This is a genomic window from Candidatus Villigracilis sp., assembly GCF_057083605.1.
The window spans coordinates 1-57,671 of record NZ_JBXMTI010000112.1 but is presented as its reverse complement, the minus strand read 5'-3'; the positions used below and the strand labels follow the sequence as shown (position 1 = coordinate 57,671).

General features: G+C 48.5%; 54 protein-coding genes and 1 pseudogene (1 of these 55 running past the window's edge). 23 read left to right on the top strand and 32 right to left on the bottom strand.

Features of this window, described 5'->3' with window-relative positions:
* Positions 1-1,185 carry the 3' portion of a uridine kinase family protein gene (locus AC14M5_RS16170; RefSeq protein ID WP_484030723.1) on the top strand. 507 nt of this gene lie to the left of the window's left edge, so only the last 1,185 of its 1,692 coding nucleotides appear in the window; its start codon lies off the left edge, out of view; the stop codon is at positions 1,183-1,185.
* 75 nt (positions 1,186-1,260) lie between these two features.
* On the opposite strand, the gene AC14M5_RS16165 is transcribed toward AC14M5_RS16170, so the two are convergent.
* The 13 genes from AC14M5_RS16165 to AC14M5_RS16105 form a co-directional block, all read right to left on the bottom strand.
* The gene (locus tag AC14M5_RS16165) at positions 1,261-1,671 is read right to left on the bottom strand and encodes a hypothetical protein (RefSeq protein WP_484030722.1); all 411 of its coding nucleotides are present in this window, start codon (positions 1,669-1,671) and stop codon (positions 1,261-1,263) included.
* 18 nt (positions 1,672-1,689) lie between these two features.
* A complete protein-coding gene (mgrA, locus tag AC14M5_RS16160; protein WP_484030721.1) occupies positions 1,690-2,682 on the bottom strand; it encodes an L-glyceraldehyde 3-phosphate reductase in 993 nt (330 codons plus the stop codon).
* A gap of 171 nt (positions 2,683-2,853) precedes the next feature.
* Complete coding sequence (locus AC14M5_RS16155; RefSeq protein ID WP_484030720.1) at positions 2,854-3,885, bottom strand: SDR family oxidoreductase; 1,032 nt, start codon at positions 3,883-3,885, stop codon at positions 2,854-2,856.
* Between the two features lie 82 nt (positions 3,886-3,967).
* Positions 3,968-4,792, bottom strand: a complete 825-nt coding sequence (locus tag AC14M5_RS16150; protein WP_484030719.1) for a hypothetical protein — start codon at positions 4,790-4,792, stop codon at positions 3,968-3,970.
* Positions 4,793-5,051: 259 nt separating this feature from the next.
* Entirely contained in the window at positions 5,052-5,864 is an 813-nt protein-coding gene (locus tag AC14M5_RS16145; RefSeq protein WP_484030718.1) for a hypothetical protein, read from the bottom strand.
* A gap of 329 nt (positions 5,865-6,193) precedes the next feature.
* On the bottom strand, positions 6,194-7,318 hold the full coding sequence (locus AC14M5_RS16140; protein ID WP_484030717.1) for a geranylgeranyl reductase family protein: 1,125 nt from the start codon (positions 7,316-7,318) through the stop codon (positions 6,194-6,196).
* Positions 7,319-7,404: 86 nt separating this feature from the next.
* Positions 7,405-8,205, bottom strand: coding sequence for a DUF92 domain-containing protein (locus tag AC14M5_RS16135; protein WP_484030716.1), 801 nt, complete (start codon positions 8,203-8,205; stop codon positions 7,405-7,407).
* A 104-nt stretch (positions 8,206-8,309) separates the two neighbouring features.
* Positions 8,310-9,218 carry a PH domain-containing protein gene (locus tag AC14M5_RS16130; protein ID WP_484030715.1) on the bottom strand — a complete coding sequence of 303 codons (909 nt, stop codon included), beginning with the start codon at positions 9,216-9,218 and terminating at the stop codon, positions 8,310-8,312.
* Between the two features lie 3 nt (positions 9,219-9,221).
* Positions 9,222-9,683: a hypothetical protein gene (locus AC14M5_RS16125; RefSeq protein WP_484030714.1), complete on the bottom strand. Its 462-nt coding sequence runs from the start codon at positions 9,681-9,683 to the stop codon at positions 9,222-9,224.
* Positions 9,684-9,685: 2 nt separating this feature from the next.
* Positions 9,686-10,882 (bottom strand): His/Gly/Thr/Pro-type tRNA ligase C-terminal domain-containing protein, encoded by a 1,197-nt coding sequence (locus AC14M5_RS16120; RefSeq protein WP_484030713.1) that lies wholly within the window; start codon positions 10,880-10,882, stop codon positions 9,686-9,688.
* 37 nt (positions 10,883-10,919) lie between these two features.
* Positions 10,920-11,468 carry a bactofilin family protein gene (locus AC14M5_RS16115; protein ID WP_484030712.1) on the bottom strand — a complete coding sequence of 183 codons (549 nt, stop codon included), beginning with the start codon at positions 11,466-11,468 and terminating at the stop codon, positions 10,920-10,922.
* 80 nt (positions 11,469-11,548) lie between these two features.
* Positions 11,549-12,346 (bottom strand): enoyl-ACP reductase FabI, encoded by a 798-nt coding sequence (locus tag AC14M5_RS16110; RefSeq protein WP_484030711.1) that lies wholly within the window; start codon positions 12,344-12,346, stop codon positions 11,549-11,551.
* 51 nt (positions 12,347-12,397) lie between these two features.
* Positions 12,398-12,988, bottom strand: coding sequence for a DNA-3-methyladenine glycosylase (locus AC14M5_RS16105; RefSeq protein ID WP_484030710.1), 591 nt, complete (start codon positions 12,986-12,988; stop codon positions 12,398-12,400).
* A 616-nt stretch (positions 12,989-13,604) separates the two neighbouring features.
* Between AC14M5_RS16105 and AC14M5_RS16100 the strand changes: the two are divergent.
* Positions 13,605-14,554: pseudogene (locus AC14M5_RS16100) on the top strand (IS110 family RNA-guided transposase).
* A 29-nt stretch (positions 14,555-14,583) separates the two neighbouring features.
* Here AC14M5_RS16100 and AC14M5_RS16095 read toward each other — a convergent pair.
* Entirely contained in the window at positions 14,584-15,507 is a 924-nt protein-coding gene (locus tag AC14M5_RS16095) for an NAD-dependent epimerase/dehydratase family protein (protein WP_484030709.1), read from the bottom strand.
* A gap of 216 nt (positions 15,508-15,723) precedes the next feature.
* On the opposite strand from AC14M5_RS16095, the gene AC14M5_RS16090 reads away from it, so the two are divergent.
* Entirely contained in the window at positions 15,724-15,936 is a 213-nt protein-coding gene (locus AC14M5_RS16090) for a cold-shock protein (protein ID WP_484030708.1), read from the top strand.
* A gap of 170 nt (positions 15,937-16,106) precedes the next feature.
* On the opposite strand, the gene AC14M5_RS16085 is transcribed toward AC14M5_RS16090, so the two are convergent.
* From AC14M5_RS16085 to AC14M5_RS16030, 12 genes are all read right to left on the bottom strand, one after another.
* The gene (locus tag AC14M5_RS16085; RefSeq protein ID WP_484030707.1) at positions 16,107-16,850 is read right to left on the bottom strand and encodes a metallophosphoesterase family protein; all 744 of its coding nucleotides are present in this window, start codon (positions 16,848-16,850) and stop codon (positions 16,107-16,109) included.
* A 31-nt stretch (positions 16,851-16,881) separates the two neighbouring features.
* Entirely contained in the window at positions 16,882-19,905 is a 3,024-nt protein-coding gene (locus tag AC14M5_RS16080; protein WP_484030706.1) for a DUF4062 domain-containing protein, read from the bottom strand.
* A gap of 120 nt (positions 19,906-20,025) precedes the next feature.
* Positions 20,026-21,246 (bottom strand): DEAD/DEAH box helicase, encoded by a 1,221-nt coding sequence (locus AC14M5_RS16075; protein ID WP_484030705.1) that lies wholly within the window; start codon positions 21,244-21,246, stop codon positions 20,026-20,028.
* Positions 21,247-21,531: 285 nt separating this feature from the next.
* A complete protein-coding gene (locus AC14M5_RS16070; RefSeq protein WP_484030704.1) occupies positions 21,532-22,428 on the bottom strand; it encodes a DMT family transporter in 897 nt (298 codons plus the stop codon).
* Between the two features lie 223 nt (positions 22,429-22,651).
* Entirely contained in the window at positions 22,652-23,023 is a 372-nt protein-coding gene (locus AC14M5_RS16065) for a response regulator (protein WP_484030703.1), read from the bottom strand.
* Entirely contained in the window at positions 23,020-24,396 is a 1,377-nt protein-coding gene (locus AC14M5_RS16060; RefSeq protein ID WP_484030702.1) for a sensor histidine kinase, read from the bottom strand. The genes AC14M5_RS16065 and AC14M5_RS16060 overlap by 4 nt, the downstream gene beginning before the upstream one ends.
* A 25-nt stretch (positions 24,397-24,421) precedes the next feature.
* Entirely contained in the window at positions 24,422-24,988 is a 567-nt protein-coding gene (locus tag AC14M5_RS16055) for a putative pterin-binding protein (RefSeq protein WP_484030701.1), read from the bottom strand.
* Positions 24,989-25,137: 149 nt separating this feature from the next.
* Positions 25,138-26,250, bottom strand: coding sequence for a glycosyltransferase family 4 protein (locus tag AC14M5_RS16050; RefSeq protein ID WP_484030700.1), 1,113 nt, complete (start codon positions 26,248-26,250; stop codon positions 25,138-25,140).
* 111 nt (positions 26,251-26,361) lie between these two features.
* A complete protein-coding gene (locus AC14M5_RS16045) occupies positions 26,362-26,739 on the bottom strand; it encodes a 6-pyruvoyl trahydropterin synthase family protein (protein WP_484030699.1) in 378 nt (125 codons plus the stop codon).
* Between the two features lie 14 nt (positions 26,740-26,753).
* Positions 26,754-27,431 (bottom strand): 2-phosphosulfolactate phosphatase, encoded by a 678-nt coding sequence (locus AC14M5_RS16040; protein WP_484030698.1) that lies wholly within the window; start codon positions 27,429-27,431, stop codon positions 26,754-26,756.
* 39 nt (positions 27,432-27,470) lie between these two features.
* A complete protein-coding gene (locus AC14M5_RS16035; RefSeq protein ID WP_484030697.1) occupies positions 27,471-28,481 on the bottom strand; it encodes a zinc-dependent alcohol dehydrogenase in 1,011 nt (336 codons plus the stop codon).
* A gap of 310 nt (positions 28,482-28,791) precedes the next feature.
* Positions 28,792-29,178 carry a PilZ domain-containing protein gene (locus AC14M5_RS16030; RefSeq protein WP_484030696.1) on the bottom strand — a complete coding sequence of 129 codons (387 nt, stop codon included), beginning with the start codon at positions 29,176-29,178 and terminating at the stop codon, positions 28,792-28,794.
* Between the two features lie 81 nt (positions 29,179-29,259).
* Between AC14M5_RS16030 and AC14M5_RS16025 the strand changes: the two genes are divergently transcribed.
* The 4 genes from AC14M5_RS16025 (at position 29,260) to AC14M5_RS16010 (ending at position 32,922) form a co-directional block, all read left to right on the top strand.
* Entirely contained in the window at positions 29,260-29,985 is a 726-nt protein-coding gene (locus AC14M5_RS16025; RefSeq protein WP_484030695.1) for a PIG-L deacetylase family protein, read from the top strand.
* A 142-nt stretch (positions 29,986-30,127) separates the two neighbouring features.
* A complete protein-coding gene (gene greA, locus AC14M5_RS16020) occupies positions 30,128-30,601 on the top strand; it encodes a transcription elongation factor GreA (RefSeq protein ID WP_484030694.1) in 474 nt (157 codons plus the stop codon).
* Between the two features lie 135 nt (positions 30,602-30,736).
* Positions 30,737-32,263, top strand: a complete 1,527-nt coding sequence (gene lysS / locus AC14M5_RS16015; RefSeq protein WP_484030693.1) for a lysine--tRNA ligase — start codon at positions 30,737-30,739, stop codon at positions 32,261-32,263.
* A 59-nt stretch (positions 32,264-32,322) separates the two neighbouring features.
* Positions 32,323-32,922: a hypothetical protein gene (locus tag AC14M5_RS16010; RefSeq protein ID WP_484030692.1), complete on the top strand. Its 600-nt coding sequence runs from the start codon at positions 32,323-32,325 to the stop codon at positions 32,920-32,922.
* A 193-nt stretch (positions 32,923-33,115) separates the two neighbouring features.
* Here the strand turns inward: AC14M5_RS16010 and AC14M5_RS16005 are convergent, their stop codons facing one another.
* Positions 33,116-34,843 (bottom strand): hypothetical protein, encoded by a 1,728-nt coding sequence (locus AC14M5_RS16005; RefSeq protein ID WP_484030691.1) that lies wholly within the window; start codon positions 34,841-34,843, stop codon positions 33,116-33,118.
* A gap of 187 nt (positions 34,844-35,030) precedes the next feature.
* On the opposite strand from AC14M5_RS16005, the gene kynU reads away from it, so the two are divergent.
* The 7 genes from kynU (at position 35,031) to AC14M5_RS15970 (ending at position 40,622) form a co-directional block, all read left to right on the top strand.
* Entirely contained in the window at positions 35,031-36,302 is a 1,272-nt protein-coding gene (gene kynU, locus AC14M5_RS16000; protein ID WP_484030690.1) for a kynureninase, read from the top strand.
* A gap of 3 nt (positions 36,303-36,305) precedes the next feature.
* Positions 36,306-37,274: a protein-tyrosine phosphatase family protein gene (locus AC14M5_RS15995; RefSeq protein WP_484030689.1), complete on the top strand. Its 969-nt coding sequence runs from the start codon at positions 36,306-36,308 to the stop codon at positions 37,272-37,274.
* 2 nt (positions 37,275-37,276) lie between these two features.
* Positions 37,277-37,588 (top strand): hypothetical protein, encoded by a 312-nt coding sequence (locus AC14M5_RS15990; protein WP_484030688.1) that lies wholly within the window; start codon positions 37,277-37,279, stop codon positions 37,586-37,588.
* Positions 37,576-37,920: an SIMPL domain-containing protein gene (locus tag AC14M5_RS15985; RefSeq protein WP_484030687.1), complete on the top strand. Its 345-nt coding sequence runs from the start codon at positions 37,576-37,578 to the stop codon at positions 37,918-37,920. The genes AC14M5_RS15990 and AC14M5_RS15985 overlap by 13 nt, the downstream gene beginning before the upstream one ends.
* 63 nt (positions 37,921-37,983) lie before the next feature.
* On the top strand, positions 37,984-38,961 hold the full coding sequence (locus AC14M5_RS15980) for an ABC transporter ATP-binding protein (RefSeq protein WP_484030686.1): 978 nt from the start codon (positions 37,984-37,986) through the stop codon (positions 38,959-38,961).
* Positions 38,962-39,035: 74 nt separating this feature from the next.
* A complete protein-coding gene (locus tag AC14M5_RS15975) occupies positions 39,036-39,833 on the top strand; it encodes an ABC transporter permease (protein WP_484030685.1) in 798 nt (265 codons plus the stop codon).
* Between the two features lie 3 nt (positions 39,834-39,836).
* Positions 39,837-40,622, top strand: coding sequence for an ABC transporter permease (locus tag AC14M5_RS15970; RefSeq protein ID WP_484030684.1), 786 nt, complete (start codon positions 39,837-39,839; stop codon positions 40,620-40,622).
* 52 nt (positions 40,623-40,674) lie between these two features.
* Here the strand turns inward: AC14M5_RS15970 and AC14M5_RS15965 are convergent, their stop codons facing one another.
* Complete coding sequence (locus AC14M5_RS15965; RefSeq protein ID WP_484030683.1) at positions 40,675-41,097, bottom strand: META domain-containing protein; 423 nt, start codon at positions 41,095-41,097, stop codon at positions 40,675-40,677.
* 147 nt (positions 41,098-41,244) lie between these two features.
* Between AC14M5_RS15965 and AC14M5_RS15960 the strand changes: the two genes are divergently transcribed.
* Positions 41,245-42,654: an SUMF1/EgtB/PvdO family nonheme iron enzyme gene (locus tag AC14M5_RS15960; protein ID WP_484030682.1), complete on the top strand. Its 1,410-nt coding sequence runs from the start codon at positions 41,245-41,247 to the stop codon at positions 42,652-42,654.
* 18 nt (positions 42,655-42,672) lie between these two features.
* On the opposite strand, the gene AC14M5_RS15955 is transcribed toward AC14M5_RS15960, so the two are convergent.
* Entirely contained in the window at positions 42,673-44,457 is a 1,785-nt protein-coding gene (locus tag AC14M5_RS15955; protein ID WP_484030681.1) for a hypothetical protein, read from the bottom strand.
* A gap of 233 nt (positions 44,458-44,690) precedes the next feature.
* Complete coding sequence (locus AC14M5_RS15950) at positions 44,691-45,434, bottom strand: MerR family transcriptional regulator (protein WP_484030680.1); 744 nt, start codon at positions 45,432-45,434, stop codon at positions 44,691-44,693.
* 117 nt (positions 45,435-45,551) lie between these two features.
* Here AC14M5_RS15950 and AC14M5_RS15945 point away from each other — a divergent pair, with 117 nt between their 5' ends.
* The 3 genes from AC14M5_RS15945 to AC14M5_RS15935 all read left to right on the top strand — a co-directional run bounded on the left by AC14M5_RS15945 (position 45,552) and on the right by AC14M5_RS15935 (position 48,387).
* Positions 45,552-46,223 (top strand): RluA family pseudouridine synthase, encoded by a 672-nt coding sequence (locus AC14M5_RS15945; RefSeq protein ID WP_484030679.1) that lies wholly within the window; start codon positions 45,552-45,554, stop codon positions 46,221-46,223.
* 42 nt (positions 46,224-46,265) lie between these two features.
* The gene (locus AC14M5_RS15940) at positions 46,266-46,943 is read left to right on the top strand and encodes a response regulator transcription factor (protein WP_484030678.1); all 678 of its coding nucleotides are present in this window, start codon (positions 46,266-46,268) and stop codon (positions 46,941-46,943) included.
* Between the two features lie 76 nt (positions 46,944-47,019).
* Positions 47,020-48,387, top strand: a complete 1,368-nt coding sequence (locus tag AC14M5_RS15935; RefSeq protein WP_484030677.1) for a sensor histidine kinase — start codon at positions 47,020-47,022, stop codon at positions 48,385-48,387.
* A 143-nt stretch (positions 48,388-48,530) separates the two neighbouring features.
* On the opposite strand, the gene AC14M5_RS15930 is transcribed toward AC14M5_RS15935, so the two are convergent.
* Together AC14M5_RS15930 and AC14M5_RS15925 are read right to left on the bottom strand one after the other, a co-directional pair.
* The gene (locus AC14M5_RS15930) at positions 48,531-49,265 is read right to left on the bottom strand and encodes a lytic transglycosylase domain-containing protein (RefSeq protein WP_484030676.1); all 735 of its coding nucleotides are present in this window, start codon (positions 49,263-49,265) and stop codon (positions 48,531-48,533) included.
* 90 nt (positions 49,266-49,355) lie between these two features.
* Positions 49,356-50,189, bottom strand: a complete 834-nt coding sequence (locus AC14M5_RS15925) for a hypothetical protein (protein ID WP_484030675.1) — start codon at positions 50,187-50,189, stop codon at positions 49,356-49,358.
* Between the two features lie 258 nt (positions 50,190-50,447).
* Here AC14M5_RS15925 and AC14M5_RS15920 point away from each other — a divergent pair, with 258 nt between their 5' ends.
* The 5 genes from AC14M5_RS15920 to AC14M5_RS15900 all read left to right on the top strand — a co-directional run bounded on the left by AC14M5_RS15920 (position 50,448) and on the right by AC14M5_RS15900 (position 57,518).
* Entirely contained in the window at positions 50,448-51,869 is a 1,422-nt protein-coding gene (locus tag AC14M5_RS15920; protein ID WP_484030674.1) for an NAD(P)/FAD-dependent oxidoreductase, read from the top strand.
* Positions 51,870-52,041: 172 nt separating this feature from the next.
* Positions 52,042-53,325 (top strand): TadA family conjugal transfer-associated ATPase, encoded by a 1,284-nt coding sequence (locus AC14M5_RS15915; RefSeq protein ID WP_484030673.1) that lies wholly within the window; start codon positions 52,042-52,044, stop codon positions 53,323-53,325.
* A 158-nt stretch (positions 53,326-53,483) separates the two neighbouring features.
* Positions 53,484-54,347 (top strand): response regulator, encoded by an 864-nt coding sequence (locus tag AC14M5_RS15910; protein WP_484030672.1) that lies wholly within the window; start codon positions 53,484-53,486, stop codon positions 54,345-54,347.
* 28 nt (positions 54,348-54,375) lie between these two features.
* Positions 54,376-55,590, top strand: coding sequence for a CpaE/TadZ family protein (locus AC14M5_RS15905; protein WP_484030671.1), 1,215 nt, complete (start codon positions 54,376-54,378; stop codon positions 55,588-55,590).
* 143 nt (positions 55,591-55,733) lie between these two features.
* Positions 55,734-57,518 (top strand): hypothetical protein, encoded by a 1,785-nt coding sequence (locus AC14M5_RS15900; protein WP_484030670.1) that lies wholly within the window; start codon positions 55,734-55,736, stop codon positions 57,516-57,518.
* Positions 57,519-57,671: the final 153 nt, after the last annotated feature.

Here is a 57,671-nt window from a genome sequence, read left to right as displayed (position 1 = left end):
CTCAAATACCGCCGCAAGCCTTACCTCACACTGTACAGCTTCAATGGTCAAATGGATTATATGCATGGTTATATGGTGCCGTCTACTGGATATTTGAAATGGTTCGATTTCAAAATGACCGTGGGCGGATTCACCATTCAATTTCCGCGCCGCCACGCTCCAACCCAGATCGAACCGATCGGTGATTATCCAAAATTATTGAAAACATTTCGCCAGTATGGCGACTGGTTGAAAACCCTCAATATTGACAATGTCGGCGCTCTCAACGATGCCATTGAAGCGGGCCGTGCCGATGAGATCGTGCTTGTCTCTGAGGCGCTGCATGAGCAGAATGTCGCCGATGTTGCACAGCAAATTTTTCAAAAGAAATCGCGCATCATTCTGGTTGCGGGCCCCACATCCTCTGGCAAAACAACATCATCACGCCGCCTGGCTGTGCAATTGCTGGCGCGTGGCATCTCCCCCTATCCGCTTGAACTCGATCATTATTTTGTCGACCGGGATCTCACTCCGCTCGATGAAAACGGCCAGCCCGATTTTGAAACAATCGAAGCATTAGACCTTAAGCTGCTGATGGAACACATGGAAAAACTTCTCAGCGGCGAGAAGGTCCAATTGCCGCGATACAACTTCAAGACCGGTTTGAGCGAAGAAGGCGACCTCATCCAATTAAAGGATGGACAGCCGATCATCCTCGAAGGCATTCATGGGATGAACCCGCGCCTCATCCCTGACCGTTGGGCTGATTCAGCATTTCGAGTTTACGTCTCCGCGCTGACGCAGCTCAACCTTGACCGTCACAACCGAGTCTCCACAACAGACACGCGCCTCATCCGCCGCATCGTGCGTGATGCCCGTGAGCGCGGATATTCAGCGCAGGCCACGATCTCACGCTGGGAATCGGTCCGCCGCGGCGAAAAGAGACATATCTTCCCGTATCAGGAAAACGCGGATGTGATGTTCAACTCAGCATTGGTTTATGAGCTGTCTGTATTGAAGCCCTTCGCCGAACCATTGCTGCGTCAGGTTCCTTATAACGTGCCAGAATATATCGAGGCGCGCAGGCTGCTGGCTTTCCTCGAATGGTTCCTGCCATTGGATGCAAGTTTGATCCCCGCCAATTCCATTGTGCGCGAGTTTTCAGGCGGTTCCAGTTTGAAGGATTTCAAAATTTGGAGAGGCTAAACTTAAAATAAATCTCCGAGATTTCAAAAATCTCTGAGATTTTTATTTCGATGTTTGCGCAAGACGACTTAATGGTCATTTATCTCTTTTCTTCCTTCGAAAAACTAATTTTCCATCTTCTTCAAGCTGCTCAATACCGTGTTCGTTTGCAGATTTAGTTACGTCCGTTATAAATTCTTGAAAATGTTTAGTAGTAGGATCCTCAATTGATGAGGGATTTATTTTGATATTAGAAGGTATTTTCGACCGATAGCAATACCCGTTTATTTCTCCCCATCCATTCTTTTGGGAATAAGAATTTTTTATATATGGTCTAGAACCATCTGATGGATAAAAAGGTGTCTCCAAGTACTTTTTTTCATTACTATGAAGTTCGCGTACTGTCCCGTCTTTTTCTACAAAAACAATAGGATACGGAACGATTTTTGCATCACTTTCAGAAATCACTGCGTACATCGAAGGCTTCTTATTTTTTTTCCAAAACATAACAATGCTCCACATTTTTTATCTGTTCAATATCGTTTCGATCTGTCCCAATTCGCCACTTGAAAAATCAAGCCGCTGCAATGCGCCCACTGCGTCTTCGATCTGCGAGACCTTGCTTGCGCCGATCAAAACGGAGGTCATCGTTTCGTGGCGCAGTACCCAGGCCAATGCCATTTGTGCGAGAGTCTGTCCGCGCGATTTGGCCATCTCGTTCAGTTTTTGAACCTTTGCCAGTTTCTCGTCAGTAATGTTGTCAGGCTTAAGAAAGCCATGAGGCTTGGATGCGCGCGAACCTTCGGGAATGCCTCCAAGATATTTATCGGTCAGCAATCCCTGGGCAAGAGGGGAGAATGCAATACAACCGATGCCTTCTTCTTTCAGGGTCTGGAGCAAACCATCCTCCACCCAGCGGTTGAACATGCTGTAAACGGGCTGATGAATTAAACAAGGGGTGCCGAGGTCTCGCAGTATTTTTGCGGCTTCGCGTGTTTTATCGGCGGGATAATTTGAGATGCCTGCATATAGTGCCTTTCCACTGCGAACGATGTGATCCAGTGCGCTCATCGTTTCTTCAAGAGGAGTATCGGGATCGGAGCGGTGATGATAGAAAATATCAACGTAATCCAGTCCCATGCGTTTAAGGCTTTGGTCGAGGCTGGAGATTAAATATTTTCGTGAGCCCCATTCTCCATACGGCCCCTCCCACATCCAATAGCCCGCCTTGGAAGAGATCACCAATTCATCACGATATGGCTTTAGATCTTTTGCCAGTATTTGACCAAATGTCTCTTCGGCGGAGCCCGGCGGCGGACCATAATTGTTTGCAAGATCGAAGTGCGTGATGCCGAGATCAAATGCGCGCAGAACCATGTCGCGGCTGTTTGAGAAAGTATCCACGCCGCCGAAGTTATGCCACAAGCCAAGTGAAATAGCAGGCAGTTTCAATCCGCTGCGGCCCGAACGGTTGTAGCGCATGGATTCGTAGCGTAAATCAGATGGTAGATAGTTCATGATTGCTCCAAAACGGTAAACTTTTCGTCCTGAGCGGAGCCGCTTTTTTACGGCGCAGTCGAAGGACAAGGTGTTTAGGTTAGCCGCACTGCCCTTCGACTACATTCCTCGAAAAGCACTCGTCTTTCCGCTCACATAGTCCCGATGTTTTTTCGGGAGGGCGGAGGGCATTTACACAAATCCCTGCTCGATCAAACTTTCAGCCATCGAGAGAATTGCTTCCTCTTTTGAACGCGGAGTCCATTTGAGGATGCGCCTTGCCTTTTCGTTGGAGAGTTCAAAATCCCAATCCAAACTGCGGACTACCAACGCGATCCTTTTATCGAAGAGAGCAAGTAGCCTAACAAAAAATGATGGGAACAAAATTCTGGGAATCTTATAACCACGTTTTCCATATTTCTCGTGGAGAATATTCGCGAGTTCTTTGATCCAGATCGTGCCAGTGGGGACAAGAAAGCGATTTCCCGCAGCTTCAGGCGTGGTCATGGCGAGGATGATCGCAGATGCCACATCACGCACATCTACAAAGTCCGTTTTGAGCCTGCCTACACCAGGAACCTGCCCCAGCATGAAAGTGCGGATCATCTCTGCGGATGTGGGAAAATTTTTATTGGGAATGGGTCCAAAGATCAATGGTGGATTGATAGCAACCATTTCCATTTTGTTTACGTTCTCTGCGCTGTTGATAAAACCCCATGCAGCACGTTCGGCCAGCGTCTTGCTTTTGGAATACGCGCCGATATTATTTTCAATGATCGACCAGTCATCTTCGGTAAAGGTTCTATTCTCGCCATGATGTCCCGCTGAAACTGCGGCATTGGAAGAGACCAGCACCACGCGCTTGACATTGGCCTTGTGTGCGGCACGTAAGACTCGCAGCGTTCCTTCAACAGCAGGGATGATGAGTTCATCTTCATGTTTTGGTTCATACAACGGAAAAGGCGACGCGACATGCAAAACATATTCGACGTCTCTCATCGCTTCATCCCACCCTGATTCCTGCTCCAGATCCGCAGGCAGAATCTCCAGCCGATCATTTGCCCACACAAACCTTGAGATCGTCTCGCGGACTTCAGACTCTTTCGACAATGATCGAATCGTTCCGCGAACTTTATAGCCCTGCTCAAGCAATTGAACGATGGTATGTATGGCGACGAATCCGCTTGCGCCAGTGACAAGGATTGGTTGCGATGAATTCATCATAGTTAGAAAACTCCCATAACTAGCAGGGTGAGCGCCGCCCCGAATGCGCCGCACGCGAAATCGCCCCAGTCATTATTTAGCCTCAAATAGATTTGAGCTTCCGCACCCCGACCCAACCCAAGATGCCGAGTAACAGCATAGCTGCGAGAAACACAAGGTAGACCCAGCCGCGCGGCTCACTCCAGGCAAGATCATTTGGATAGCGGACAAGCGCCAGGCCTTGCAAGAGGCCAAATAGCACAAAAAATATCATCACCGGTTCAATGCCCATGTAATCATTCTCCCAGACGACATGTGCCGCGACAACCCCAATAAATACCAGCCACGTAGAGATCGCTCGTCCTGTGAGTGGGGTCAACTGCCATGCCCACCAAGGGGCAACGGCCTGAGGTGCAATGAAAAGTAAAGCACCCGCCAAAAGGGTGACAACAGCGAGAATGAGGCTTGCCACTCGCAATCCCAGCGGTAATGCCTGGCGTGGTGGGTCCTGTCCGGGCGCACGCAATTGAAGTATCAGGTTGATTGCCATGCTGGTAGGAACGCCAATGTAGACGGCTAGCCAAAGCCAGGTAAGGAGAACCGGTATGATTGTGGGGCTGTTCAGGTGAAATCGGTCAAGATGGATAAGAGTTGTTACGAACATTAGAACTGTAAAGCTGGTTGGTCCGGGCACCGCCAACCGAGCACGCGCCCACAGGATTTCGCGAGATGCAAGAAAGCCCAAGCTCGCGCTGGCCAGGTACGCCACGCCTAGAAACGCTGCCGAAAGCAATGGTGGATTAATTGTCCAAGCAAAATATGTATCGGTATGCCCAGTGGCGAAGAAGAGTGTGCTTCCCGCAAGAAGCACAGCCACTGTGCCAATTTGCAATTGCCATTTCATCCCAGCAGTCGTTAATTTGTTCATGTTTTGGCCTCTAATGGACAAATTAATTAGACTTCGCACAACCAAATCTCGAATTCGCGCTTACATCAGAAATTTGAATTGTACGAGCTTGATTTGATTTGTCGATAAGTTCAATTCACCCGTCCCATTTCGGCTTAAATATTGCTACCGACGGTTTCTTAGTGGCAGCGTACTCACTTCTACGAGCAGGATTCTACCTGGGCGTAGTATAAACCCATTCTAGCTATATGGAGGTGCTTTGCAGTGGGAACTATTTCATTTATAAGTTTTTTCGCCTTTGACTTTCCATTCTCAAATAAAATATTAAAGTGGTGGTCAACATAATCGCAAGAAGGGTCGTAAACCAATTGATAATGCTGGCCTTGAAATCGGCAGGGTTCATGGCTGCCGCGACAAGGATCAGGCTGTACGCAATAAAGTTGCCTTCAAGGAAGACGCGCCATGCAGTCCAGCGCGAGTCAGATGAAATCATCAACGCACTCGTGCCAATCACGGAAAGCCATCCGCAAATCACGCGTGCTGTCAGTGAAGTTAATGTCCACGGCCAGGTGTTGACAAGAAGTGTCGGGTAGAGAAAACCGGTCAGAGCGAAAAGCAGGATAACGGTCCCCACGATGCGGGTGATGAGGCGGGCAGTGGAGGAGACTAGTGCATCGGATGCTTCAGGTTCGTTCGAGTCAGTCCTTTTGTTGTAAACCCAAAGTGCTGGGATAAGAAACGGAGAAATGATGTAAATGATGACCCAGATTGTAAAGCTGAGCGTGCCATATGAGAAACGATCCCAATGCAAAATGGTGGAGATGAGTATGGATGAGGTAAATATGGTGAGAGCGAGGAATACGGGCTGTATCCGATGCCAGTATTTACCGATCGCTCCCTGGGCAAAGATCCATGCGCCACCAAGGTAGGCCGCGCCAAAATACATGGATGACATGTGTGGTTTGATAGCCCATGCAAAAAGCTCGCCTGTTCGATCTGGCAGGAAAAATAAAATGACGAATGCAATCAATAAAAATGGAATAACCCCGAACATGACCACGCGGGTCAATGGAAAGATGTTATCTTTTTTCATGGCAGTTCCCTTTTACGAATGATTTGTTGTTTATGTTAATTGTTGGATAGTACCACATCCTATCCACGCTCTCAAAAAAGTTTATCCTGATCAGGCGTGAGTTAGCGCCATTCAGGTACTCATCCTTTGATGACGATGTCGCAAGTGGTGGGTTAGGCGATTGTCAACGGACTCTGCATCGGACAAACAGATGTAAACGGATTGAGCAAGGTGCCAGGGGAAACATACCCTTATTAAAAATCATTCATGATGGGAAGACAAAACATTTGCTGACATTGTTGATGGAGCGACTGGTCCAAATTTTGCGAGCGGATCATTTTCCAGGCAAATCATGATGTGCGCATTAACGTCCGCCATACCGATTTGCGATAACCCGATTGACCTTCGACGATCGCCAGCATTATGCTCGATAGTACGCCGCTCTGAACGAAAACCTTGAACGACCAGAGTGGCCAGCGATAGAAGATGTGTGTCGCGAATCGCCCATATCGAAAGTCAGTGTTCAGTTCTTGATTGATGCGGCGGGTGTGACGAGCCAAGTTCGTGTCGCCACGCTGCATTGCCGCGAGAATCTCCTCGGCTACGATCTGTCCGCTGCGGATGGCAGCCGAGATGCCTTCGCCGAATAATGGATCAGCAGTGGCAGCGGCGTCGCCAATCAACGCGACGCGCCCACGATGGAACTGATCGAACCTCCCACCCAAAGGTAGACGATGACCCTTCAACGTGAGCTGACCATGCGTGCGCAAATCTGGCTGCCGCTCGATGAAGCGTGAGAGGTAATCGCGTAGCTTGACCTTACCACTGGGTCGCCAGGTGCCGACACCAATTGACAGATGCTCCGCCTTCGGGAAAATCCACGCGTAACCCCACGGGATGCCGCCGAAATCAAACAACACTTTACCGCGCCATTTTTCCATCACCGCAGACGAAACCTGAATCTCGCCTTCCAGCGCCGCGCCGTCGTGCCGCTTCGCCATCAACCCGAGCGTCTTCGCCGTCGTGCCATTCGCCCCATCTGCGCCGACAACGAAACGGGAACGCAACGTTTCGACGTTGGTATGCACGTTCACGCCATCGCCATCCAACTCAACCTGCTCCACCGCGACGCTATCGCGCAACTCCGCACCTGCCTCAATAGCTTTTTGCGTCAGCAAATAGTCGAACTTGTCGCGCATCACCAGCCAGCCTGCCACGCGTGGCAGGCTTTGCAATGTTAATGGTCCACTGTCGTATGAGAATGCGACTGCGCGCACCTCATCTTCAAGTGTGGAAGCGATGTCGAAGTCGAGCATATGCAAAACCTTGCTCGTCAGCCCGCCGCCGCATGGTTTGTAGCGCGGCAACTTGAACTTTTCAAGCAGGAGCACCTTCAAATTCTGTTGCGCTAGTTTGCGCGCGGCGGTTGCGCCCGCGGGTCCCGCGCCGATCACAATAACATCATATAGAGTCATAAGGGATCCCTCAATACTTGTAAGATGGATATGGGACGCAGGTCCCATGGTCACCCAGCTTTGTCATTAACAATGAATTTCCTGTGCTATGAGTATAGCAGGCTAATCAACGCTATCACAACCCCAAATGCTCCACACGCGAAGTTGACCCAGTCATTATTCAGCCACTTCCAACCGCGGATGTGAACCGTTTCTGCGCCGCAGGTGTGGAGTGGATGTTTCTCTGTTTCTTTATTATCTGTCGGGCAGTAGTACATGGCTTGGACCGTGCCGCCGAGGAATGAGTCAAAGAGGGAGCCCGCAAGTCCTGCCAAAGTGATGATGATGAATATCGAAACAGAATCAGGAGTCAGGTAGAGGGAGGCGGCGAGGAGGCCAATTAAGGAAGAGCCTGCGAGAGAAGCGAATGTGCCGATTAAGGAGATTCCGCCTGAGGTGCCTTTTTCCACAACTTTGTTTAAGTTAGTGATCATGCGCGGCGGGCTTGGATTCAGCACACCAAGTTCGGTAGCCCAGGTATCCGCATTGACTGCGGCGAGGGATGCTGTAAAAGCGAGCCAGGGAATCAATGATTCTGGATAAAAGAAATGCAGCGCCGCGAAGAGGGTGGCGAGGCCACCATTTCCAAAGACCTGCCCTGCATCGCGTTCGTGGCCTTTTGAGAATTTTTCGTCGAGACCTTGCTTGCTTTTTTTGAATGCGCGACTCAACACGGAGGATGTAATAAAAAACGTGAGCAGGACAATCGCCCATTGCCATCCACCAATGCCAAAGATGACCGTGCCTGTGAAAGCCGCGGCGATAAATCCGCTTTTGTTGAGGCTGCGGGCTTTGTATGCGAGGAAAGCGATAAGGATTGCGAGGAGGAAACCAAGGAGAAGTTGCATGAGACCATTCCGTCATTGCGAGGACAGGTTTAGCTCGACGAAGCAATCCCAGACAATGTTGGAGATTGCTTCGGGCAAAGAGCAAGAGCGCCCTCGCAATGACATCAAACAGGAGTTGTAATAATGAAAAGTACTGCAAGCAGGAATAACAAGCTGGTGAGTGTGCCCGAGCCCCATACGATAAAGGCAAGCACGCGTTCACGATCCCAACGATAGAAATACAGACCTGCGATCCAACCTGCGATGGAAAGCAGAAGGCTTGCAACTGGAAAGATGATGAGTTGTGAGGATGGCACGGTTTCGAGTTCGCTGCCAACAAATTGCAGACCCAACGCGACGCGAGGCGTAGATGGGATGATGAGGCTGGCCCAAATGAACAACCCTAAATTGAGGAAGAGCGAGGTGAGCCAAAGGTAACGCGCGAGTCCGCTTTCCCATGCCTGCGTAACCACGAAAGATGGGTACACTGATTTTGCCTCGGCAGGCGTGATGCTTCCCAATTCGGTCGCGCGCGCGAAAGTTTGAGCGAGAGATGCGGGGTCGTCGGGTGAGATCACAAATACTCGTTTGGCGGTGGCGATGAGCAAAAGTTTCTTTGCATCTGCCGCGAGAAATTCCACCATGCCCAGATCGGGGTGACGGCGCGTGCCCAATAACCCTCCAGGCAGAGGCAGCGTGGGGAGCGAGAGCGGGTGCGTCAGGTCTGCGGCGGGACGGATCCATTCGATATCCGTGAGCGGAATGTCTTCCGCGCGCAAGCCCCAATTGATGGCGAGGCTGTCACGATCCATGTGATAGTCTGCGCGCCATAATGAATAGGCGCGATATACAAGGAATGGGATTGGCACAAATGAGAATAATGCGACCAGCAGCCAGGTCAAGAAGGCAGGTCCCACTTCTGCGCTGGATAAATTGATAAACCCAATGATTGTGGTGATTGCCAGCACAAGCAGGATGCCACCGTGCACGATCAGACCGCGTCGTTTGGGCGGGGGGAAGTGTCCAACGTTCATGGGTTATAGGGATTCCAAATAGATGTCTTTGATAAATGCAATGTGTGGTGTTTTTTCATGTGCCAGAAGAGTCACTTGCTGACCCTGCTTCAACTTTTCAGCATAATTATTTTTCTTTACGCGATTTCGATATTGATAAGCGTGCCCGTTAAGATTGTACTCGTAATCAATGATGTAATCTTTTCTCCTCTTCCCCGTGGAAATGTGATTGATCTCAGTCACGCGACCTGTGATCTCCACCCCGTTGATGAAAGTGGAAACGATCAACCTGTATCTCCAGAAGAAGGTGACCAGCCCAATGGGCGTGAGAATCGCGGCCAGGATGGCGAGGAAGAGAGTGGTTTTTCCTTCAAACAATGCGTCTATGCCGTAAATGACCCAGCCTCCAAAGGTCATCACAAAAAAATTTTGCGCCAGGTAATCGGTGGAAATGATCTGCAAGAAGGTAGGGGAGTGTTTTTGCACAGTTATTTGAAAAAGGTATTTAGATGTGAAATTAAGTCCGCAAGAGGTATGGCTTGATTTTCCTTTTCCTTGCGAGGTTTCAATTCTACCATTCCATTTTGAAGCGCTTTTTCTCCAACCGTCACGCGGATGGGACAGCCGATCAGATCCGCATCGTTGAATTTGACGCCTGCGCGCTCGTCGCGATTATCGAACAAAGCTGAGATGCCTTCGCTTTGCAGGGAGTTATAGATCTCTTCAGCTTTTTCCAAAGTATTGATGGTCTTGCCAGGAATTTGCATAAGATATACGTCAAACAGCGCTGCGGATATTGGAAACGTTAATCCTTTTTCATCGTGATGAGTCTCTGCGAGAGCAAGCAGGATATTTTCAAAATGAAATTTGGAACGCGCAGCCAAACTAAGCGAGTTAAGAATAGAAAGTGGATTGCCACAATTAATGCAAGAGTCGCCTGCTTTGGCTTGAGTCAAATCCGCGACGATTTCAGCAGAATAGTCACGCGGATAATTCGTATGCTTGAAATGATAGCCAGCCTCGTTCGCGCCCGCAACGAGATTTTGGGATTGTGGAATCAAATCATCAACGACAATGAGTGCCTTCTTCAATCCAATTGGGGATGCAAACCCCGCCTCCGCACCCGAACTGCGAATTGATTCCGCATCTGCAATTTTTACTTCCCCGACCGCATTTCCGAGTTTCGCTTCGCTCATGGTCATATCCCCGCGCACAACGACGAAGACAAATTGATTGTCAACGATGCGGGTGTACATCAAAGCCTTGGCAGTTTTTTCTTTGGATATGCCAAGAAAATTCACAAGAGATTCGATGGTATTGCAATCGGGGGTTAATACTTTTTCAAGCGGAAGTTCTCCCTCTTGGGGAAGTGTTGTCTTTTTGAATTGAGCGAGTTCGAGGCGCTCTGTATATTTGCAGGAGTCGCAATGGATGACTTCAGTTGGCCCAGCGGAGAGAGGGAAGAATGATTCGTGATCGTTGCTTAGTAATGGTAAAGAAAGAAGTGAGAAGAAAGAAGGACCTTTTGATAGATATTGCAGGCGTGAAATGGCTTGCTGGCCGAGCGGAAGAGTTTCGTTTTCACGAGTCAAATAACCTGCGCGGACGAGGAATGCGAATCCCTCGGTCCGTGCATTGTTGGGGACTTCGCGCTGGGTTTGGATTTTGAGTTCAGTGTATTTCATGGGATTCAAAAATGGGCGACCACAAGGGTCGCCCGTACTAAGCTTCGCCTTTTTTCTTTCGCATTATTTTTTGCGTCGATTCGACCACAGGCGCTGGCTCCGGCGTGGGAATCTGGATCGGCGTCTGTGCGATGGATTCGGCCTGGGCGGCCTCCGAAGGCGTCGAGTCAGGGGCAGGCTCGAGGTCCAGCTCGACCATTTCTTCCATACGGATTTGTCCGCGCAGGAAAGCGCCTTCCTCAGTCACGAAAGCAGTGGTGACCACGTCTCCCCATACACGACCCGAGGCGCGAATTTCCAGTTTTTGGGTGGTGATGTTTCCGCGCACTGCGCCCGCTACGATAACCGTGTTGGCACGCACGTTTTGACAGGTGACGCGTCCCGTCTCACCGACCACGAGCATGCCGCGTAGCGCAATCTCGCCTTCAAACGCACCTTCGATACGGACACCGCCTGTGCCGTTGATGCTTCCGTGCCAGATGACACCTGAGCCAAGCACCGAGGTGATGCGTTCGACGGCTTGCACAGGTTGCGGGGTTTCGCCCTGTGAGTTCTTTGCAGTTGGAGTGCTGTTGCGTTTGAACATGTTGGACTAATTTTACCGTTAAAACAAAAAAGGGCGGACACAGGGCCCGCCCCTACTATTCACTATTCACAAATCTCTCTTTACTCGCCTTTCTCTTCCTTTACATTCATCTGCACACCAACGCTGTTGAAGCCAGAGTCCACATAAAGCACTTCGCCAGTAATGCGTTTGGAAAGATCAGAGGCAAGGAACACCGCTGCATTGCCTACATCTTCAATCGTCACGTTTTCACGCATGGGAGACATATCTGCAAAGTGTTTGTACATATCGCGGAAACCACCCACACCTGCCGCAGCAAGAGTGCGGATCGGCCCCGCTGAAATTGCGTTCACGCGGATTTTTTGCGGGCCGAGATCATATGCAAGATAGCGAGTCGATGATTCCAAGGCGGCTTTGGCCACGCCCATCACGTTGTAATGTGGCGCAACTTTCACCGAGCCATAATAGGTAAGGCACATGATTGAGGCATTGGGATTCAGGATCGGAAGGAATGCATTGGTTAATGCCACAAGGGAAAAAACGCTGATATCCATCGCGGTTTTGAATCCCTCACGGCTGGTTTCATAATAGGGTTTGCTCAATTCATCGCGGCCAGCGAATGCAATTGAATGCACCAGAACATCGATCTTTCCAAAATGTTTCGCAGCCTTCTCAGCCGTCAACGCGATCTGATCGTCCTTTGTCACGTCACATTCTTCGACCCATTTGCATTCCACCTGCTCGGCGAGCGGCTTTACACGTTTCTCGAGCATTTCGCCCGCATAGCTGATTCCCAAATTTGCACCTTCGCGTTTGAAAGCCTGTGTAATGCCCCACGCAATCGAGCGTTCGTTCGCAAGACCAAAAATTAAAGCATTTTTTCCATCAAGTAATCCCATAAGGTTCTCCTCTATATTTGTCATTGCGAGGAGGCGTTCGTCACTCGCCATTTAAGGCTCGCGACTCGCAATGACATGATCTTTGACTAGAAATCTCCAGGGCTTGGATAACCATGGCTCTGGTGTTTTATTTAAACCCACGCGAGGGCCAATCGTCACGCTTTTATTTGGGATAAAAATGCCCGCTTCGATTCTTAAACTGGAAGTTGCCTCTGTCAAATTGGCATAGTTCTGGCTTTTGGTGATTCCCATCGCTTGGGTCAGTTTTCCAGGTCCAAACGTATCCCGTCCCTGACGGCGTTCCATCATCACCTCAACGCCTTCGATGGGTTGTATCGCACGGATTAACACCGCCGCTGGGAAACCCTCGCGTTCCGTCACTGCATTCAGCATCCAATGATTGCCATAAGTGAAATAGATATAAGCATGCCCAGGCGGGCCATACATCGGAGCAGTTCGTCCTGTTTTGCCTGCTTTTGCATGACAAGCCAGGTCTTCTTCGCTGATGTATGCTTCAGTTTCGCTGATAATGCCCACCAGCTTGATTCCATTTGAAATATGAACCAGCCGCGCACCAAGCAGTTCGCGCGCGACGGTCAACGTAGGGCGATTGTAGAATTCAGGGGTAAGAGGCGGCTTCATTTGATTTATTAATTTTATACAAGTACCGACTTACAAAGCCACTTGCAGTTATATAAAGAATAGATGGTGGAACTATCGCCCAAAATAAATTGTTTCTTGCACTTATTGTATGTCCATCCCAAAATTTAACACTTGAAATCCAATTAAGGTATGTCAAATTGAAGGGTAATACTATGATAAGGCTGATAAGAAGACATACGATTGTGTATATTGTGATGCCAATATTAAGTTTTCTCAAGATGAGGACAAATACTGCACTTGTAATGCCGCCAAATATTGCGCTTGCAAGACAAATCAACAATAAAATGATAAGGATCACGCCCACTGCTGGCAATATATTGCGTCCCCTTACAACTTGCCATATTACTATACAAAGAGAATAAAAAAGGGAAACCAAAAAACCAACAACTACTCCAATGTTTAAGTTGTTCATCTCCGTGATCTAGTATGATAAAAAATAAGGACACAGCAGGCCGATCGTGTGAGGGTCTAAAAGACCGTCACGGAGTAGGGGTCGCTGTGTCCCGAGGGGTGGGTAGCCCGAACAGTTATGTGGTCTCGAAGACCGGATCTGCTAGAACGGGTACCGAAAAAATTATACTCCAGTGAGGTCAAAATGGCAGAATTAACCACTCAAACAAATGTAGGCATCGATGTCTCCAAGGATTGGTTAGATATCGTCGTGATCCCAAGCGGCGAGACCTGGCGCACGAAAAATACAGAAGAAGCAATTCGTGAGTTGATCAAGAAACTGGAGCAACTCCAACCAGAACGAATTGTCTTGGAAGCCACAGGCGGCTACGAACAAATTGCAGTTGCTCAAATTTATCTTGCAAGCCTGCCTTTGTGTCGTGTCAACCCAAAACGAGTCCGTTACTTTGCTCGTTCTTTAGGGCAACTGGCCAAGACCGACAAGTTGGATGCCAAGGTGTTAGCTCAATTTGGGGAACGGGTCCAACCTGCTTTGACCCGCCTCTCCACTGAAAATGAGCAGATTTTGAGCGCACTGATCACTCGCCGAAAACAAATTTCGGACTTTTTGGTGGCAGAACGCAATCGTCTGAATACTGCACCCAGAAAACTCCATGCTTCTTTGAATGAACATATTACCTGGCTCAAGAGCCAACTCAAACAACTTGATCGTGAAATTGACGATTTTGTGAACACCAATCCTGACTTCAAGGAAAAATCAGACCTGCTGGTTGAAGTTCAGGGTGTTGGCAAAAAGACCGCCGCAAAACTGATTGCCGATGTTCCCGAATTGGGGAGTTGTGACCGCAAGCAGATTGCCGCCTTGGTTGGCGTGGCTCCATATAATCGCGACAGTGGTAATAAAAATGCCCAGCGCTCGATCAGCGGCGGGCGCCCGGTGTGCGCTCCATTCTTTACATGGCAACTCTCACCGCTACTCGACGCAATCCAGTGATCCGCGAAATGTACCAGCGCCTCCTTAAAACAGGCAAGAAGAAAAAGGTCGCCCTTGTTGCTTGCATGCGAAAACTCCTCACCATTTTGAACGCCATCATTCGCGATCGTTCTCATTGGAACCCTGCTTTTTCTGCTTGACAACATACACAGTTACTCCGTGGTGAAAACTATTTAAAACGAGAATCTCGTTGAAGCGTCAGCCTCAACCCCTCTTCCAATTTGATTGATGGAACGAAGCGTAATTTTTCTTTTGCGAGGCTTAAGTCTGCGCGCATGTGGGAGACGCCGCCAGAGGTTTGGGAGTTGTAGACAACGTTAGCGCCGCTGTTCGTGGTGTCTAAAACGATGCGAATCAGATCCTTGATTGAAGTATCCACGCCCGAGCCGACGTTGATGACCAGCCCGTCAATGTTTGGTGCAGTGGATGCGGCTACCATGCCGCTGACGACATCATCGACATAGATATAATCGCGGGTCTGGCTTCCATCACCATGTGCGACCAGCGTCCCACCACGCAGGGCCTGGCGAAGATAATGCGGCACAACGGGCGGATGGGAGGGCGGCAGGTGTTGACCTGGTCCATACGCGTTGAAAATTCTCAAACTCACAGTTTCAATACCCCACAACCCACCAATCGTGCGGACGTAATATTCGGCTGCGAGTTTGGAGACAGCATAAGGTGAGCGTGGGTTGGGTGTGGCGGACTCTATCAGTGTTGAGTCGCCCAAGTCGCCGTATACAGCTCCGGACGAAGCCAGAACGACGCGTTTGACTCCCACGTCACGCATGGCTTCCATCAAGGCCACTGTCCCGCCCACGTTGACGGAGTTATAGTCGCGTGGATATAAAATGGATTCCTGCACTGAAACGCGGGCGGCGAGGTGATAGACCACATCCACATCTTGAAGAAGAGTCCATAGTTTGGGGCGGTCGCTTACATCCCCCCGCGTAAAATGGACATCGGGCGCGAGCACCTGCGGATCACCAGTGGAGAGGTCATCAAGGCCGCGCACTTGATGACCCTCGCGAGCGAGGTGATTGGCAAGCGAAGAGCCGAGGAATCCCGCGGCTCCGGTGATTAAAAAGTTCATAGGCAGAGGATTATACTCGCAATATTGGTGCTCACTTTTTGTTGACTTATTTTGGCTGCTATGTTATCTTTAACGCAGATAGGAAAACGGTAAGTTACGTTGGTTTGAAGAACATCAACAGCTCACGGTTTGACCGTGGGCTGTTTTGTTTTGACCTCCGATGGAACAAACAGATTGACCTAGAAAAAATTTTTTAATTTGCCAAAGGAGGCAAAAATGTCTGACAGAATAATTGGTACAGTAAAGTGGTTCAACGGTGATAAAGGCTTCGGCTTCATCGAGCGCGAAGGTGGAGCGGACGTTTTCGTCCATTTCTCCGCCATTCAAGGTGACGGTTTCCGTAACCTGCAAGAAGGCCAGAAAGTAGAATTCACTGTTGAGAAGGGTCCCAAAGGACCACAGGCCACGAACGTAACTGTTCTGAGCTAGTCAACAAAAAAGAGCCCGACGCGAAAGCGTCGGGCTCTTTTTGATTACTGGTGCTCTCAAAATACCATGTCGCTCTGAGGGAGCGTTCTTCGCGACCGAAGAGTCTCATACCTTCCGGAGGAGAGACCCTTCGCTTCGCTCAGGGAATCACAATTGGGAGCGTAAGGGTCTCAACCCTGATACTGCGCGATGGCGTCCTCTGCAAAGGGACGGCTGCTTTTGCGATAGATTTCGATCACATCATTCGCATCATATGGCAGGCGGCGGAATTGCAGTCCAACCTCACCATTGCTGATCGTCAGGATCGCGTACTCCGCCCATGTATCCACGTGGAATTGACCATCGTTCTGATAGGAACTGAATGGGAACCCAACGCTGCCAGGGTTGAAGAAGAACCGCTCACCGCAGCGCCTGACCTGTTGCGTGTGGGTGTGGCCACCCGCTAGAATATTTTTGTTATAGGCACCGAGGAACTTTTGGAATTCATCCTCGGGCGTGGTTGGCAGGATGATATCGTCAAAGTCGGTGGGGGAGCCGTGGAAACACAATAGGTTGAGGTCTTCTTCAAGTTTTATCGTAATGGTGGGTTGAAATGCGGTTATGAAGTCCAGGTCGTCTTCTGTGAGTTGTGAAAGCGACCAATCACGGATAACATCCATCATTTTGAGCCGTTCGGGCGGAATTGCTTCCCGGCCAGAATCCACACCAGTGAGCAGCCAGGCATCCGCATTACCCATTACCACGGGACAATTCAACCTGCGCAGGCGTTGAACCACAGCCGCAGGTTGTGCCCCACCCTGGATCGCATCCCCAAGGCAGATTATTTGATCGACGCCCTGCACTTTTATGTCGGCTTCCACTTTTTCAAAGGCAAAATCATTTCCGTGCATGTCTGAGATGACAACGATTCGCATTAGTGTGAATTCCTTCTGATTTGCAGATAATTCAATTATTCACGACATCATCAAGATCAAGGTCCTTATCAGGATCAACCCAAAATTCATCTTTTGGATTAATCTCAACTTCAAGCATTTGCGCATATTTGCTTTCATCAAATAGAGGCATATCAGGCTCAGGGGCACCAAGTTCTTTGAGATGCTGCTTAGCCTTTTCCAGGCCCCAATGATAAGCATAAGGTGGGCCATCACACCATGCAAGACGATATGCTTTAGTTGCAGCATCTACAGCTTTATCTTTGTTGCCTTCATCCCGCTCGATTTGGGCAAGTACATTGAATGCGTCTGCATGAAAGAGCGGGTAAGGACCACGTTCAGCAAACTCCCACACATTTCCCAAGTTTTCTCGTGCAACCAATAACCCTTCTTGTTGACGACTCAATTCAGCAAGTGCGATAAGAATTGCGAGTTCCTCGTCAATAAGATTTACTGCCCTTGCATGTGTAAGAGAATCGTGCAGGTGGTCTCTAGCTTTGGAGAGGTTTTTTGTGCCTAATATTGCTGTGCCTTGCAATCGTTTTGCCCTGATCCTCTCTCTTTCAAAATCATTTACAGATTTTAGATACGAGTTTGCATAATTTTCGGATAGGGGAAAGTCTTGCTCCCAAATTGCAATTTGAGATTTGTGAGCGTCAGACCAAGCAGCTCTGGAATTTGATATTGTTGTAAGGTGTTTCTTAGCATTTTTCGCCATTCCACGATAAGCAAGTATTAAACCCCACCACTCTTTGACTATGGCTAATAGACTTTCATTGCCCGCACTTTCGCAAACTTTGATTAGGCGACGCGCAATTAGCTCTGCCTCGTATAACGCGCCACTGAGCAGGAAACTCTCTATTCCTATTATAGGAAAGACAAGAATATCAGAATCCTCTTTCTTATATCTTATATAATTCTCGATTAAAGGAAAATGATGTCTATAAATTTCAGTTGCTCTTCTTGGCCGACCGCTATTTTGATAGTTAATCCCTAGTGTTACGAGAAAGATTGATTGTGCAGCTTTTGTTTCATTTGCATTTGTCTCAGAAACCCACACGCCAATTATATGTGGAACTAACAATTCGAGAAGTTCAACACTCTGATTAGCTAAGTTTAGAAATAGCATAGGACTAAGAAGACGATTTACATATAGGGTAGCGGCATCATCATATTTTTCCAAACCGATTAGTGTGTTATATAGCTCGATTGCAGGGGTGAGATCTTCAAGGCCTCTGATTTTTTCACTGACAGCCGCTGGGATTGACTCGAAATGTGCTTGCAAAGAATTAAATACTCCATCTCGAGTCTCATGAGTCAAACCTCCCCACACTACCCCACGCACTATTGGGTGTAGGTCATAGCGATTTGCACGTTTATCCCAGCCTAATAAGCCACGATCCTCTAATTCCTTGAGCGCCTGATCTAACCCAAGTTCGGTAGGAAACACTTTGCCCTCTCCGATGAAAATTGCTGCGAGCGTGTCGTAAGACGCTGGCATTCGGAATGCCGCAATTGTTTCAAGAACTTTGCGAGCATTTTTGTATAGTCCTTGCATAGCAAACCCTAGCACATGACCTTTGACATGTGTCATCGACAAACTAAACGGATCGAATTTGGGATGATCTTTTTGCCAACGATCAAAATCGCCTGGGGCGCGGCGATAATTACTCACTTCGCTGGCTAGTGATTGCATCAACAAAGGATGATTCTCAAATTTATAGAACATGGGTAATAGTGTCTCATGTGAACCACTAACATTGAAGGCGCGCCACAGGTTGAGCGCGTCGTCGTCATTGAGCCCGCGTAGGAAAATCGCAGTGCAGCCATGAATTGGTTCACCTGTTGCTGATTGTAGGTCAGCAGGATATAAACGTGTGCTTACTAGGATTCGTGTTGAGCGGACATTAGCGAGCTTGCGAAAAAATGAACCTGCGCGTGGATCAGTAGTTTTGCGTAAAAGATGTTGACCGACAAATGATTGCGCTGCGCTTTCTGGCAAGCCATATGCCTTTGCAACAAAATTCGCTGTTTTTTGATCAATATCGTCATCGGAGAGGCGCGCTGCATCCATACGCGCGTAAGCGATCAAAATTCGTTCCAAGCCATCGAGAACCAGTAAATATGGCTCTCGATCCAATTTTAGTAGTAGTTGTTCTTCGCGTTCGCCGGGCCTAGTATTTTTTTCTATATCTTCTCTGGAACGCTTGCTCACATAAGCCAACGCTCGTATGACAAAATTCTCAAATGATGCGTCGCTCTCGTAAAAACTCCACCACATTCGTCCCGCGAGAGGTTTCATTTCTTGCGGCGCAATATCGTTGAACCATTTCCAAGTCAAAGCACTTTTGCCCATTCCACCGATGGCGATGATGCTCAATATGCGTGTCCAATAAATTTCTTCTTGTTTCTTTGTGACCCAGTTTGTGAGTAAATTAAGTTCGTTCTGTCGCCCGACCAAGCGATGTGTTTGCAGGAGGGTATAAGGATGCGCGATATATGCTTCGGGCGGTTGTGAAATTTCACTGACATAATGGAATTGTGTGACATCAGCTTCGCGATATCGTGAAATGCTGTTGATAACATGACCGCGTAGATCGGCAGGTGATTTAAAGAAGTTGACAATGTTATCAGTCTGGATATGATCCTTGAAGGTTTTTAGTTTTCCTGCATTTTCGATATCCATATCGTCTGCAGTAATAGGATGAGATTTATCCATCACAAATATCAACCGCGGAATTTTTCGCTCTACAGCACGGTTATATTCCATCTCCGTTACAGAGATTTGTTTTGGATTATTTTCTTTTGGGATGTATCCATATCGGTAAGCGAAGACCCCAACATAAATATCTGCCTCATCTACCATTTTCAGAGAAGCTGAAATGGCTTCAGCATCATTGGCAGGTAGATGTTCCATCATTACGGGAAACATCCCTTGGCGCAAACAAGCCTCTAAAACTTCCTTGCGGTGCTCTGGCAAGTCGCGCGCTGTACTACTGATCATCACTCTTTTGATTGATTTAGGATCATTTGGCATGTTACTTCACCCGAGTTTAGAATTATCACTACTATATACGAAAATCCCTTTTGAAGCAACAACTAAAAAACCCGCCTCACATGAGACGGGGTTCTATTTACTAATAACTAATCACTGAACTTATCTACTCTTCCTCGGCGCCAGGCGATTCCTGCCATAACTCTTTGGTGTGGGAGCGGGGCGTGGGGGGCGGCGGGAGTCACCTCGGGGGCCGCCTCTGCCTCGGCCATCAGAGGCAGATTTCGGCGGGGCGGGAGCGGTGTAGTCAAATCCCTCGAGGGTCTCGCGTTTGATCGGTCCGCCCATGATGCGTTCGAGAATGCGGATCATATCATCATCTTCATGCGTGACCAAAGTGAACGCGTCGCCTGTGCGTTGTGCGCGGCCAGTGCGTCCAATTCTATGAATGTATGCGTCGGCGGTGTCAGGCATGTCGTAGTTAATGACGTGCGAAATACTTTCAACATCCAGCCCGCGCGCGGCAATGTCGGTGGCCACCATGATCTGATGCGTGCCATCCTTGAAGCCCTTGAGCGCAGATTGGCGCTGCCCTTGCGAACGGTCGCCATGCAAACTCGTCACCTTGTGCCCGGCGCGTTCAATTTGCTGCGCCACTTTTTGCGCGCGATATTTCGTGCGCGCAAAGATCAGCACAGAATTCGTATCCGTTTTTTTGAGCAGAGCCAAAAGCAATTGCGACTTCAAATGCGGCGGCACCGGATACAACGCGTGCGTCACGGTATGCGCGGGGCGGCTGATGCCCATCGCGATCTTCTGCGGATTCTTAAGTGAACTTGATGCGAGAAGTTCTACTTCGCCGGGGAAGGTGGCCGAGAACAACATGGTTTGTCTCGCCACGGGCAATGCCTTGATGATGCGCTTTACATCGGGCAGAAAACCCATGTCGAACATGCGGTCAGCCTCATCCAGCACTAGGATTTCAACTTTATCGAGGCGGGAATAGCCTTGATTGACGAGGTCTAGGAAACGGCCTGGGCAAACGATCAGGATCTCCGCACCTTCACGCAATGCCTTCATTTGGGGTGCGGGTCCGACTCCGCCGTAAATAGTTGCGCTGCGGAGCTTTGTCCCAGCTGACAATGCCTTCACGACATCGTGGATTTGCTCAGCCAGTTCGCGAGTTGGTGTAACGATCAAAGCACGCGTCACATGGCGAGGCCCGTCAAGTAGTTTGTTTAAGATGGGGAGAACGAATGCGGCGGTCTTGCCTGTGCCTGTTTGTGCGGTACCGATAATGTCACGCCCGCGGATGGCAGCCGGGATGGCCGCCTCCTGAATCGGCGTGGCCTTTTCATAACCAGCCTTTTTGATTCCCGGCATAAGGCGAGAATCCAGATTAAATTGTTCGAAGTTCAAAGTATTCCTTTTCTTCAGAAGTCTATCAATGTTGGGAAAATGAGCATACGCTCAGATAAAAACAGCGCGGACTGCTGATATAAGTGAGTCAGCGGATTTTTGTAGTGTAAATCAGGGACTCTTTAAATTAGTTGTAGAAGGATTATAGCACTGAAACGAAGATGACTCGGAAATGTAGGTCACGTTTTCAACGTGACGATATCGTTATGTTTGCAATGTCACGCTTTAAGCGTGACCTACATAGCGGAATTAGGCAAGGAACAACACTGCCACTCCGACAATGGCGAGCAAAGTTCCAGCGATGGCTTGCCAGCTGACCTTTTCCTTAAACACAAAATGACTGATCGGCAGGATGATCACAGGCGGCAGCGCCATCAATGTACTGGCGACTCCAACTTCCGCGTGTTGTACGGCCAACAGAGATGCGGAAACTCCAAGGACAGGGCCCATCAATGCGCCGAGCGCAATCAGGCGTAGAGCTTGTGGTTGTTGGCGAACCGCTGTGATTGTCGCCTTTGTCTGTCTTTGAATGACTGTCCATACCCAAATGAAAATCACTGCGGCGAGCATGCGAATGGCATTCCCCTGGAAAGGAGAAAAATCTCCGCTCATCCCTTGCTTGGCGAGGACAAGCCCAACTGCCTGTCCAAGCCCTCCCAACACGCCAAAGATCACACCTCGGCGCGTATGTCCATGCGGAGTGTTTTCAGGTTCTTCATGCGACATGACTACCCAGCCTATCCCCGCCAACGCAAGGACGATTCCAGTAATTTGCAGAGGGGTGAGAGTTTCACCAAAGAACACCCAGGCAATGATCGAACCGAAGATGGGGGCGAGGCTCAATAGCAAAGTCCCGAGGCGCGCGCCTACCGAGACAAAGGCCTGAAACAGGAAGGCGTCGCCGAGTGAAAGCCCGATCACACCGGAAAGGCTTAACCATATCCAGCGCGAAGAGCCTGCTGCAAAAGGCAACGGCTCACGAAAGAGAATGAGATTTATGATAACCAGGAAACTCAACCCAAATAAGAGCCTCACGCGGTTGGTAACTTGTGAACCAACCATATGCCCTGTCTTTGTAAAAATAATCGCGGTCATCGCAAAGAAGAAGGATGTCGCAAGCCCTGCAATTTCACCAATCAGTTCCATTTTTCTCCATTCTTATCGCTTGTCTCAAAAATAAGTAAACTTTTGGTCAAAATTGCTAGAAGAAACTGAAATTCCTGTTTACTAAATTATGCGATACTCTGTAACATTCAAGGTGACAGTCACGCTAAACGTGACTGTCACCTATAGTTGCCAATACTATACACGTGGCTAACCGCTTCCCCTTTTATGCCTGCTTATTATGACGAGCTCATGAGCTCCCTTGTTACGGCGGCTGGAATTTTGCCACCCGGTTCGCCAATTCCCGCAATTGACTAAGGCTGACTGGCTTGAGCAAAACCAGGTCCGCCTGACCGTGCAATTCTTCCGCTTGTCGTTCGTCCGCGGTGGTAACGATCACAGCGGTTTTCGATAAACGTTCATTCGAGCGGATGTGTTGCAGAATGCTTGCGCCTCCAATATGAGGCAGGTGCAGATCTAAAATGATCACATTTGGGGAAGCGCTTGCAAGGTGTTCCAAAGCTTTTTTACCGTCTCGAATGGCTTCGGTTTCAAACCCGCCACCCTGCAGGGCTTTGGAATATATTTCAGCCAGGTCCTCTTCATCTTCAATAATTAACGCTAAAGGTTTGTTCATTGTTGTGGCTCCAGCGGGAAAACGATTGTAAATGTACTTCCTTTTCCAGGTTCGCTCTTAAGCATGATCTTGCCATCCATTAACTCAGTCAGTTGTTTTACTATGGATAACCCCAGCCCGGAACCGCGATATTGTCGCGTTGCTGAACTATCCACCTGCCAGAAAGATTCGAAAATACGCTCCTGCGCCTTCATGGGTATGCCAATGCCAGTATCTGTTACTTGCAGTGCCCATTGAGTGGGCCCGGGCGTAAAGACTCGTATATGCACCGCTCCACTTTCAGTGAATTTGAGGGCATTGCTGGTTAAGTTGAAGAGTATCTGTTGCAGCCTGAGTTTATCCGAGACCAACATTGGCGGCACATCTGCCGCGATCTCTCTGGTTAATTTGATATTCTTTGTTTTTGCCAGAATATCCAGGGCCGATTGAGTCGTTTTGATCAGGTCTTCAATGGCAAAAGCCGTATATTTGATGGAAAGCTTGCCTTGTTGAATTTGGGCCCCATCCAATAAGTTATTTACCATACCTTGAAGCTGGGTGGTATTGATAAGTATTTTTTGGACCGCCCTTTTCTGTTCCTGCGTAATCGATCCATACGCTTCTTCATCTAATAATTGGGTATATCCATTGATCGCGGCGAGCGGCGTCCGCAATTCATGGCTGACGTTCCTAAGGAGCTGGCTCTTTAATTGGTCGGCTTCCAGAGCTTGTTGTAACCTTGAATTCAGCCCTCGCCGAACGACAGCCGCCAAAGCTACGCCCATGAGAAGCAATACGATGCCGGTAATAATCGCTGTGCGTTGTGAGGCACGCAAACTATCCCTGGTTTGAATAATCGCATTTCTTTGTGCGGCCGACTGGCGGTCAATTAATTGTTTGACCGCGCTTTCCATTGTTTTTAACTCAACATCCATTGACTTAAGGGCCAGGGTTTGTTGCACCGTATCTGTATTTTCCCAGATACTGATCAACTGCTCAATGAGGGCAGACTGATCTTTGATTTCATTCACCAAAGCCAGGTCTTCATCCGTATATATAAATTTTATTTCAGGGGTTTCTACCTCGGCGACGAGGTTGCTTACCTGGATTTCCACGAAATCAAAACGGGTTATGCCCTGAGGCGGATTATCCAGCTCCCCCAACAGGCGAGTCACTTCGTTGCGGGTTAATTGAACCTCGCGCTGCAAGTTGACAACTCCCTGATTAAGGATGACCGTTTGAGTCAGGCTTAGGTTGATCGCCTGCTCAAGTTGCAGGGCATCTCTTATCGAGAAATAGAGTCCGCCAACGGTCAGAGCGATAAGCCCAAGAACTCCGATTATTTCAATCGGAGTTAGCATCCAACGCGTTAAAAGAATTGGGCGCTTCATCATAAATAGAGAAATCCGCCGGACATCATTACTTGACCGTGATCTCAGATAACGACCAAACCCACACCGCGTCATAGGTTAGGTGATCGAGTTCGGGAAAGTCATTATATGGAATAATGCTGATCAGCGGGCCATTCATATCGATTGGCATATATTCGCCATCGGCTTTCACAGCCACCATGATAGGCCACTGATTGACATCTGAGATTTCCATGTCAACCGAATAATCATCCAAAGCATACAGGGTTAATGTAGTGGCATTTGAAGATGCTCCTGCCACTCTTAAAAGTTGCGACATGAGCACCCCGCTATATACAATATTCTTTTTGACAAAGGGGTCATCGACATCATATTCAACCAGGCCAACGCTTTCAAGGGTTGCCAGGTCAAATTGCAATACATCCCCTGAATTTTTTTGGACGATGTCTCCCTTAATCGTAAGAATGACATCGCCTGTTGGCGCTGGAATGGAGTCCCCGGGCTTAAGAGTGCCTGCCGATACTGTAGTGTATGTTGCAGGAGTGGAAGTCTGACCGCAAGCTGCCAGGATCAAGGCCGAAATAAATACATATAGGGAAACACGCGAGATTTTCATTTGTAAAGCCTCCTTGATATTGCTACTTATAAAATGTCCCAATGGACCGAATAGGCATATTATACAGAATTCTCTAAATCCAACGGGCCCTCATACGAAAATGTAAGGGTTGGCTTTAATTCAAAAATTGCAATTGCTTCTTATCGAAATTATTTTCCATTATTTACCAGGAATGAACTCAGGAATTTACGGATTTGACTCGCCGTCTGATCCCATTTTGGCTGGGCCAGATAACGACTCCGCGCTGCGAGACTCATCTGGACGAGGAGATCGCGCTTCTCATTCATAATCTGCAACCTGCTTGCCAACGAGTGAGCGTCTCCCGGCTGAATCAGGAATCCGTCCACGCCGTCGCGAATGACTTCTCCCGCCGCCCCCGTTGTTGTGCCAATCGCAGGCAGACCAAAACACATGCCCTCGAGATAAACGATCCCAAAGCCTTCATAAGATGATGGCATGGCGAGCAGATGCGCTTGCCGGAGTTTTTGTTTGAGCGGTTCGTTATCCAGTGAAGAGTGAAACGTGACGATGGACGATAGATCATTGACCATGACGAAGTCTTGCATTTGCTTGGCGTATGCGGGTTCAGTGGAGAGAGAGCCAATTACATCCAGGTAAAAGGTGGAAGGTGGAAGGCGGAGGAGGGCTTGCAGTAAAGTGTGCAGCCCTTTTCTCTCCATCACATTTCCGAGGAAGAGAATCCTGAGTTCTTTCTTCTTTCCTCTTTCCTTGATCTCTTCTTCCGAAATTGCCTCCCCAAACCGATCTGTTGGTGGATATGCCACTACATCAGGTTTACTATTCCCTATTAACCCATTCACTACCCCCTTCGTCGTCTGCGAATTAAAAATGAACCCGTCTACACTTTGCAGATACTTCTTTTCGATCATACGATAAAAAATATTCTGCCATTTGGGTCTTAATTCAGAACATCGCAAATGATGGACAAGGCTGATGATGGGATAGGGATGTCGCCCACGATTCGCTCCGATCAGCGAGGGATGATTCAATTCATCTTGGATCAGAATATCCAAATTCTGGAGTCCGACAGCTCGCTGTCGGGTTTTCCAGGAGCGAGCTCCTGGACTCCAGAGTCTGAACCAAAAATTATCCGTCAAATGCGCCGCATAATTCCGCCACGGAAGCGAGATAATCTCGATGCTATCTCCCTGTGCACGCAAATATTCCACTAGCCTGCGGTCATACATATATCCGCCGCTGAGAGTGTCAAGTGAGCCATAGAGGACGAGACCGATTTTCATAATAGATGTGTCTCTTGCGAAGAGTCTCTAGGATTGTGTAGAAGATGCTCATCGCACTGGCGTACGGCGCAAGTGTCGTCGCCAACGAACGGCTCCTCAGCATGACACAAATTAGCGTTCAACCGAAAAAGCCGCCCATGCGTTCTCATGTTCCCACAACACAACCTTCAGCGCGGATATGTTTTTCGCTTTGATACGTTCATTCAATGTCGTGGCGAGAATGTGCGAGAAATGCTCAATGGATGGATTCAGCTCTGCGAACTCTAGTTTTTCATTGAGCATTTGTTCCTTGTAATAGCCAACCACCTCATCGAGATGTTTTTCCACATCTACAATATCCACCAGGTAGCCGTGTTGGTCAAGTTCACTGCCTTCGAGTTGCAACTCCAGGATGTAATGATGCGAATTGGGAAAGTTCTCTGCTCCCCAATCTCCACCGATCAAAAAATGGCGTGCAATGAATTCTCTTCGTACTCCAAGTGTGTACATGCATTGCTCCTGAATTAAATTTTTACAGCCCGCATAATAAGATGGCCGTTTTCCCTTACGATGGGCATGGTGAAGTCAAATAGACTGATGCGCGAGCAATAATCAAGGTCGGATTTTGGGAACTCTGGATGCTCAGGGCTTAAATGCATGATTGCATCCCTGGATGCATACACGCGGCGGACATATTCCTGCACATCGGTTACCCGACCCTTAAACTGTTTCTCCAAATATTCAGCACAAGCCACATCCTCATCATTGTTTTCACCACCTGTGATGACGAAAGTGACTTCATCAGGCTTTAGTTTCATAACATGATCTATTGTAGATTTGGCGACTACGAAGCTGGCGGCGACCATCACATCCGCATTCACACAGCGGACAGCACCTTGAGTCCCTGCGCCTGTTCTTTGAATAAGAGCTAGACCGCTCAAGTCACATTTGATGATTTGGGTGGGGGAGTTGCCAAAGTCAAATCCCTTGGGAGGAAGTCCCCCAACTTCGCCCATCACTTTTGAATTGGGAGTCTGCTCCTTCAAAGCCAGCGCCTCTTCCACGCCACTGACAAGCATGATCTGCTTTGCTCCGCGTGAGAAGGCATACGCAGCAGTCGAGAATGCGCGTAAAACGTCAATGATGAGGACGATGCCAATGGCGGTGTGACAAGTTTCGAGATTGGCGTAGTTGAATTTCATAAGCTCATTAAGGACTCAAACGTCTCCTGACGTTTGGACTCAAAAATCAGGAGATTTTTGAGTCCAAAAATCAAATAGGATTTGTATCGTCTCTTGCGGATTTTCATCCAGCAGTTGATAAGCCTTGCCTGCCTCTTCAATTGAAAAGCGATGCGTGACCCACTTCTCGGGTTGGATTCTTTTCAAAGCATCCCAAGTTACCTCGAACCTGCGTGCTTTATCCCATCTCCCGCTTAACTCTGGAGAGATCGTGCTAACCTGGGACGATATCATCTTGATGCGAGAACGATGGAATGTGCCACCGAGGTCGACCTCCGCGCGCTTTTGCCCATACCACGAGCCAATAACGATGCGTCCGCTAAAAGTAGTTAATTCAATGGCATCGTTTAAAGCAGATGGCGAGCCGCTGAGTTCGAAAACTAAGTCAAAAGTCGAAGGTTGAAGGTCTTGCAAGGTAAGGCTTTTGACCTTTGACCTTTGACCTTCGACCTTCAATGCATTCCTTCGCAATTCATAATTATCTACTGTAACCAAACTTTCCAGCGGAAATTCACTTAATAATGAAGCGGTCAATAATCCAATCGCACCCTGCCCTAAAACCAAAACGCGCTCCCCTAATATTGGAGCGCCATCCTGCACTAGATTTACAGCGGTTTCCATGTTTGGGAAAAAGCAGGCGTTTTGAGGGGATAGGGAATCGGGAATAGGAAATAGGGATTCAGTCTTTGCAACGAAATGAGTTGTATGTGGCTGAAATGCGAATACCATGCTATCCAACCATTCACCACTCACTTCTTTTCCTATTTCTTTTACCACCCCCACACATGCATACCCATAAGCCAGCGGATATTTCAAACCACTGCTCACGTTGTCGTGCACATCAGCCAAATGTGGAAACTGTCCGCGATAGACCAGCATCTCTGTCCCTGCGCTGATGGCCGAGCAGGCCGTCTTCACCAATACCTCATCGTCTTTCAGTACAGGCAGGTCCGCTTCACGGACTTCAACTTTTTGGGGTGCGGTAAAAAACAAGGTTTGGGCTTTTGGCATAAGCGTAGTTTACATAGTATCGCATAATTTACCAAACCGGGGGTTGTGAAATTTACTCGCAATTTCCATCAAAAAATACCGTGTCATTCTCCCGAAGGAGATCGGGACGATGTGAGGGAGCGTTTTTCGCGACCGACACCGTACCTGCGTTCGGTGCAAGTGAGAGTCTCTTACTTTCGAAAGCAGAGACCCTTCGCTGTCGCTCAGGGTGACACAATTTGGGAAGGTAGAAACTTGAGTTATTTATGAAGCAAGCGATAACATAAAAAGTGACAGTCACTTTCGCAACTGTCACCTGAATGCCCGCCGATTATTTCTTTTGCATAGGCCTGGGAGGATAGTCCGGGGTATCGCGCCTGAACTCGTAATTTTTGATCACCAATTCGATTATCTTTTTTTGTTGAGGTGTAACTTCCTTGAACTCAAACCCCACATTGTAAAACTGCGGGCTGATATCCTGCTCGCACCATGCTGCCCGCGCCGGCAGGGTGATGCGTGAAGCCGAAATCTCCGGCAGTTCAGGCAGTTCAATGGCAAGCGTCACTTCGGTGTTTTCCTTTTGGGGTCTTTCACCGATTACCATTGCACCCAGCAGGGTTAAATCACTAAGATAGCCAAGCAGAAAACCGCCATACAGGTCGAAGACCTGTGTGTATGCCATCAGGCTTTTTCGCTCTTCTTTGCGTCTATCTTTCATTGCACCTCTTCAGGATGAATTTATTAAGTTTACATGACCCCGCAATTAAAGTCCATTGCGATTATGTGGTAAAAATGCCCGATGCGCTGGATATACATTTCCCCTCACCTCGATGATGCCGTACTCTCTGCCGGCGGCCTGATCTACGAACAAACGCGCGCAGGCCTGCAGGTTGAAATCTGGACCATCCTATGTGGCTTTCCGCCGAGCGAAGAACTTTCCCCTTATGCAGAGCTTCTTCATCACGAATGGGGAGTTGCCTCAGTCCGTGACCTGATTCTTGCGCGCCGTGAGGAAGACCTGAAAGCCTGCCAGATCGTCGGCGCAAGGCCTGTTTATTTTGATCACCTTGATTGCATTTATCGCCGAACCAAAAATGGCGATTGGCTGTATGGATATATCTTTCTACCTCCGCATGAGGACGAGGCGGATTTTCCCGCTCGAATCGCAGAATCGATTTCCGCCCGCCTCCAACTGACCGACCAACTGGTCTGCCAACTTGGGCTTGGTTCACACGTTGACCATATCCTCGTCCGCCGCGCTGTGGATTTGCTCCAACACCCGGTGCTATATTACGCCGATATACCATACCTATTCAAGACGCCTGAGGAGCTGGCTCCGAACACGGCTGAGATGAAAGCGAATGCCTATGCGGTGAGCGAAGCAGGCCTCAGGTCCTGGCAGGAGGCGGTTGCTGCTTATGAGTCCCAAATCTCCAGCCTGTTCGATAGTCCAGACCATATGCGCGAGCAAATCCAACAGTATTGGTCGGAAAATAACGGGATTCGCCTTTGGTCTTTCGCCTAGACAAATTTCTAACACTTTTGGGTCTTGAATCTCGTTTTGAAACATGATATAGTAAGCGCGACTTTCCGGATATTGAACCGGAAATTTTTAATCACTTGCATCTCCTAGGAGATGCAAAATTCTATTAGAGCAGGACAATACTATGCCAACCAATTTCCTTACCAAAGAGGGCTTTCAGAAGCTTCAAGAGGAACTGGATCATCTACGAACAACCAAACGCATGGAAGTGGCCGCAAGGCTGCATGAGGCGATGGAGGGCGGAGAACTGATCGAGAATGCCGAATACGAGGCTGCCAAGAATGAGCAGGCCTTTGTAGAAGGCCGCATTCAGGAATTGGAGCTTTTGCTTGCCACAGCACAAATTATTGAAGAGAATAATGGCAAAGGCAAAAAGACCGACGCCATTCAGGTAGGCACCAAAGTGACCATTAAAGAGGGCAACTTTGAGGCTGAAACCTTTACCATCGTGGGTGCGGCAGAAGCCAACCCGCGCGAGGGCAAGATCTCCAATGAGTCACCCATCGGCAAATCGATTTTGGGTCACAAGGTGGGCGAGACCGTGAAGGTGGAAACTCCCGGCGGCACTTACAACGTTAAGATCATCAAGGTTGGTTAATAAAACAGGACGCGCAATCGATGCCCCGCGTCCAATTTAGGTTGGAGGCGGGGCTTTTTATTTGACCTCACCCCTGCCCCTCTACCCTTACGGGCACTCGTCCTAAAAGCAGATGGGTGAATTAGGAAAATCATCATGGCAGAATACAATTCCCTTGAAAAAATTCGCTTGCAAAAAATCGAAGAACTTCGCGCCGAGGGCGTGGAGGCATATCCCACTCGCGCGGAGCGCACACATACCAGCGCGCAAGCTATCGCTGAGTTTGAAGCTGGCGAATCAGATAACCGTGAAGTAAAAGCTGTTCTCGCGGGGCGGGTGCGTTCCATGCGGCCAAAGGGCAAGCTGACCTTTGCACATATCGAGGATGGTTACGGCAAGGTGCAGTTATTCTTGCGTGTCAACGAAGTGGGTGAGGCGCAACTTGATTTTTTCAACAGGATGTTTGACCTCGGTGATTTCGTCGAAGCGACGGGTGTGATGTTCCGTACCAAAGCTGGCGAGGTTTCGCTTCACGTCCACAGCTTCAAGTTGCTTGCCAAATCCGTTACCCCTCTCCCCGCTGACAAGGATGTGACGAAGGAGGATGGCAGCGTTGTCCGCTATGCCACGCTGGATGATCCTGAGATTCGCGCACGCCAGCGTTACGCTGATTTGGCCGTCAACCCTGATGTTCGCGAAATATTCCGCAAGCGTGCAAAACTGATCACAGCCCTGCGGACTTTCCTCGATGACCATGATTTCCTTGAAGTGGAAACGCCCATCCTACAGCCGTTATATGGCGGAGCGGCAGCGCGTCCATTTGTGACCCATCACAACGAGCTTGAACAGGATATGTATCTGCGTATTTCATTTGAGTTGTATCTCAAGCGTTTGCTGGTCGGTAATATGGAACGAGTCTATGAGATCGGGCGTGACTTCCGCAATGAAGGTGTCTCGTTTAAACATAACCCTGAGTTCACGCAGCTTGAGTTTTATTGGGCCTACGCCGATTATCTGCAAGTGATGGAATTGACCGAGCAAATGGTTTCTTATGCCGCAGAAAAGGTGACAGGCTCCACCAAGGTGAAATATGGCGAACACGAATTGGAATTCAAGCCACCCTGGAAGCGCCTCGAAATGCGCGTTGGTATTTTGGAAACCAGCGGCATTGACATCGCCGAATACAAAACTGCCGAGGCGTTGTTAAAAGCAATCAAGGAGAAGCAGCCCAAGGCGGCGCCTGACCCGAAGTCTACGCGGGGTAAGTTGATCGACTTCCTGCTCGGCGAATTCCTTGAGCCCACACTCATCCAGCCGACTTTCCTTTATAACTATCCGCGTGATATTTCTCCGTTGGCGAAATCCATACCGGGTGACCCGCTGACTGTGGAGCGTTTTGAAGGATATGCAGCAGGCTTTGAATTATGTAACGCCTTCACTGAATTGAATGATCCTCTAGACCAGGAACAACGTTTCCTCGAGATGGGGCGCGATTATGAGGCGGATGATGAGGAGAAGCATCCGCTCGACGAAGATTACCTGCGTGCCATGAGGTATGGGATGCCTCCCAATGGCGGCTTCGGCATGGGCGTGGATCGCCTTGCGATGGTGCTGACAAATAAGCACTCCATCCGCGAAGTCCTCTTGTTTCCCGCTCTTCGCAAAGAGGAATTTGGAGAATAAAATTAGTGGCACAGCCTGAAGCTGTGCCACTTTTCAAAAGGCAATAAGAGGAGTATTTTATGTCTGAAAAGCAATTGATGGAATTCTGGAATTTTGATGATGCCGATCTCGGCGCAAACCGTCTTGGTCAATTGACCGAGAAACAGAAGAGTTACCTGGCTGGCGAACATAAAAGTCAGCGGAATGTATCTCTTGGGGTCGGCCTGGCATTACCGATCATATTTTGCTGCCTGCCCCTGCTTCTCATTGGCCCAAGAGTGTTGCTGCCTATGCTGGTCAATGGCGGCGACTTCTCCGATATCACAGAAATTCTTCCAGTCGCTGCCATGGGCGGGTTCGGCCTCCTTTTTGCCGGCATTGTGATATTGGTGATCGGTGCAGTGGTGGCCATTTATGTGATCCGCGCAAATAAGAAAGCGGATATTACAGTAAAACAAGTCAGAGGCAAGGTCGATTATTCGTGGGGCACGAAGCGCGTGCGCAATCCGGGAAACAAAGCGCGCCCTTATGACGATGTCCGCGTGCTGCATTTGAAAATTGGAGAGAAAAAATTTGAAGTCCACAAAGACCTGCAAGAGATCATCAAGGAAGGTGAAAGCTGGGCTGTCTATTACACTTCGTATCCCTTCAAGTTTTTGTCTGGGGAGCAGGTAAAATAGATTCATGACCTTCGACTCGACTCATAAGATCAACTCGCCTCCTTCCGGGAGACGTTTTTCATTCACGACCCAAGCCTAGCTGTCATTGTTTTGACTGAATATACGATAAGCAAAATAGTTGAAAACAGTTAATAAATCAACTGGCCGCGAAATTTCGCGGCCAGTTCTTATTATTTACAGGCATTGCTGACGATCACGGACAGGATAGATCGGGAGCTGGTTGGAGTATCAGCCTAAAGGTCTTGGAATCGGTTTTGCTAATCGATGGGCACGTAAGCGTGACGGTAGAAGTCCATTGTAGTTCTCCCAGGCCTTGTTCGTTGAAGGTGATCATATAGCTTCCTCCACCGGATTGAGTACAACCACCACCACCCCCCGACTCTGATACGACACCCCCTGTTGCAGAGCCAGGTATGAAATTTAACTTCGAAGTACCTCCGGGGAAGGTAGCATCAAGATCGAAAAGTTCATCGATGCAGAGTTCACCAGAGAAAGAAACCCCGTTGCTCTCACCGGAGACGCGGTAAGCCTTCTTGCACTTCTCAAGTTTATCTTTTATGTATTGAAGTTCGCCATCACTGAGTTTGTTCTCCATTTTATCTTTCAGTACATCCCAGAAACCAGATCGCGTCTTGGGAGGCGTAGTGATATTTTCCAATAGAGCTTTGGCGCAAGGGGAATTGGCAACGGCGGATCCGCCCTGCTCGCTGGATTTTTCACACTCTGTTGCCGCCTTTTCAAGCACCTCCTTAACCTTGTCAGCGAGTTCTTCCCAAACTTGTCCCGAGTATTCCCTCCTTTGGTCATCGGTCAAGCCTACATAAGATCGGGTATTCATCCATAACTGAAACGAAGCGATCTGGCTATTCAGTTCCGTGCAATTTTCGGCATTATTAATCGCTTTGATTAATTCGAAGGCTTTCGCTCTGGCGGGGTCCTTCTCGCCTGTGACGTTTTCGAGTGGAGCCAACTCATCGTCGGCAATTGCCTCAGCCGCCCATTTTTGTTCCAATGCCGCGCCAGAATCTGTTGGGGCATGATCTTTGACATATTGAGTAACACTGGCAGCGCTAGCCTGCCCAACTCCACCTACTTTCAACTCCATTACCGGTAAAACAATACGACGAACAGGTTTCTGAAATGCCGGGCTGGCCAGATGTGCAGTTACAGGTGGCAAAAGATCCGTGAGTTCATTTGCCTCGTCTGTTGGTTGCAGGTGAAATTCCTGACCATCTGCCTGAAATGCAAATCCAACCGTCGCGAGACCGGGATCGACATCGACAGGAATTCCTATTGTCAAAATAGCCACATCATTTAAAATCAAACCCTCTGGCTCCAAACGCACTGCGCCAATTGAAGCGCCATCCAGCGGCCAATCTTGAATGGCAGTAACCGCCGTCATGCGGATTTCTGTGTCAACGGACAGCGCGCCTTGGGGAATGACCAATAAATATTCCACTTCATTTGAGTCGATCAGGGACAGCGTTCCACCCTGAATGCCCACCACTGCTGCAGTAGCATTTTCTTCGTCATACGCCGGATTCACCGTAAGAGGATTCGGCTGGCGCGCGCCCGTTGCGATGCTGACCTGACTTTTGTCAGCGGGACCCGCCTCTGTGATGACCTGCACCTGGTAGGTCAAATTGCTCTTTTCCGGCGCTGATAGATCTTCATAACTTGTACGTTCAGGCGGAAGTGTCACGATTGAAAATGCATCCCCGTCATCAATGCTCAATTCCAGGATATATCCTGTTGCGCCTTCAACGGCATCCCATGTAAGCATCACGACATCCGGGGCCGTCAATGCGGCAGTGAAGTTCTTTGGGCCATTGCCACTACCTGTTAATCCCGTTGCGAAGTTGCAAGCGAAGGAGAAGATAAGGATTATTGTAAACAAACGATAAATGACTTTTGTATTCATTATTCGGACTCCTTTAATGATGAACACTATAATCGTAATCCAAGTAAAATACCAGTAATGGATGGATGATTGTGAGAATTAAAATAACAACTACTTTGTGAATTCTTGAGAGGTTTATATGATACAAGCCATTCTTGCTAATATTCAAACATATAACGAAGTTATCTCTGCTTGTTCAAGGTGAATTATGGATTTCCTTTCCACTCAAAATTTTGCCCTGGAGCTCGATGGACAGGATGTCCTTGCATCTTATCGAAATCAATTCGCCATCGATGACCCCGATCTCGTCTACCTCGATGGAAACTCGCTCGGAATGATGCCCAAAGCCGCACAAGAGCGAGCCAGACAAATTGTGGATGATGAATGGGGTAAAGACCTGATCCGTGGATGGAACAAAGGCTGGTGGGAAGCACCCTCCCGCGTGGGCGATAAAATTGGTCAGATCGTTGGCGCAGCGGCGGGACAGGTGTTGGTTAATGATACGGTTTCCATCAACTTGTTCAAACTCACGATGGCGGCGCTGGCATATTATCCAGAAAAGAAACATATCATCACAGACACGATGAATTTCCCTTCTGATCTATATATTTTGCAAGGCTGTGTACAAACGCTGGGAAATCGCCACGAGATCATTCGCATCGATTCAAAAGATGGCGGCATCACACCTGACCTCGCCGCGCTTAAGTCAGCCATCAACGAGGATACTGCGCTCGTCACGCTTTCACATGTGCTTTTCAAGAGCGGCTATCTATATGATATGAAACGCATCACTGAACTCGCTCATGCAAAAGGTGCGCTGGTTCTCTGGGATCTGAGCCATTCCGTCGGCTCGGTTCCCGCCTCGCTCGATGACTGCAATGCGGATTTTGCCATTGGCTGTACCTACAAATATCTCAACGGCGGCCCGGGCGCGCCGTCATTTTTATACGTCAACAAAACCATTCAAGAAAAAATCACTTCGCCCATTTGGGGTTGGTGGGGTCAAAACAAACCCTTTGAATTTGGCCTCGATTACGAACCCGCACCTGGCGCGCAACGCTTTCTCGTCGGCACACAACCGATGATCTCTCTCTTGACGATGGAAGCCGCGCTTGAACCACTCCTCAACGCAGGCATGGACTCCATCCGCGCTAAATCTATTTTGATGACGGACTACGCCTCCTTCCTGACCGAGAGCCTGCTTGTGCCATTTGGCTTTTCCCTCGGCTCCCCAGTTGACTCTGCCCAGCGCGGCTCGCACATCAGCATCCGCCACGCAGACGGCTACCGTATCAACCGCGCCCTGATCGAAGAGATGAACGTCATCCCTGACTTCCGCGAACCCGATAACATTCGCCTGGGTTTTGCGCCGTTATACATTTCTTTCACAGATATTTGGGAAGGTTTTGATAGGATTAAGTGTGTAATGGAAGAAAAGCGATACGAGAATTATCCGAAGCAGAAGCTGGCGGTAACGTAATCTATGTGCGCGACACAAATACGCACCCGCATCATCCAGCACCCTTTTGCTCATCTTATCCAAGGCGCGCGCCTGGATTCGTATCAGGAAAAAGACAGCCAGATAATTTTGGAAGTTCAGGGATTTCAAGCCGTTTCATCCAAATTATTTGAACGTGATGTAAAAATATTTGAACGAGTTCAGGGGAAGCATATCCCGCTAAAATTGACATTCTCCGGTGTCTCAGAACTGAAACGGGATGAGTTTTTTACAGCGCTTGAAAACTACAGCATAGACGATTCTTCTCGCACAGTCGCCTACATGCTTTCGTGGCGCCGCCGAAATAGACGGGATGTATTTTACATGTTCGGTTTGCGCGCACCCGCCGATGCTGACATGCAGTTTTATGCTAAGAATGTAAAGGCAGAGAACCTTGGTATTGGCGGTAAACCTTTTATCATTGAACGGAATTGGTCACCTGCGCCCCCCATGCCAGGCCGCCTTGTCCCTGAGCCGAAAGCCCTGCGTCAACGATTCGGCGGCGACCCAATCTCAATTAAACTAAACGATAAGTCCCATCATCGAAGGCTGTTCGTTGGCGGCGTGGATATTCAACCCTCCAAACGCCCGAATGTTGACGCTGTCCTCAACCTCAGTGAAGACTCAAGCCGCTGGGTGAAGAAGGGGAAGGCGATCCATCCCAAGGACCGCGCGATTTTATATGGAGAAGGCTCAAAGGGGATGACTGCATCTCAATTACGTGAAGAAGCTGGCTGGGTGATCGAAAGACTGGAACAGGGCCAACGTGTACTGATCCATTGCGGGGCAGGGATGAACCGCTCACCTTCAGTCTGTTGTGCTGTACTGATTTTGATGGAGGGCTTGAGTGCCGAGGATGCACTCGCCCGTATCCATGAACAGCACCCTTGGGCAAGACCCGACTCGTATCACTGGCTTGCTCTTCGCTGGCTGGCTAAAATGAATAGGAAATAAAAATGGAATCCAAACCCGATACCATAAAAATATCCGCATCTCATAAGGAAGAAATCTCCGCAACTCATGCCGATCTGCATGTGACCGTGAAAGGCTTGTCCATCTTCAGCGGGGGCGAGGCGATGAAAAAGGCCAAAGAGGTGACTCTGCTGATCGAAGCATTGAGCAGGCTTGGGGTTAAGGAAGAAGCGGTCACCTTACAGGGAGTCCACATTGAAGGGGCGAGCGGCGCGTTGCTCAAGTCGTCCAGTGCGGTCTATCGTTTAAAAATCCGCTGCGAAAAATTGGATCAACTGCAGAGATGTTGGATGTAATCTCAACTCAAAAGAATACGATACTCGAACGCATTCAGTGGAAATATGACGAAGACGAAGCGCGTCAACGAGGCTTGGATGCCGCGTTGGAAAAAGCAAAAAGCAAGGCCGAAAAAGTTTCGGCTTCGTTAAATGTGAAACTGCTCGGCGTGTATGACTTTATTGAAAATGTGTACGATGAAGAAGCTCCCGTTATGTTTCAGGCGCAAGCCATGATGCCGAAGTCACGTGCACCTGTACCAGCCTCCGAACCAAGTTTGGGAATGGATATTCAACATAATAAAACCATCCATGTAAGTGTGGATATTTGGTATCGGGTGTCAGCCTTTTAAAATCGGCCTAGCACTTTTGTTCTAATAATGATAAAATCTTTCCCCTCACAGGAGAGATTTTTTATGTCCCCTACCATTACAGTTCAACAACTTAGCAAGACCTATCAAGTGCCTGAGCGCGAAGGCGGGTTTGGCGCGGCAGTCCGTGGTTTTTTCAATCGCAAATATAAAGATGTAAAAGCAGTTCAGCAGGTGGACTTCAAGATCGAGCGCGGAGAGATCGTTGGCTTCCTTGGCCCCAATGGCGCAGGCAAGACGACCACGCTCAAGATGCTTTCTGGCTTGCTTCACCCGACGAATGGCAAAGCGGATGTGCTCGGCTTCACGCCCTGGGAACTCAAGCCAGAGTATCTGCGCTCGATGACCCTTGTCATGGGGCAGCGCAACCGCCTTTCATGGGACATCCCCGCGGCGGATTCGTTTCTCCTTAATCAGGCCATTTACCGAATCCCTGATGATGACTATAAAAAGACTTACAAAGAGTTGGATGAACTTCTCGAACTTGAACCATTGATGAAAAAGCCCGTCCGAAATCTTTCACTTGGTGAAAGAATGAAGTGTGAGATCGCGGCAGGCCTCTTGCATAGACCCAAAGTTCTATTTTTGGATGAGCCCACCATTGGCCTCGACATCACAGGCCAGGTGCGCATCCGCGAATTTCTGCGCGAGTACAACAAACTGACAGGTGCAACGGTTCTGCTCACCAGCCATTACATGGCGGATGTAACTGCGCTTTGTGAACGCATCATTATTATCCACCAGGGTCAGCTCAAATATGATGGCGGCATCAATGAGCTTTCCAAGAAGATCGCGCCTTTCAAGTTGATCGGCGTAATGATGGCAGAGTCGAACTCGCATGACCTGAGTAAATATGGTGAACCTGTTCAAAACGAAGAAGATTGGGAGAAGAAATATATTCAGGTCAAAGCGGAAGATGTGACAAGCGTCACCTCCAGGCTGCTGGCTGACCTTCCCATCCACGACATCACCATCACCGATCCTCCCATCGAGGATGTGATCGAGCAGGCGTTTAATCAGTAGGGGCGACCCTTCATTGTTTATCAAGGAGCACTGCCTGTTATGGGCGGGTCGCCCCTACGGTAGAAGGAGTTTTCATGTTTCTCATTATCAAAAGACTCTGGCAAGTCAACTGGGCTGAGCAATGGCAATATCGTGCCAATCTCATCATGTATCTGTTGTATTGGCTGGTCTCCCCCATCATTTATCTAGCCGTGTGGACAAGCATTGCCAATGTCAAAGGTGACGTGAATGGATTTACAGCCAACGACTTCACCACTTACTATATGGTGCTTTTGATCGCAGACCAGATTACAAGCAATATTATTATTCACATATTTGCATACAAAATTCAGGATGGCTCGCTTTCAAGCGAATTGATCAGACCCATCCACCCCATGTTGACGAATACGCTGGTCAACAATATCGCCTTCAAATTGCTTACCATCATGGGCTTGATCCCAGTTTGGATCATCCTATTCTTTCTTTACAGACCAGATTTCAGCGGTATTACATTCATGGGCATTCTGCTCGCCATCCCTGCCATGCTAATGGCGTTTTTTACGGGCTTCCTGCTTTCGGCGGCCATCACATCGCTCGCCTTCTGGACAACGCGCGTGTATTCCATCCATGAATTTTATTTCGCTTTGATCCTGCTGTTTTCAGGGCAGTTCGTCCCGCTTACCCTTATGCCGCAGGTCATTCAAGATATTGCCCAATATCTTCCGTTCCAACTATTAATTTATTGCCCCGTTCAATTGATCCTCGGCAATTTATCCGCTGACCAGATCATACATGGTTATGTCATGTCATTCATCTGGCTGGGCGTTGCGTTTCTCTTCTTCAATTGGGTATGGCGCAACGGCGTGAAGCGTTATTCGGCAGTAGGAGCCTGATCCATGCATACTTTTAAACTTCTTTCTGCTTTCTTCAAGGTCAATGTTCAAATGGCGCTCGCGTATCGCGCCGATACAGTTGTAAATATCCTGCTCAACCTGATGTGGCTCGGTTGGGAATTGCTCAGCCTGAACATCATCTTCAGCAATACCGAAACTCTTGGCGGGTGGGGGCTTGGTGAGTTGATCGCATTGCTGGGCGTCTTCCGCCTGGTCAACACCATGATGATCGCGCTCATTTGGCCCAACACCGAAAAATTCAACCAAAGCATTCGCGACGGCTCGATGGACTACACCATCCTGCAGCCAGTCAACAGCATGTTTCTGGTCACCTTCTCGCGCATCACTATATGGCGGATTTGGGATTTGATCCTCGCTATCGTTTTGATCGTGGTTGGCGTGAACATGTCTGGGGATACAACCACCGCGCTTCACATCCTGACCTTTATCCTGCTCGCCATCTCAGGCACGATCATCATCTATAGCCTTTGGATCGTCTTAATCGCCCTCACCTTTTGGTTCACCAAATTTGACAATAACGTAACCATCCTGCAGGCCCTGATGGATGCGGGTCGTTATCCAGCTACGGTGTATCCTGTCTGGTTGAGAGTGATTGTCACCTTTATCATTCCCATTGCAGTGGCAACCACAATTCCACTTCAGGCCTTGCGCGGCGAGCTGGTTATCGGGCAGATCCTGATGTATGTTGGAATCAGTATTGTCAGTTTCTGGGTCGCTTCAAAAGTATGGAAATCAGGTTTAAAAAGATACAGTGGGGCGAGTAGTTAAAAAAAAACCAGAGAAATTATTTCTCTGGTTTTTCGTTAAGTTGAAATCTTGTTTATTTGCGCGCAAGGACCACGACTGAAGCGCCATCAATGGAAGTAAGGATTAACTGTCCGCCATCGATCTGGTAGTTGACTGTCTGGTCAGTAAGAATGCCAAGCACAGAAGTCTCCTGAGCTGATGTCGCTTCACAAAACATCAGGGTCGAAACGATTGACCCGAAAGTAACCTGGTCACCATCTACTTTATAGTCACTGCCAAAGGAATTGCATCCCACATTCCTACCGAACTGACCGTCTGGGTCAAAGCTGATGGAAGTATCCACATTCGGCAATGCAGGCGTCGGGTTGGATGCATCGCTATAGGAAACAAGTTTCCACTCACCAGTCAGGGAGGCAGAGTCGTCTGTTGAGCAAGCGGCAAGCAAAAGTCCCGCGAGAACGAAGAGTGTAATTAAAAGGTAGAGTGTATTTTTCATTTTTATCTCCATATATTTGACGCTGGTCATCAAAATAAGTTCCCTAACTCATTACAGGCAAATAAGCGATTTAATGTAAAATTGAATTATCTCCTTCATAAGAAATAATCGCTTATCAAAAGTCAACCCAGGGTATTGGAGAATTCTATGGCCAGGATGTTTGTCTCTTATTCACGCAAGAATATTGACTTTGCCAAACGACTCACAGCGGAACTACAAAAAGGTGACCTGGATTTCTGGGTGGACTGGGAAGGCATCCCGCCCACTGTGGATTGGATGAAGGAAATCCAAAAAGGCATCGAGGAAGCGGATACCTTCCTATTTATCATCAGCCCGGATTCGATCATTTCAAAAGTCTGCAAGGAGGAGATCGAGCTTGCAGTGAAGAACGGCAAACGATTGATCCCAATCGTGGCACAGGAGATCAAATGGGACGATGTGCCATCCGAGTTATCTCATCTCAATTATATTTTCTTCCGCGAGAGCGATGACTTCGAGTCCGCGCTCAATAAACTTCTCACAGCCATTAATACAGATTATGGCTGGGCGCAAGCGCATCGCCGTTTGCAAGTAAAGGCCCTGGAGTGGGAACGCGGTAATAAAGATAGCGGTTTTCTCCTGCGCGGCAGGGATCTGGAGGAGGCTGAGCTACAGATTTCGACCAATGCCAATAAAGACCCCCGTCCAACCGATATTCAACATGAATACTTATTGAAGAGCAGGCAGGCCACCGACAGGCAAAGAAGGATTATCACAGCCAGCCTGGTTGCTGCATTCCTGGTGATGTTCACAATAACGGCTGTAGTAGTTACGCCGATCATTTTGGATAAGATCGCCCAATTTCGAGCCCGCGGGGAGATGGTGACAATTCCAGAGGGGCCATCCGTTTTTGGGACAGAGAATACTATTTACATAAACGATTATGGTCGTCCAAAACGGCAACTTATCCCATCCCTGCCTGCATTTCAAATCGGGAAATATGAGGTTAGTAATAAGCAGTATGGGCTCTGTGTTAAATTTGGTGAATGCACTGTGCCTGTTGTGCCAACTGATTTTCAGGATACGGATATTGAAAATCTCCCTGTCGTAAACGTGTCTCTCTTTCAGGCGAATACCTACTGCCAATGGCTTGGTCAGCGCCTGCCAAATCAATTTGAATGGGAACGCGCCGCCCGCGGGCCTGAACTATATGATTGGCCCTGGGGAAATGATGAAGCCCCAACCCCGGAGACTGCCAACATGCCTTGGGAAGAATACAAGCCTGAGACAATAGAACCCGTTGATAGCCACCCGGCTGGGGTTACCTCTGAGGGAATTTACAATATGGTCGGAAATGCCTCAGAGTGGACTTCCTCGTTTATTGTTGCCGGCCTAACTTCATATGACCCAACGCAGTTTTGGGATGGAAACCCCGATATTTTTAATGGCACCAATACCTACGCACAAATGGGCGGCGGCTGGTATCAAAATGTTGACGAAGTCGGTTTATATAATGCAGACTTGGGCCTGAATGCGCGCAAGGATCAGGGTTTTCGCTGTGCGGATGATATTGAATAAACACGTTTCCATTTTGCCTTAAGGAGGGATTTTGAAATCAGGCGCGGCGGCTACATTCCAAAAGTCGATGGAGGTGTGTCTTGGGCTCTCACCGCTGAGATATCTAACGTTCCCATTAACAACATCGGTCGGGACGGAACTTAGTTTCGCCTCAACAAAGACTTTATTGGTTTTATAGAAGACATCCAGGACAGTTGATACACCAAAATCTGCTTCATAGAAGGGAATCTCAAGCAGTTGCTTATAGTTTCTATTTTTAAACAAGTCCCTATAACTTGGCTTGATTTGCCCGATTTCGCGCTTATCCAGGCTGGAAAGCAAATGTACAAGATCATCATCTGAAAAGATTTCCAAAAACTTTTTAGCGCTGTTCTTGGCCTTGAGCGCAGGGTTATTCGCGCTGAGAAATTCATCAGACCAACTGTTTATCGATGATTGGATTTCTTTTTTTACTATGGCAAATAATTCGTCGCGAATACTCTGGACGTAAACCTGCTGGTCTTGCTTATCCGTTTTATTGTACTTGCGGCTGGCGGCCACTAACAAAGTAATGAATCTGAGGATCTGTTTGGCCGTAATTTCCTCGATCAGTTCAGCACGTGGCTCATCCTTCATCTGGCCTTCGGGGTCTTGCAATCTCAATATTTCTCTTGCCACGCGTAAACGAACCTCCGCAGGCGGGTGACGATTATCCTTCGCGGAATTTCTGAGGAGAATATCTGCGAAAAATTTTAGGAATGGTTCGCCGATGGCAAGAACGCTCCACGCATCTTCAAAAAGTTCCTCGTACCAGCCCACGCACCAGCCCTGTGCTTTAATCCGATCGTAGGCATGGAGTGTTTCCTTGCTCAATAGTTCAATTAATACTCTCTCGAATTGGTTTTCAAATCCGCCAAGATCAACCAGGTTCAACCTCTGGATACCAAATAACTCATACAGATAGTTCCATCCAAAGGGGTTATTGAGTGTTAAGGAATTCAGCAAGGCGTAAAATTTCTTATCGCTTCGATCCAGGGCCTTGGAGAAATCATATATATCGGTCAACTTCTCCTTGACGGCGTCAATGGTCGAATTCTTTTTCAATTGACGCACCTTATAGCCCGCCAGTTCGTGCCAAAAGATGCTCCATTCCCAGGGGGCGTGCAGGCTGTGGATGGGTACTGTGAGCACTGCAAAATTCTCAAGATACGTAAAAAAGTATAGGGCGAAGGAATTACCGGGGATGATCACGGTCCATTCCGCATCAACCCCAACGAAGTGAGCAGCCACTTCACCTACAGCTTTGATTGCCCGATAATGTTTTTCGTTTTTTATGAGTGCCTGGCTTGCAACCGCCATGTCGTCGAGACGCTTCCATTCATTTCTGAGTTTATCGAGGGCGTATTGCAGTAATACAGGGAAGTCCTTTGTCAACTCTTCATATTTCATACCCGCCCTGATACCTTCGCCAGCCAATAGTGAATTCATGGCACTCAGGGTCATCTTTGCAGGGGTGCGATCCCTAAGCCCTTCAATGGACTTGATGGCCTCATCAGCATGTTGTTTCGCCGCTTTTTGCCCAGCGATTTCCATTAGTAATGAATGTTCATATTGAGTATAGAATGTTTCCGCCATCGCCCGATAAGTTTTGAGTAAAAACTGGATGTCTTCCTGGGAAATTGGCTCTCGAACTTTGTCAATGTAGGCAAGCATCTGTTTAAAGGAAATATTAAGACTATTATGTGATCGCTTTAGTGATTCATCGGCTAACGAATCAAGCAATTCCTCTATTGTCGGCTTTTCGATTTGCTTATCGGTTGACATGTTATCCTCCTTAACCAAGTCTGATTTCTGGCGAAAAATCGGGGCTGGTAAACCCTGTCGATTCTAATTCCATTTTGCAGATTGCATAAGACCCTTTGTAATGATAAACCCCTCTCGCTAATTTAGTTGCTCGAGGACAACTGCTTGCGTTGATCAGTATCCGAAACCAACTCAAGTGCAAACAACAGACACCATAATAAAAGAATGGCGACCCGTTCGAGTCGCCATTCTTACTACTTTTTACTTTTCACATAGACCTTCACTGCCTCCCGCATGAACTCGGCCAGGCGCTGATCCATCTTGTCGAAATTAGCCCTGAATTTTGGGTCGTCGTTGTAGCCATTGGCGAGACCCATCAGTTGCTCCAGGTTTGGCGTCCAGAAATAATCCATATGCTTGCGCCAGCGTTCGACGATTGCTTGTGCCTCGGCGCTGTTCGCACCTTTTGGCATCACGGCCACCATGTCCATGTATATGGTTTTTCCTTCCGCCATGATCACTTCTTTCTTTGCGGCAGAATAGGATTTCCACTTGCGGTTGGATTCGCGGACGTTTTCAGGATCATAAATCTGTTCTGCTTCCAATGCGTATTTCTCCTGTTCCTCTTCGCTAAACCCTTCAAAATATGCTTTATCACTCATGATATTGTTTCCTTTCAAATGATTGATTGTGTTGTCCACTGTGTGGATCAGGCGATTAATGCGCGCGGCCTGTTTGCTCAGAGCTTCCTTGTGGCTTTGCAACGCACCCATCACATCGTAATCACGGCGTCCCATGATCTTCTTGATGTCGTCGAGTGGAATATCCAGTTCACGGTAGAACAAAATTTGCTGCAACCTTAGTACGGCTTCCTCGCCGTAGTAGCGATAGCCATTATCGCCCACGCGGGATGGCTTGAGGAGTCCAATGTCATCATAATGATGCAGGGTGCGGGGTGTGATACCCGCCAGTTTGGAGAGCTGTTTTACAGTGAACATGGCGCTACTATAAACCCTGACGTAACGTTAATGTCAAGGGCTTCATCGGATTTGGAACGGATGCAGGGATGAAAACGGATAGGTTTGTTAAATGGATTTCTGTGGTTAAATTCAAGTATGGATATTATTTATAAAGACGAACATATATTAATAGTCAACAAGTCCGCGGGGCTTTCTGTTCTGCCTGAGGGTTGGGATAAGGAAGCGACATATCTTGTCAAAATGCTTGAAGAACAATTTAGCAACCCTTCGACTGGCTCAGGGCGAGTCTGGGTGGTGCACCGTATTGACAAGGTCACCAGCGGCATCATCGTCTTTGCGTTGACAGCCGAGGCGCATCGCTCGTTGAACATCCAGTTTGAAAAACATCAAGTGGAGAAAACTTATCATGCCATTCTCAATGGCCTGCCAAAATGGGATGAGAAGGTTACGAAATTTCCCTTGCGTGTGAATGTCGGCCACAAGCACCGCACCATGGTGGATGACAAAAACGGAGTCCGCTCTGAGACGAGATTCAAAATCCTGAAACGCTATCAAGCGTCGGCTTTGGTAGAGGCGATGCCAATGACGGGGAGAACGCATCAGATCAGAGTCCATGCATATGCGTTGGGATATCCGCTTTTGGGCGATGTCCTTTATAGTGCGCCTGAAACGAAAATTATCGCGCGCCCTGCGCTTCATGCTTATTCACTAAAGTTCACGCATCCAGTTACAAATGAGGCGATGGCTTTTCGAGCGGAATACCCAGAGGATTTTCAATTGGCTGTGAAAATGTTGAAAGAGAAATAAGCTGATGTAAAATTATGGTATATTTTGGATAGGAGTAATGCCATGAATGAGCGAATCCTTATTATCGAAGATGATCAGGCTATTCTGAAACTTTTGCAGCGCGGTTTGGCTTATGAAGGCTACACAGTGGATACTGCCATTGATGGTCGCATGGGTTTGATCGCAGCGCGTGACCACACACCCGACCTTGTAATTTTAGATTGGATGCTGCCCGGCATGGATGGCCTGGAAGTCTGCCATCGTTTGCGAACGGGCGGTTCGATTCCGATCCTGATGCTGACCGCCAAGGATACGGTGCAGGACCGCATCCAGGGCTTGGATGCGGGCGCAGATGATTACATGGTGAAACCGTTCAATCTGGATGAACTGCTGGCGCGCGTTCGCGCTTTGCTTCGCCGTACGCAGCCTGAACGCATCCCCGTTTTGAAATTTGCAGATCTTTCGCTGGATACCGGTTCGCGCCAGGCCTCGCGCGGCACTCGCGTTGTGGCGCTGACAGCCAAGGAATATGAATTGCTCGAGTTGTTCCTGCGCCATCCAAAGCAGGTGTTGACTCGCGAAGTAATTTTTGACCGCGTATGGGGTTATGACTTTGGCGGTGAAAGCAACGTGTTGGAAGTCTATATCCGCTATCTGCGGCAGAAGTTAGAAGGCGAGGGTGAACCGCGCCTCATCCATACTGTGCGCGGGGTGGGGTATGTGCTGAGGGAAAATCCGTAACCAAACAAGCGGCAGATGTTCTGCCGCTTTTCTTATTCTCAGGAAATCTTAAACTCATCGCACTACACTGGTTTTCATGTCACTTCGTCTGCGCCTTACTTTGCTTTACTCAACCTTCATGGGTGGAATTTTGCTTATCTTTGGTGCGGCGGTTTATATTCTCGTTAACGTAATTTTGCTCAATCAAGTGGATACCATGCTGGAAGGCGTGGCGCATGATATAACGCAGGTCACCAAAGTCAATTCGGTGGGGGAACTGAGCCTCATCAGCCTGCCTCCGTTGGATATGACATCGAATGCTTATGTGCAGGTTTGGGGGCCAGATGGAAGAATCGTTGCGACCTCTCCCAGCATTGGGACATTAACCCAGGCCCTCGATCCCATCGGACTGAAAGCTGGTCTGACCATGTATGAAGATTCCTACCTGGAGGGTGCCCACCTGCGGGTGTTGAGCGTTCCGCTTCAATTGGGTGAACGGGTGATCGGAACTTTGCAAGTGGGCGCAAGCCTGACCGTTGTGGATGTGACGCGCACCAATCTGCTTTCGACCATGGTTGTTATTTCAGTGCTGGCGGTTTTGCTGGCGGGCCTGGGCTCATGGGCCGTATTGGGGCGTGCATTATCGCCATTGGAAGCCATCACTGAGACGGTAGATCAGATCAACCGTGCAGACGACCTTTCACGCCGTATCCCTTATCAGGATGCAACTGAAGATGAGATCGGTGACCTGGTAGTTTCGTTCAATCAAACACTTGAACGCTTGGAGTCTTTGTTTACTTCACAACAGCGCTTCCTTGCAGACGTCAGCCATGAACTACGCACACCGTTAACAGTCATCAAAGGCAATGTGGATTTGATGCGCCGCATGAGGGAAGCAGACGAAGAGTCGTTGAGCAGTATCGATCAGGAAGCTGGCAGGCTTACTCGTTTGGTGGGTGGATTGCTGATGCTGGCCCAGGCGGAATCGGGCAAGCTTACTTTGAATTTCGCGCCCGTGGAATTGGATCTTTTATTTACCGAGGTCTTTACCGAAATGCGCGTCCTGGCGGGAAGCAAAGTGCGCATCCATCTTAATGATATCGATCAGGTGATGGTTAGAGGGGACCGTGACAGGTTGAAACAGGTCTTCCTGAATCTGGTTGCGAATGCCATTCAATATACGCCGCCGGGCGGGGATATTTTCCTCAGCATTTCCAAGTTGGGTGATCAGGCGCGCATCATTGTCCGTGATACAGGGCCGGGCATTCCCGCCGAGGATCTGCCTCATATCTTCGACCGTTTCTATCGCGCGGAGAAATCGCGCACGCGTTCAAAGACCAGCGGATTTGGGCTGGGCTTGTCCATTGCGCATTGGATCGTAGAGCATCACGGCGGACAGATCAAGGTTGAGTCTAAAGAGGGGAAAGGGACAACGTTCGTGATCTGGATGAATATTTTGAAGTAGGTAAATTGACTGTGTCATGCTCCCGAAGGGCATCGGGACGATGTGAGGGCGCTCTTCGCCTGACACTTGCGCCGCGCGCTAGTGCGGTGAGCATCTCCACCTCGATGAGAGAGACCTTTCGCTACGCTCAAGGTGACACGTCCCTACGGCAATCCCAATCTTTGATGTGCCTGCCTGCATAAACTAACCCCATATCTTGAATACCATTCATCCAATGCAGCGCTTGATTCAAGTCCGCTAATTGCGTCTTGATAGATTGGCGCACCATATTGAACATATCGTTTCGTTTGAGCAGACCATGTCGCTTCGCCGCGCTGAATGACGCCAATGCCGCCATTGTAACCAGCCAGGGCGAGACGTGCATCACCGTTTGCGGTGTTGAGCGAGCGGACTAGGTAAGCCAGTCCACGGGCGGCGTTGGTGTTCGGGTTGTAGGGGTTGTCCGTTGCAATGAAGTGGAAGGGCATCACTTGAAAGAGTCCCATGGCGCCAGAGCCAGATACCGCACGCGGATCTCCACAGGATTCGATCTGCATAATGGTGGCAACCAGGTTTGAGTTAAGATTCGAAGCGGCAGCCCACTCAGAGATTGAGTCGGCCCAGTATTGAACTTCAATTCTAAAGATGACGGAAATGCTTGTTGATTTGGAATCGGGCGGGATATCCACTGGAAATTCAAACGTAATGGATGAATCTACAAGAGGCTGGTTTATGAGCAAGGGAGTTGTTTTCCATGCAAAGGAGGCGAGAATTGCGGTGATGAATATGACGGTGAACGGCACTATTGTAAAGATAGAAAAACAGCCGCTCCCTGCATCATATTGGGGAGCGGCTCGCGTGACGTGCCGATACGTTTTTGTGGAGCGAGCGCGGGGCATGCTAATTATCTCTTTTCTGGGTCATCTAAAGGACCCGGGCTCGAAATGAGTTTATTAAGTTTTTTGAAACCGAACTAATGAACTGCTTACTTACGCGTCGTAGTGACGATCTCCGTTATCTGAACTGCGTGCTCCGTAGGAAACAGGGTGATAAGTTGGTTCAGGTGGAATGAATGATGATTGTTGCGAGGTGGTGGTAGGTTTGGGCGCAGGCCGGAAGGATGATGTAGTAGAGTTGACCGGGCGATTGATCTGTGAAGCCGGGCGCAGTACAGGCTGGTTGACAGGTTGATTCACCGGGCGTTGAGCCTGAGTCTGATAGGATGGGCGTGATTGCGGCTGCGGGTTATTGTAAGTACGCGGAGCCTGATACTGACCCTGGTTGGATTGCGCAGTTGTGAAAATGCGGTCACCGGCGAGTGAGAACGTGCCGATGATGAGCAAGCGCACCAGCCAGACCATGACAGCCACAAAGATCGGCACGACTTTGGTAAGAGTTTCTACGCTCAAAGAACCAGTGGCATGTAAATTACCGTTATTTGTGATTGCAGCCGAAACACCCCACCAGGTGAGCGTGGCATTGAAGCCTGCGGCCAATAGCCAGGCGCCAAAGAGATAATATACTTCGGCGGGTTCATCACGCCCCTGTTCCGGGGTGAAGATGCGGGCGATGCCGGCAAAGTCGATGCCACAGAAGGCGATGGCGAGGATGGTTGCCCAACGGAAGCCTGCGAATTTCAAGTCGCCGAGCATATCATGCAGGGCATATTGTGTGGTGCTGAAGTTGAAGACTTCAAACGCCAGCAGGGCGGTGACGATCATGACGCCCCATGCCGCGCCACGGTTGAATTTTCTGTTATGGACGAGGCTGTTCCAAAGGTTTCTTAAACCGTCCCCAAGTGGATTACGACGATATGTACTCATTTCGACCTCCTTGTCGAATAGGTTGAAGAACGGATGTTCTAGTTGATAGGCGAAATTCTAGTACGAATGTTCTATACGGTCAAGGAGGAAATATTGGGTTTTCGTGACATTTGACTCTTTCCCGTTTTCCTCGTTACACTTACAAAACTTATGAACTCGACCCCTACCCAGCCTCCCCCAAATGCGACTGAAGTTCGTCGCATTTGGGGGAGGTGCCCCGCCGAAGGCAGGGGCGGAGGGGGCGAAATTGGAGCCCTTATGTTTTTCTCGAACACGCCATGCCCTGAAAGCTTGAAGGCAATTGCAGATGTGAGCCTCACGCCCTTCTGGTTGGATGACCCGAATCGGCCTGAGAAAACTCTGCCCCTCACTGCAAAAATCAAAGCCGACCTGGTGGTGATCGGTGCAGGTTTTACTGGCTTGTGGACCGCCTTGCAAGCCAAACAAGCCGACCCAAACCATGATGTCATATTGCTGGAAGCAAGGGATGTGGCAAGCGGCGCAAGCGGACGTAATGGCGGGTTTGTGGCGGCCTCACTGACGCATTCATTTCAAAACGGCAGGAACCGCTGGCCTCGCGAACTTTCCAAATTGATTCAATTGGGTCATGAAAATCTCGATGGGATTGAATCTACGATCAGGCAATACAATATTGATTGTGATTTTATTCGCTCAGGCGAACTTAGTGTTGCCAATGAACCCTATCAAATCGGGGGCCTTCGTGAGGAGGCGGAAGGGTCCGCGCTGTATGGGGAGCATATTCAATTTCTCGATCAAGAACAAGTTCGAGCGCGAGTCAATTCGCCGACGTATCTGGCTGCGATCTACGATCCTTCTGTGGCTCTGGTCAACCCCGCGCAATTGGCGTGGGGATTGAGGAGAGCCTGCCTCCAGCTTGGAGTCCGCTTGTTTGAGGGCACGCAGGTGACAGCATTGGAAGAGAGGCGCGACGCGAAGCGTGTCCTCGTCAAAACTCATTTTGGAGAAGTCGAGTCAAAAAAGGTTGCGCTTGCCACGAATGCCTTTCCTCCGTTGCTCAAGCGTCTTTCATTTTATATTGTGCCTGTTTACGATTACGTGCTGATGAGCGAGCCACTTTCCAAAGATCAGCGTGATGCGATTGGCTGGCAGGGGCGCGAGGGAGTGGGTGATAGCGGCAATCAATTCCACTACTACCGCACCACTGCGGATGGACGGGTTCTATGGGGTGGATACGATGCGATTTATTATCGGAATAACGAGGTATCGCCGCATCTGGAAAATAGCCCCGCTTCTTTCGCCCGTTTAGCTGAGCACTTCTTCCAAACTTTTCCCCAGTTGACAGGACTCCGCTTCACCCATGCCTGGGGCGGCGTAATCGATACTTGCTCGCGATACACAGCGTTTTGGGGCAAGGCTTATCATGGCAATGTTGCGTATGCGTTGGGTTACACAGGCTTGGGCGTAGGTGCTTCACGCTTCGGCGCGCAAGTGATGTTGGATTTGCTCGATAATATAAAGACCGAACGCGCTGAACTGCAAATGGTGAAATCAAAGCCATTTCCATTTCCGCCCGAGCCGTTTCGGTCTCCAATTGTTAACTTCACGCGCTGGTCTTTGAATCAGGCAGATCAAAATGCAGGGAAGAGAAATTTATGGTTGAAGGCGTTGGATGTTTTGGGACTGGGGTTTGATTCGTAAAACCTAGATCTCCTAGTCCTCGCAAAACTCGAAGGTCTGGGTGGTGTGTCACGCCTTCTCACGCCATCCCACCTTCCTTTGATACGAATTTCTAATACTTATCGGTTGTATAATCATGTTAATTACTTTATAATATTCAGACCTAACAATATTGAAAGGTGTGGTGGGCACTATGGCTAAGAAACCCTCAATCGTGATGACACCAATTTCACTTGACGAGGTTGACCGAACAACACTTTTGCGAGCCGTCTATGACAAGGTCGAAGTTGAGCCCCCGGTGGGGGAAAGATATCCTATTCTTTTAAGAAATATCATCTCAACTACGATCAAAGAATTAGGGATATATTTAACCGAGCCGGACGAAAAAACCCTGATCGATGATCTGTTTTCTTATATTGCAAGTTATGGCCCAATTGAGCAATTCTTTAATGAACCTCAGATCAATGAGATCATGGTGAATGCGCCGGATCAGATTTATATTGAAAAAAACGGGGAGATCATTCTGACTGATGCCAGGTTCGACAACAACGACCATATTCGATTTGCGATCAACCATATCATCAACCCACTCGGGCGATACGTAAACCTGAAACACCCTACTATTGATTCCCGCCTGCCTGACGGCTCTCGCGTAAACGCAGTCATCCCGCCCGCCTCGCCCATTTCACCCTGCATCACGATCCGCCGTTTCTTAAAAGATAAATTGACATTGGATCAGTTAATTGAGCTGTCATCACTAACTCCTAATATGGCCGAATTCCTGTCCATTTGTGTGAAGGCCAGGTTGAATATTGTTGTGGCGGGGAATACCGGCTCTGGCAAGACAACCCTCTTGAATATACTTGCCGCTTCTATTCCAGACCGTGAGCGGATCGTGACCATCGAAGACTCTGCCGAACTGAAATTGCTTCAATACCATAAGCTCTCTCTTGAGGCACAGCCCCCGGATTATCGCGGGGAGGGAGAGGTGACAGTGCGCGACCTTGTTCGAAATTCCCTGCGTATGCGCCCTGACCGCATTATTGTCGGTGAAGTCCGCGGCGGGGAGGCGCTGGATATGCTTCAGGCTATGAATACAGGTCACGATGGTTCAATGACAACGGTACATTCCAATTCCGCACGAGATTCGATCTCACGTCTTGAGACCATGGTGTTGATGGCTGGTATCGATCTGCCTCTCACTGCCATTCGTAAGCAAATTTCATCCGCCCTTAATTTGATCGTTTATTTGAATCGTTTCCCTGATGGCTCACGCAAAGTAACCCAGGTAGCCGAGGTAATGGGCATGGAAGGGGATGTGATCACAATGACCGACATATTCCAATTTCAACCCACCGGGTTCAATGAAAACAAAAAAATAACGGGCACTTTCCGTGCTACAGGTTTGCGTCCCTCGTTCTCTCACGATCTGGAAGCTGCCGGCCTTGCTTTGAATCCCAGGATCTTTCAAAACTAATTCAGAGTAGTTTTCTGTTTTCCAAGTAAGGTAATTCGTCGAAAATAATTTTATAACTTTTCCCTGCTCTTTCGGGGACTTAGCCCCCGAAAAGCCAAAGATACGTCTAAAAACTTTCGGCCGACTACCAAGTTGACATATGATGACGATGTAGAACAATGACTACAGATTTCGGAAGATTCCAAAAGCAGGCCGCTGATTTATCCAAGCCAGATGAGTTGGATCAATTAGCTGCGCATCGATTAAATATATTGATCGCTGATGATGACATGCAGAATCAAAGAATGATGGAGTTGATTTTGAGACGTACCGGCCATGTTGTAAAGTTTGCGTCAAACGGGGTCGAGGCTGTACAGATGGCAACTTCAGGCGAATTCGATCTGGTTCTTATGGACATCCAGATGCCGCTCCTGGATGGGTTGGATGCAACCCGGCAGATCCGTAAATGGGAAGACGGAGAGAAGCGCCTTGCGATCATCGGCCTGACTGCGGTTTTGGAAACAGAACATAAGCGCTGCATCCAGGCTGGTATGGACAGCGTCATCTCGAAGCCATTTGAAATCGAAGAATTTTATGAAGTGCTCACTGCATTTACGAATCAGAAAACAGTTGACACAAAAAAATCTACCAGCACCAATGATGATCAACCTGCAAAGGTACTTATTCTTGATGTGCAAGGCTCGGTAAAACGATTCGCTGGTGACCATGAAAATTACACAATGCTGCTGGATGAATTTATATTGTCGCTGCCCGGTAAATTCGAAGAATTAAAAGCCGAATATGAAACTGGTGATTGGCACAATCTTTCCAACCATGCCCATAACTTGAAAGGACTATCCGCAAATTTTGGCGCCATGGAACTTTCAAGGAAAGCCCTCGAACTTGACGAATTTGTTGATGAAAGCCAATATGATCAAGCCAAACAAAAACTCGACGAGATCGATATTAGCATTCAAAACCTGCGAACGGAAGCATTGGCTTTCTTAAGAAAGCATTCCAACGATAAAGACAAATTTATTTAGTGTAAATCAGTGTGAAAAGGAAGCGTCCATGCGTGTATTACTGATCGATGATGAACAGATGTATTTCAAAATGATGGTGAAGGAGATGGAGAAGGCCGGCTACCAGTTGGATTATGCCCGCACTGGTAACGAGGGGCTGGCAGCCGTCCCGGCCAAGAACCCGGATGTGATCATTGTTGATCTGAAGTTACCCGACATCAATGGTTTTGAAATCATTCAACGATTACGCGCCACTGCGGATTACAGCCTTATCCCCATTATCGTAATTACAGGCAAAAATGAGCTGGGCGATAAAGTAAAAGCCTTTGCTTTGGGGGCCGATGACTATCTGGTAAAGCCATTTGACTTGGAAGAGTTGATCGCCCGCCTGGGGAACCTGGCACGGCGCGGAAGCGCGATGAAATTCGTGCGCCAGATGGAAGCTGATAAAGACAAGAAGTCTACAATTGTTTCAGTGCATAGCTTAAGGGGAGGGGTAGGCTGCTCCACGTTGACCGTAAACCTTGCCCTGGCTTTATATCAACTTTGGGCCAAGCGGACGCTGATCATCGACCCGGTCATTACCGCGGGGCAGGTGGCTATGATGTTAAACGCCTCACCGCGTGTAACCCTCGAAAACTATGTAGATCTTCCTCTAGAGTCCATCGATGACTCTGTATCCGATGACCTTTCCATTCTTCATAAAAGCGGACTTTACTACACAGCCGCATCCAAACTGCCGGTGGCGGCTGATGCGTTTTCGAATGAGTTTTGGAGCAAACTGTTGGAGAAGTTCATCCAACAAAACGAATTTGTTGTGATCGATGCCCCCCATGATTTTTCAGATAATGCAATCCAATTGCTTAACGCTTCAACCCATATCCTGCTTGTAATGGCCCCGGAACTTTCATCTTTGAGGGCAGCCGCAAATGCATTGAATATTTACGACAGGCTTGGCTTTTCCGACACAAAGATCAAGGTGGTATTGAACTCGACCACCAACCATAGCGGCATAAAACAAACACAATTTGAAAAGGCGCTGGGTTTTCCCGTTGCTTACACACTGCCTTATGATCCTGAAGAGGTGATAAGGGCAATAAATTTTGGCGAGCCGTTCATCTTGAGCAACCCTGAATTACCCATTTCTGCCAGGATCGAAGACATGGCCTATGCATTGAGTGATGAGACCTATAAGAATCTGCCCCCAGCTCTCCCGTCTCCAACCTGGAAGCGGGTGGTCAATCGACTCCCGGCCAAGAAATAAAATCAGGACATTATTCACGCCGCACTTTTCAGGTTTAAGGCAATGCATTTCATTGGTTTCGAGAACCAACCTTGAAATACCTTTCAATTCGACCTCTTGTTGTTTTTTTTCTCATTCTTGCGGTGAGTTTGTCAGGTATTCTCATGATCGGAATCTCCCGGGCTGATGCACGCGTTCCTGCGGATGAACCATATGTTGGTAGTGGGTTTTCTTTGGGCGTTCCTGCCACCGTATATGTGATCGGTAGCCCGTCAGTTTTACAGCAAACTCCAATTTCATTCCCTACCCTTACCCCAACTTCTACACTGGTTGTTGAGTCAATCGGCACTCTTACACCTTTCGGAATTTCCGGGATTGGTGCGGACCAGGAATTACAAGCGTTCATTCATGCACCGTCTGGCCTGCTGCCTCAGCCCTACGTCATTTTGACGGCATTTGAGCCTGTTCCGGGAATTAGCGTGGAGATCAGGGGATATGAAAACCTGCGGGAATTTGTGTGCACAGATTCTCCGTGCGCACTTCCTTTATCTGGCAGCTCAACCATCAGGTTTAGTTCATATAGCATCACCGGTCAAAAAAGCCCTGAGGTCATTGCTCATGTGCGGGTGGAAAGCAGAGATGGCGGTTATCTGGTAATTATTGATTCGGTGAGCCAGTTTTTCTTATACCGAGATTCATGTTCGGATATTTGGGGAATTAAAGATGAAGCTGGGGAATCATGGTCCAGGTTCCCGGAATCTCCATTTCATCTTAATACAGACAAGATACAGCATTTGCTGGTGACACACCTCATCGTAAATCATATTGTTGATGCACAAAGTTGCCCGGCAGGCGGGTTAGGGCCCGGGCGGGATTACCCAACAGGCTGCGGAATTGAACGTGCGAATGAAAAAATGATCGAATGGCAGAATCAATATGACTTTAAGATATGGTCGTCTGGCCTGGATGTGGGGATACCACCCCGTATATTAAAAATTTTGATCGAATACGAATCCCAATATTGGCCGTCGAACGAACGTTTTTTTATCGATGAGATCGGGCTCGGGCAGGTTAACCAATTGGGCATTGACGCTCTTCTAAGACACAACCCGGAGTATTACAACAAGGTATGCCCCAGTGTGTATTCAGATTGTTCGCGGCCATATACCAGCCTGGAACCAAGCCAGCAAGCGGTTGTGCGCGGTGCGATCCTAAATTCCATCGATGCCAATTGCCCAAGCTGCACATATGGTATCGATCTTGCCAAGGCAAATCAAAGCATTCCATTAATTGCGCAACTCTTGCGCGCGAATTGTCAAATGGTCGATTCTTTGAATTTACCGGGCAAACCCGGCATTGAATACGACGATCTGTGGAAATTCACCCTGGCAACTTATCATAGTGGTTTTAGTTGTGTTCGCGATGCTGTAATTGCCGCGAGAAATGATGACGAGCTATTGGATTTGGATTGGGAGAATGTATCGTCATATATAGGCTGTAAAGGTACCAAGAGATACGTAGACGGTTTCTGGGGTTCGCTCATCTCATTTGACGCCTATCTACTGGATTCAGATGCTGTAAACCTCTTGCAGGTTGCCCCAACATTCCTTCCCACGCAGACCCCGATTCCGCTTCCTACCGCAATCCCTTCAAAAGCGCAGGTATGGGTGCGGGTGTATTTGGATGCAAATGAAAATGGTTTGCCTGAAGAAATTGAATTTTTGGATGGGCTCGATGTTCAACTTTTATTGCGCAATGGAGTCATGCTCTCCGGCATAACTCGTGATGGCGAAGTGATCTTCGATATGACCGGATATCCGCCACGCATGGATGCGATTGTAAGCCTGCCGGGTTTGTATCGTGAACAATTAATCAACCTGCCTGAAGAAGGGGTGGTTCAGGTTGATTTTGTATTCACGTCTCCTGATATTCCGAATGAGCTTCCTTAGAAACTGATTGGCAAGGAGTTAATATGAGCGATGATCAAAAGTCATTAAATTCACCAGATGAATCTGAGAAAAAGGATTTACCTTTGGATGCCGGGCAGGGTCTCGATAAAAGCAAACGTAAAAGCGGAAAGCCTCGCAAAGCCAAACGCCCCT

Coding starts and splice junctions, on each gene's coding strand:
- AC14M5_RS16165 (WP_484030722.1), bottom strand. CDS start 1,671: ATGTTTTGGAAAAAAAATAAGAAGCCTTCGATGTACGCAGTGATTTCT.
- mgrA (WP_484030721.1), bottom strand. CDS start 2,682: ATGAACTATCTACCATCTGATTTACGCTACGAATCCATGCGCTACAAC.
- AC14M5_RS16155 (WP_484030720.1), bottom strand. CDS start 3,885: ATGATGAATTCATCGCAACCAATCCTTGTCACTGGCGCAAGCGGATTC.
- AC14M5_RS16150 (WP_484030719.1), bottom strand. CDS start 4,792: ATGAACAAATTAACGACTGCTGGGATGAAATGGCAATTGCAAATTGGC.
- AC14M5_RS16145 (WP_484030718.1), bottom strand. CDS start 5,864: ATGAAAAAAGATAACATCTTTCCATTGACCCGCGTGGTCATGTTCGGG.
- AC14M5_RS16140 (WP_484030717.1), bottom strand. CDS start 7,318: ATGACTCTATATGATGTTATTGTGATCGGCGCGGGACCCGCGGGCGCA.
- AC14M5_RS16135 (WP_484030716.1), bottom strand. CDS start 8,205: ATGCAACTTCTCCTTGGTTTCCTCCTCGCAATCCTTATCGCTTTCCTC.
- AC14M5_RS16130 (WP_484030715.1), bottom strand. CDS start 9,218: ATGAACGTTGGACACTTCCCCCCGCCCAAACGACGCGGTCTGATCGTG.
- AC14M5_RS16120 (WP_484030713.1), bottom strand. CDS start 10,882: ATGAAATACACTGAACTCAAAATCCAAACCCAGCGCGAAGTCCCCAAC.
- AC14M5_RS16115 (WP_484030712.1), bottom strand. CDS start 11,468: ATGTTCAAACGCAACAGCACTCCAACTGCAAAGAACTCACAGGGCGAA.
- AC14M5_RS16110 (WP_484030711.1), bottom strand. CDS start 12,346: ATGGGATTACTTGATGGAAAAAATGCTTTAATTTTTGGTCTTGCGAAC.
- AC14M5_RS16105 (WP_484030710.1), bottom strand. CDS start 12,988: ATGAAGCCGCCTCTTACCCCTGAATTCTACAATCGCCCTACGTTGACC.
- AC14M5_RS16095 (WP_484030709.1), bottom strand. CDS start 15,507: ATGAACTTTTTAATCACCGGAGCCGCGGGATTCCTCGGCTCTTCGCTT.
- AC14M5_RS16090 (WP_484030708.1), top strand. CDS start 15,724: ATGTCTGACAGAATAATTGGTACAGTAAAGTGGTTCAACGGTGATAAA.
- AC14M5_RS16085 (WP_484030707.1), bottom strand. CDS start 16,850: ATGCGAATCGTTGTCATCTCAGACATGCACGGAAATGATTTTGCCTTT.
- AC14M5_RS16080 (WP_484030706.1), bottom strand. CDS start 19,905: ATGCCAAATGATCCTAAATCAATCAAAAGAGTGATGATCAGTAGTACA.
- AC14M5_RS16075 (WP_484030705.1), bottom strand. CDS start 21,246: ATGCCGGGAATCAAAAAGGCTGGTTATGAAAAGGCCACGCCGATTCAG.
- AC14M5_RS16070 (WP_484030704.1), bottom strand. CDS start 22,428: ATGGAACTGATTGGTGAAATTGCAGGGCTTGCGACATCCTTCTTCTTT.
- AC14M5_RS16065 (WP_484030703.1), bottom strand. CDS start 23,023: ATGAACAAACCTTTAGCGTTAATTATTGAAGATGAAGAGGACCTGGCT.
- AC14M5_RS16060 (WP_484030702.1), bottom strand. CDS start 24,396: ATGATGAAGCGCCCAATTCTTTTAACGCGTTGGATGCTAACTCCGATT.
- AC14M5_RS16055 (WP_484030701.1), bottom strand. CDS start 24,988: ATGAAAATCTCGCGTGTTTCCCTATATGTATTTATTTCGGCCTTGATC.
- AC14M5_RS16050 (WP_484030700.1), bottom strand. CDS start 26,250: ATGAAAATCGGTCTCGTCCTCTATGGCTCACTTGACACTCTCAGCGGC.
- AC14M5_RS16045 (WP_484030699.1), bottom strand. CDS start 26,739: ATGTACACACTTGGAGTACGAAGAGAATTCATTGCACGCCATTTTTTG.
- AC14M5_RS16040 (WP_484030698.1), bottom strand. CDS start 27,431: ATGAAATTCAACTACGCCAATCTCGAAACTTGTCACACCGCCATTGGC.
- AC14M5_RS16035 (WP_484030697.1), bottom strand. CDS start 28,481: ATGCCAAAAGCCCAAACCTTGTTTTTTACCGCACCCCAAAAAGTTGAA.
- AC14M5_RS16030 (WP_484030696.1), bottom strand. CDS start 29,178: ATGAAAGATAGACGCAAAGAAGAGCGAAAAAGCCTGATGGCATACACA.
- AC14M5_RS16025 (WP_484030695.1), top strand. CDS start 29,260: ATGCGCTGGATATACATTTCCCCTCACCTCGATGATGCCGTACTCTCT.
- greA (WP_484030694.1), top strand. CDS start 30,128: ATGCCAACCAATTTCCTTACCAAAGAGGGCTTTCAGAAGCTTCAAGAG.
- lysS (WP_484030693.1), top strand. CDS start 30,737: ATGGCAGAATACAATTCCCTTGAAAAAATTCGCTTGCAAAAAATCGAA.
- AC14M5_RS16010 (WP_484030692.1), top strand. CDS start 32,323: ATGTCTGAAAAGCAATTGATGGAATTCTGGAATTTTGATGATGCCGAT.
- AC14M5_RS16005 (WP_484030691.1), bottom strand. CDS start 34,843: ATGAATACAAAAGTCATTTATCGTTTGTTTACAATAATCCTTATCTTC.
- kynU (WP_484030690.1), top strand. CDS start 35,031: ATGGATTTCCTTTCCACTCAAAATTTTGCCCTGGAGCTCGATGGACAG.
- AC14M5_RS15995 (WP_484030689.1), top strand. CDS start 36,306: ATGTGCGCGACACAAATACGCACCCGCATCATCCAGCACCCTTTTGCT.
- AC14M5_RS15990 (WP_484030688.1), top strand. CDS start 37,277: ATGGAATCCAAACCCGATACCATAAAAATATCCGCATCTCATAAGGAA.
- AC14M5_RS15985 (WP_484030687.1), top strand. CDS start 37,576: ATGTTGGATGTAATCTCAACTCAAAAGAATACGATACTCGAACGCATT.
- AC14M5_RS15980 (WP_484030686.1), top strand. CDS start 37,984: ATGTCCCCTACCATTACAGTTCAACAACTTAGCAAGACCTATCAAGTG.
- AC14M5_RS15975 (WP_484030685.1), top strand. CDS start 39,036: ATGTTTCTCATTATCAAAAGACTCTGGCAAGTCAACTGGGCTGAGCAA.
- AC14M5_RS15970 (WP_484030684.1), top strand. CDS start 39,837: ATGCATACTTTTAAACTTCTTTCTGCTTTCTTCAAGGTCAATGTTCAA.
- AC14M5_RS15965 (WP_484030683.1), bottom strand. CDS start 41,097: ATGAAAAATACACTCTACCTTTTAATTACACTCTTCGTTCTCGCGGGA.
- AC14M5_RS15960 (WP_484030682.1), top strand. CDS start 41,245: ATGGCCAGGATGTTTGTCTCTTATTCACGCAAGAATATTGACTTTGCC.
- AC14M5_RS15955 (WP_484030681.1), bottom strand. CDS start 44,457: ATGTCAACCGATAAGCAAATCGAAAAGCCGACAATAGAGGAATTGCTT.
- AC14M5_RS15950 (WP_484030680.1), bottom strand. CDS start 45,434: ATGTTCACTGTAAAACAGCTCTCCAAACTGGCGGGTATCACACCCCGC.
- AC14M5_RS15945 (WP_484030679.1), top strand. CDS start 45,552: ATGGATATTATTTATAAAGACGAACATATATTAATAGTCAACAAGTCC.
- AC14M5_RS15940 (WP_484030678.1), top strand. CDS start 46,266: ATGAATGAGCGAATCCTTATTATCGAAGATGATCAGGCTATTCTGAAA.
- AC14M5_RS15935 (WP_484030677.1), top strand. CDS start 47,020: ATGTCACTTCGTCTGCGCCTTACTTTGCTTTACTCAACCTTCATGGGT.
- AC14M5_RS15930 (WP_484030676.1), bottom strand. CDS start 49,265: ATGCCCCGCGCTCGCTCCACAAAAACGTATCGGCACGTCACGCGAGCC.
- AC14M5_RS15925 (WP_484030675.1), bottom strand. CDS start 50,189: ATGAGTACATATCGTCGTAATCCACTTGGGGACGGTTTAAGAAACCTT.
- AC14M5_RS15920 (WP_484030674.1), top strand. CDS start 50,448: ATGTTTTTCTCGAACACGCCATGCCCTGAAAGCTTGAAGGCAATTGCA.
- AC14M5_RS15915 (WP_484030673.1), top strand. CDS start 52,042: ATGGCTAAGAAACCCTCAATCGTGATGACACCAATTTCACTTGACGAG.
- AC14M5_RS15910 (WP_484030672.1), top strand. CDS start 53,484: ATGACTACAGATTTCGGAAGATTCCAAAAGCAGGCCGCTGATTTATCC.
- AC14M5_RS15905 (WP_484030671.1), top strand. CDS start 54,376: ATGCGTGTATTACTGATCGATGATGAACAGATGTATTTCAAAATGATG.
- AC14M5_RS15900 (WP_484030670.1), top strand. CDS start 55,734: ATGATCGGAATCTCCCGGGCTGATGCACGCGTTCCTGCGGATGAACCA.